This is a genomic window from Arthrobacter pascens (assembly GCF_017052465.1).
In the GTDB taxonomy this organism is placed as follows: Bacteria; Actinomycetota; Actinomycetes; order Actinomycetales; family Micrococcaceae; genus Arthrobacter; species Arthrobacter pascens.
Window position 1 is genome coordinate 1 of sequence record NZ_JAFHKT010000127.1, and the last position, 56,527, is coordinate 56,527.

The 56,527-nt window shown below is 67.7% G+C and carries 52 protein-coding genes and 2 riboswitches (1 of these 54 cut by a window edge); of the genes, 25 read left to right on the top strand and 27 right to left on the bottom strand.

Going from position 1 to position 56,527, the window contains the following annotated elements; translation table 11 throughout:
- Positions 1-267 precede the first annotated feature (267 nt).
- From JYA52_RS07970 to JYA52_RS08000, 7 genes are all read left to right on the top strand, one after another.
- Positions 268-1,278, top strand: a complete 1,011-nt coding sequence (locus JYA52_RS07970) for a Bug family tripartite tricarboxylate transporter substrate binding protein (RefSeq protein WP_205652669.1) — start codon at positions 268-270, stop codon at positions 1,276-1,278.
- Entirely contained in the window at positions 1,275-1,778 is a 504-nt protein-coding gene (locus tag JYA52_RS07975) for a tripartite tricarboxylate transporter TctB family protein (RefSeq protein WP_205652670.1), read from the top strand. Before JYA52_RS07970 ends, JYA52_RS07975 begins: the two co-directional genes overlap by 4 nt.
- Positions 1,779-3,401 carry a tripartite tricarboxylate transporter permease gene (locus tag JYA52_RS07980; RefSeq protein WP_205652671.1) on the top strand — a complete coding sequence of 541 codons (1,623 nt, stop codon included), beginning with the start codon at positions 1,779-1,781 and terminating at the stop codon, positions 3,399-3,401.
- Positions 3,398-3,793, top strand: coding sequence for a universal stress protein (locus tag JYA52_RS07985; RefSeq protein ID WP_205652672.1), 396 nt, complete (start codon positions 3,398-3,400; stop codon positions 3,791-3,793). Before JYA52_RS07980 ends, JYA52_RS07985 begins: the two co-directional genes overlap by 4 nt.
- Before the next feature lie 95 nt (positions 3,794-3,888).
- Positions 3,889-4,188, top strand: a complete 300-nt coding sequence (locus JYA52_RS07990) for a hypothetical protein (RefSeq protein WP_205652673.1) — start codon at positions 3,889-3,891, stop codon at positions 4,186-4,188.
- Between the two features lie 41 nt (positions 4,189-4,229).
- Positions 4,230-5,204, top strand: a complete 975-nt coding sequence (locus JYA52_RS07995) for a D-2-hydroxyacid dehydrogenase family protein (protein WP_205652674.1) — start codon at positions 4,230-4,232, stop codon at positions 5,202-5,204.
- Positions 5,205-5,250: 46 nt separating this feature from the next.
- Positions 5,251-5,988: a VOC family protein gene (locus tag JYA52_RS08000; protein ID WP_205652675.1), complete on the top strand. Its 738-nt coding sequence runs from the start codon at positions 5,251-5,253 to the stop codon at positions 5,986-5,988.
- A 34-nt stretch (positions 5,989-6,022) separates the two neighbouring features.
- Here the strand turns inward: JYA52_RS08000 and JYA52_RS08005 are convergent, their stop codons facing one another.
- The 7 genes from JYA52_RS08005 to JYA52_RS08035 all read right to left on the bottom strand — a co-directional run bounded on the left by JYA52_RS08005 (position 6,023) and on the right by JYA52_RS08035 (position 14,460).
- Complete coding sequence (locus JYA52_RS08005) at positions 6,023-8,695, bottom strand: PEP/pyruvate-binding domain-containing protein (protein ID WP_205652676.1); 2,673 nt, start codon at positions 8,693-8,695, stop codon at positions 6,023-6,025.
- Between the two features lie 108 nt (positions 8,696-8,803).
- Positions 8,804-9,226 carry a heat shock protein transcriptional repressor HspR gene (locus JYA52_RS08010; protein ID WP_205652677.1) on the bottom strand — a complete coding sequence of 141 codons (423 nt, stop codon included), beginning with the start codon at positions 9,224-9,226 and terminating at the stop codon, positions 8,804-8,806.
- A gap of 15 nt (positions 9,227-9,241) precedes the next feature.
- On the bottom strand, positions 9,242-10,225 hold the full coding sequence (locus JYA52_RS08015) for a DnaJ C-terminal domain-containing protein (protein WP_205652678.1): 984 nt from the start codon (positions 10,223-10,225) through the stop codon (positions 9,242-9,244).
- An 85-nt stretch (positions 10,226-10,310) separates the two neighbouring features.
- Positions 10,311-11,003, bottom strand: a complete 693-nt coding sequence (locus tag JYA52_RS08020; RefSeq protein ID WP_205652679.1) for a nucleotide exchange factor GrpE — start codon at positions 11,001-11,003, stop codon at positions 10,311-10,313.
- A 2-nt stretch (positions 11,004-11,005) separates the two neighbouring features.
- The gene (gene dnaK, locus JYA52_RS08025) at positions 11,006-12,889 is read right to left on the bottom strand and encodes a molecular chaperone DnaK (protein ID WP_205652680.1); all 1,884 of its coding nucleotides are present in this window, start codon (positions 12,887-12,889) and stop codon (positions 11,006-11,008) included.
- A gap of 336 nt (positions 12,890-13,225) precedes the next feature.
- Complete coding sequence (locus JYA52_RS08030; protein WP_205652681.1) at positions 13,226-13,648, bottom strand: hypothetical protein; 423 nt, start codon at positions 13,646-13,648, stop codon at positions 13,226-13,228.
- 92 nt (positions 13,649-13,740) lie between these two features.
- Complete coding sequence (locus JYA52_RS08035; RefSeq protein ID WP_205652682.1) at positions 13,741-14,460, bottom strand: TetR/AcrR family transcriptional regulator; 720 nt, start codon at positions 14,458-14,460, stop codon at positions 13,741-13,743.
- Positions 14,461-14,591: 131 nt separating this feature from the next.
- Here JYA52_RS08035 and JYA52_RS08040 point away from each other — a divergent pair, with 131 nt between their 5' ends.
- The gene (locus JYA52_RS08040) at positions 14,592-15,572 is read left to right on the top strand and encodes an NAD-dependent epimerase/dehydratase family protein (protein WP_205652683.1); all 981 of its coding nucleotides are present in this window, start codon (positions 14,592-14,594) and stop codon (positions 15,570-15,572) included.
- On the opposite strand, the gene JYA52_RS08045 is transcribed toward JYA52_RS08040, so the two are convergent.
- On the bottom strand, positions 15,565-17,781 hold the full coding sequence (locus tag JYA52_RS08045; protein ID WP_240460098.1) for an MMPL family transporter: 2,217 nt from the start codon (positions 17,779-17,781) through the stop codon (positions 15,565-15,567). The genes JYA52_RS08040 and JYA52_RS08045 overlap by 8 nt on opposite strands.
- 155 nt (positions 17,782-17,936) lie before the next feature.
- On the opposite strand from JYA52_RS08045, the gene JYA52_RS08050 reads away from it, so the two are divergent.
- A complete protein-coding gene (locus tag JYA52_RS08050; RefSeq protein WP_307869336.1) occupies positions 17,937-18,455 on the top strand; it encodes a MarR family winged helix-turn-helix transcriptional regulator in 519 nt (172 codons plus the stop codon).
- A gap of 63 nt (positions 18,456-18,518) precedes the next feature.
- Complete coding sequence (locus tag JYA52_RS08055) at positions 18,519-19,334, top strand: class I SAM-dependent methyltransferase (protein ID WP_205652686.1); 816 nt, start codon at positions 18,519-18,521, stop codon at positions 19,332-19,334.
- Between the two features lie 42 nt (positions 19,335-19,376).
- On the opposite strand, the gene JYA52_RS08060 is transcribed toward JYA52_RS08055, so the two are convergent.
- Positions 19,377-19,898, bottom strand: coding sequence for a PKD domain-containing protein (locus JYA52_RS08060; RefSeq protein ID WP_205652687.1), 522 nt, complete (start codon positions 19,896-19,898; stop codon positions 19,377-19,379).
- Between the two features lie 475 nt (positions 19,899-20,373).
- On the opposite strand from JYA52_RS08060, the gene JYA52_RS08065 reads away from it, so the two are divergent.
- The 3 genes from JYA52_RS08065 to JYA52_RS08075 all read left to right on the top strand — a co-directional run bounded on the left by JYA52_RS08065 (position 20,374) and on the right by JYA52_RS08075 (position 23,805).
- Complete coding sequence (locus JYA52_RS08065; protein ID WP_205652688.1) at positions 20,374-20,997, top strand: LysE family transporter; 624 nt, start codon at positions 20,374-20,376, stop codon at positions 20,995-20,997.
- 106 nt (positions 20,998-21,103) lie between these two features.
- The gene (locus JYA52_RS08070) at positions 21,104-21,667 is read left to right on the top strand and encodes a low molecular weight protein-tyrosine-phosphatase (RefSeq protein ID WP_205652740.1); all 564 of its coding nucleotides are present in this window, start codon (positions 21,104-21,106) and stop codon (positions 21,665-21,667) included.
- Positions 21,664-23,805, top strand: a complete 2,142-nt coding sequence (locus JYA52_RS08075) for a chorismate-binding protein (RefSeq protein WP_205652689.1) — start codon at positions 21,664-21,666, stop codon at positions 23,803-23,805. The genes JYA52_RS08070 and JYA52_RS08075 overlap by 4 nt, the downstream gene beginning before the upstream one ends.
- A gap of 55 nt (positions 23,806-23,860) precedes the next feature.
- Here the strand turns inward: JYA52_RS08075 and cls are convergent, their stop codons facing one another.
- The gene (gene cls, locus JYA52_RS08080) at positions 23,861-25,348 is read right to left on the bottom strand and encodes a cardiolipin synthase (protein ID WP_307869337.1); all 1,488 of its coding nucleotides are present in this window, start codon (positions 25,346-25,348) and stop codon (positions 23,861-23,863) included.
- Between the two features lie 93 nt (positions 25,349-25,441).
- Between cls and JYA52_RS08085 the strand changes: the two genes are divergently transcribed.
- From JYA52_RS08085 to JYA52_RS08090, 3 genes are all read left to right on the top strand, one after another.
- Positions 25,442-26,374 (top strand): aminodeoxychorismate lyase, encoded by a 933-nt coding sequence (locus JYA52_RS08085; protein WP_205652691.1) that lies wholly within the window; start codon positions 25,442-25,444, stop codon positions 26,372-26,374.
- 49 nt (positions 26,375-26,423) lie between these two features.
- On the top strand, positions 26,424-26,546 hold the full coding sequence (locus JYA52_RS22780; RefSeq protein ID WP_276208551.1) for a hypothetical protein: 123 nt from the start codon (positions 26,424-26,426) through the stop codon (positions 26,544-26,546).
- Positions 26,547-26,834: 288 nt separating this feature from the next.
- Positions 26,835-27,845 (top strand): EAL domain-containing protein, encoded by a 1,011-nt coding sequence (locus JYA52_RS08090; RefSeq protein ID WP_307869338.1) that lies wholly within the window; start codon positions 26,835-26,837, stop codon positions 27,843-27,845.
- Between the two features lie 33 nt (positions 27,846-27,878).
- Here the strand turns inward: JYA52_RS08090 and JYA52_RS08095 are convergent, their stop codons facing one another.
- The 3 genes from JYA52_RS08095 to JYA52_RS08105 are packed head-to-tail and all read right to left on the bottom strand — an operon-like array spanning position 27,879 to position 31,874.
- Positions 27,879-28,925: a PLP-dependent cysteine synthase family protein gene (locus JYA52_RS08095; protein WP_205652693.1), complete on the bottom strand. Its 1,047-nt coding sequence runs from the start codon at positions 28,923-28,925 to the stop codon at positions 27,879-27,881.
- The gene (locus tag JYA52_RS08100; RefSeq protein ID WP_205652694.1) at positions 28,922-30,574 is read right to left on the bottom strand and encodes an aromatic amino acid ammonia-lyase; all 1,653 of its coding nucleotides are present in this window, start codon (positions 30,572-30,574) and stop codon (positions 28,922-28,924) included. The genes JYA52_RS08095 and JYA52_RS08100 overlap by 4 nt, the downstream gene beginning before the upstream one ends.
- Positions 30,575-30,578: 4 nt before the next feature.
- The gene (locus tag JYA52_RS08105; RefSeq protein ID WP_240460094.1) at positions 30,579-31,874 is read right to left on the bottom strand and encodes an NtaA/DmoA family FMN-dependent monooxygenase; all 1,296 of its coding nucleotides are present in this window, start codon (positions 31,872-31,874) and stop codon (positions 30,579-30,581) included.
- A 187-nt stretch (positions 31,875-32,061) separates the two neighbouring features.
- Positions 32,062-32,175, top strand: a riboswitch (SAM riboswitch).
- A gap of 13 nt (positions 32,176-32,188) precedes the next feature.
- Between JYA52_RS08105 and JYA52_RS08110 the strand changes: the two genes are divergently transcribed.
- The 3 genes from JYA52_RS08110 to JYA52_RS08120 are packed head-to-tail and all read left to right on the top strand — an operon-like array spanning position 32,189 to position 34,113.
- Positions 32,189-32,497, top strand: coding sequence for a DUF1737 domain-containing protein (locus JYA52_RS08110; protein ID WP_205652696.1), 309 nt, complete (start codon positions 32,189-32,191; stop codon positions 32,495-32,497).
- Positions 32,494-32,904: a rhodanese-like domain-containing protein gene (locus JYA52_RS08115; protein ID WP_205652697.1), complete on the top strand. Its 411-nt coding sequence runs from the start codon at positions 32,494-32,496 to the stop codon at positions 32,902-32,904. The genes JYA52_RS08110 and JYA52_RS08115 overlap by 4 nt, the downstream gene beginning before the upstream one ends.
- Positions 32,905-34,113: an O-succinylhomoserine sulfhydrylase gene (locus tag JYA52_RS08120; protein WP_205652698.1), complete on the top strand. Its 1,209-nt coding sequence runs from the start codon at positions 32,905-32,907 to the stop codon at positions 34,111-34,113.
- 98 nt (positions 34,114-34,211) lie between these two features.
- On the opposite strand, the gene JYA52_RS08125 is transcribed toward JYA52_RS08120, so the two are convergent.
- Positions 34,212-36,413 (bottom strand): PKD domain-containing protein, encoded by a 2,202-nt coding sequence (locus JYA52_RS08125; protein WP_205652699.1) that lies wholly within the window; start codon positions 36,411-36,413, stop codon positions 34,212-34,214.
- Between the two features lie 180 nt (positions 36,414-36,593).
- The gene (locus tag JYA52_RS08130; RefSeq protein ID WP_205652700.1) at positions 36,594-36,899 is read right to left on the bottom strand and encodes a DUF1905 domain-containing protein; all 306 of its coding nucleotides are present in this window, start codon (positions 36,897-36,899) and stop codon (positions 36,594-36,596) included.
- Positions 36,900-36,972: 73 nt separating this feature from the next.
- Between JYA52_RS08130 and JYA52_RS08135 the strand changes: the two genes are divergently transcribed.
- Positions 36,973-39,639, top strand: coding sequence for an AMP-binding protein (locus JYA52_RS08135; protein WP_205652701.1), 2,667 nt, complete (start codon positions 36,973-36,975; stop codon positions 39,637-39,639).
- 25 nt (positions 39,640-39,664) lie between these two features.
- On the opposite strand, the gene JYA52_RS08140 is transcribed toward JYA52_RS08135, so the two are convergent.
- The 3 genes from JYA52_RS08140 to JYA52_RS08150 form a co-directional block, all read right to left on the bottom strand.
- Positions 39,665-40,318, bottom strand: a complete 654-nt coding sequence (locus tag JYA52_RS08140; RefSeq protein ID WP_205652702.1) for an aspartate/glutamate racemase family protein — start codon at positions 40,316-40,318, stop codon at positions 39,665-39,667.
- Between the two features lie 212 nt (positions 40,319-40,530).
- Positions 40,531-41,766, bottom strand: a complete 1,236-nt coding sequence (locus JYA52_RS08145; protein WP_205652703.1) for a glutamate--cysteine ligase 2 — start codon at positions 41,764-41,766, stop codon at positions 40,531-40,533.
- A gap of 148 nt (positions 41,767-41,914) precedes the next feature.
- Positions 41,915-43,438: a UDP-N-acetylglucosamine 1-carboxyvinyltransferase gene (locus tag JYA52_RS08150; protein WP_205652704.1), complete on the bottom strand. Its 1,524-nt coding sequence runs from the start codon at positions 43,436-43,438 to the stop codon at positions 41,915-41,917.
- Positions 43,439-43,710: 272 nt separating this feature from the next.
- Here JYA52_RS08150 and JYA52_RS08155 point away from each other — a divergent pair, with 272 nt between their 5' ends.
- Complete coding sequence (locus tag JYA52_RS08155; protein WP_205652705.1) at positions 43,711-44,676, top strand: hypothetical protein; 966 nt, start codon at positions 43,711-43,713, stop codon at positions 44,674-44,676.
- Between the two features lie 40 nt (positions 44,677-44,716).
- Here JYA52_RS08155 and JYA52_RS08160 read toward each other — a convergent pair whose 3' ends face one another.
- From JYA52_RS08160 to JYA52_RS08170, 3 genes are read right to left on the bottom strand one after another with little or no spacing between them, the layout of a single operon-like run.
- Complete coding sequence (locus tag JYA52_RS08160) at positions 44,717-45,520, bottom strand: energy-coupling factor transporter transmembrane component T family protein (RefSeq protein ID WP_205652706.1); 804 nt, start codon at positions 45,518-45,520, stop codon at positions 44,717-44,719.
- A complete protein-coding gene (locus tag JYA52_RS08165) occupies positions 45,517-47,169 on the bottom strand; it encodes an ABC transporter ATP-binding protein (RefSeq protein ID WP_205652707.1) in 1,653 nt (550 codons plus the stop codon). The genes JYA52_RS08160 and JYA52_RS08165 overlap by 4 nt, the downstream gene beginning before the upstream one ends.
- Entirely contained in the window at positions 47,169-47,789 is a 621-nt protein-coding gene (locus JYA52_RS08170) for an ECF transporter S component (RefSeq protein WP_205652708.1), read from the bottom strand. The genes JYA52_RS08165 and JYA52_RS08170 overlap by 1 nt, the downstream gene beginning before the upstream one ends.
- Before the next feature lie 71 nt (positions 47,790-47,860).
- Positions 47,861-48,002, bottom strand: a riboswitch (TPP riboswitch).
- Between the two features lie 85 nt (positions 48,003-48,087).
- On the opposite strand from JYA52_RS08170, the gene JYA52_RS08175 reads away from it, so the two are divergent.
- From JYA52_RS08175 to JYA52_RS08190, 4 genes are all read left to right on the top strand, one after another.
- Positions 48,088-48,639, top strand: a complete 552-nt coding sequence (locus JYA52_RS08175) for a heme-degrading domain-containing protein (protein ID WP_205652709.1) — start codon at positions 48,088-48,090, stop codon at positions 48,637-48,639.
- A 36-nt stretch (positions 48,640-48,675) separates the two neighbouring features.
- Positions 48,676-48,939: a DUF4235 domain-containing protein gene (locus tag JYA52_RS08180; protein WP_205652710.1), complete on the top strand. Its 264-nt coding sequence runs from the start codon at positions 48,676-48,678 to the stop codon at positions 48,937-48,939.
- 24 nt (positions 48,940-48,963) lie between these two features.
- The gene (locus tag JYA52_RS08185; RefSeq protein ID WP_205652741.1) at positions 48,964-49,239 is read left to right on the top strand and encodes a hypothetical protein; all 276 of its coding nucleotides are present in this window, start codon (positions 48,964-48,966) and stop codon (positions 49,237-49,239) included.
- A gap of 179 nt (positions 49,240-49,418) precedes the next feature.
- Positions 49,419-50,657 carry a TerC family protein gene (locus JYA52_RS08190; RefSeq protein WP_205652711.1) on the top strand — a complete coding sequence of 413 codons (1,239 nt, stop codon included), beginning with the start codon at positions 49,419-49,421 and terminating at the stop codon, positions 50,655-50,657.
- A 12-nt stretch (positions 50,658-50,669) separates the two neighbouring features.
- Here JYA52_RS08190 and JYA52_RS08195 read toward each other — a convergent pair whose 3' ends face one another.
- From JYA52_RS08195 to JYA52_RS08220, 6 genes are all read right to left on the bottom strand, one after another.
- A complete protein-coding gene (locus JYA52_RS08195; RefSeq protein ID WP_205652712.1) occupies positions 50,670-51,482 on the bottom strand; it encodes a universal stress protein in 813 nt (270 codons plus the stop codon).
- 88 nt (positions 51,483-51,570) lie between these two features.
- A complete protein-coding gene (locus JYA52_RS08200) occupies positions 51,571-54,393 on the bottom strand; it encodes a PEP/pyruvate-binding domain-containing protein (protein WP_205652713.1) in 2,823 nt (940 codons plus the stop codon).
- Between the two features lie 122 nt (positions 54,394-54,515).
- Entirely contained in the window at positions 54,516-54,917 is a 402-nt protein-coding gene (gene mnhG / locus JYA52_RS08205) for a monovalent cation/H(+) antiporter subunit G (protein WP_205652714.1), read from the bottom strand.
- Positions 54,907-55,185 carry an MrpF/PhaF family protein gene (locus tag JYA52_RS08210; protein WP_205652715.1) on the bottom strand — a complete coding sequence of 93 codons (279 nt, stop codon included), beginning with the start codon at positions 55,183-55,185 and terminating at the stop codon, positions 54,907-54,909. Before JYA52_RS08210 ends, mnhG begins: the two co-directional genes overlap by 11 nt.
- Positions 55,182-55,727 (bottom strand): Na+/H+ antiporter subunit E, encoded by a 546-nt coding sequence (locus JYA52_RS08215; protein ID WP_205652716.1) that lies wholly within the window; start codon positions 55,725-55,727, stop codon positions 55,182-55,184. The genes JYA52_RS08210 and JYA52_RS08215 overlap by 4 nt, the downstream gene beginning before the upstream one ends.
- Positions 55,724-56,527: the 3' end of a Na+/H+ antiporter subunit D gene (locus JYA52_RS08220; RefSeq protein ID WP_205652717.1), read on the bottom strand. Its footprint extends 828 nt past the window's final position; the window shows 804 of its 1,632 coding nt (coding positions 829-1,632); the start codon falls outside the window, past its right edge — the gene reads right to left on this strand; the stop codon is at positions 55,724-55,726. Before JYA52_RS08220 ends, JYA52_RS08215 begins: the two co-directional genes overlap by 4 nt.

Genomic DNA, 56,527 nt, shown 5'->3' on the forward strand with positions numbered 1-56,527 from the left:
CACAACCAAGCCCTCATCGCCCTCGCCAGACGCCGCTCAGACGTACTCTTCGCCATGCTCCGAGACGGAACCCTCTACCAAGAACCTGAGCCACGGAACCTACCCTCAGCCGCTTGACGAAAACCATAGAGGCACCCCCCGTGAGCCCCCTGCAACGTGAACGCAATGAACTTAACGTTCTCTGGTTACACAAGAGTGAGCCGCGTCACTTTCGGCCCTAACATCGGAGAACACCGCTCAAACGGACCAAACGAGAAGAGGAACAACATGCGCGGATTCAGCGCATTACGCGTGGCAGCAGTTGCGGCAGGCATCGCCCTGATGGCCACCGGCTGCGGGGCGACAGGCAAGACTGAGGGCGGCCCCTCCACCACCGGAGCAAGCAGCGGACCCCTCACCGGGCTGCGCATCATGGTGCCCAACACCGCCGGCGGCGGCTACGACACCACGGCACGCGCCGCGGCAAAGGTTCTCGAAGATGAGAAACTCGCCACCAACCCCGAGGTCTTCAACCTGGCCGGCGCTGGCGGCACCGTCGGACTGGCCCGCGTAGTCAACGAAAAGGGCAACGGCGACCTGACCATGCTGATGGGCCTCGGCGTCGTCGGAGCCAGCTACACCAACAAGTCCGAGTCGAAGCTGACCGAGACCACTCCGCTTGCGAAGCTCATCGAAGAGCCGGGCGCCATCATGGTTTCCAAGGATTCCCCGTACAAGACCATTGACGATCTTGTGGCTGCCTGGAAGGCGGACCCATCCAAAGTCAGCGTCGGCGGCGGCTCCTCCCCGGGCGGACCGGACCACCTCCTGCCGATGCAGCTCGCAGGTGCCGTGGGCATCGACGCCACCAAGGTCAACTTCGTCTCCTACGACGGCGGCGGGGACCTGCTTCCGGCCATCCTCGGCAACAAGCTGGGCTTCGCGGCCTCCGGAGCGGGCGAGTTCATTCAACAGATCAAGTCCGGATCCATCCGCGTCCTGGCAACCAGCGGTGAGAACCGGCTTGAAGGAGTCGACGCCCCCACGCTCAAGGAATCCAACATCGACCTGGTCTTCACCAACTGGCGCGGCATCGTCGCCCCTCCGGGCATCAGCGATGCCGACCGTGACGCGCTGATTGCCACGCTGACCAAGATGCACGAGTCGGCGTCCTGGAAGGAAACCCTGAAGGCGCGCGGCTGGACCGACGCGTTCGCCACCGGCGACGAATTCAAGTCCTTCCTCACGGACCAGGACAAGCGCGTCGCCGATGTCCTGACGAAGCTCGGCCTGGCGTGACCTCCTTGTCCTCCCGCCTCAAAGGCCGCTCCGAGCTGGGCGTCGCAGCCCTGCTCGGGGCGGTCGGCGCCTTCGTCCTCTTCGACGCCGTGCGCCTGGTCGTGCCCTACTCCCAGTCAGACCCGGTGGGCCCCAAGGCCCTGCCCGTCATTGTGGGAGCACTCCTGCTGGTCTGCGCCGTGATGCTGGCAGTAAATGTCGTGCGCGGCGGCCACGCCGACGCAGAGGCCGGCGAGGACGTCGATCTGAGCCACCCGAGCGATTGGAAGACCGTCCTCCCGCTTGCTCTCGCCTTCATCGCCAACATCCTGCTGATCGACTGGGCCGGCTGGGTCATCTCCGGAACCGTGCTCTTCTGGGGCAGTGTCTGGGCGCTGGGAAGCCGCCACTACGTCCGCGACGGACTCATCTCCCTGGCCCTGGCGCTCCTGACCTTCTACGGCTTCTACCTCGGTCTGGGCATCGCTCTCCCCGCCGGGCTCCTTGAAGGGATTCTCTAGATGGACATCCTGTCCTCACTCATGGACGGGTTCGCGACGGCGCTGACTCCCATGAACCTCCTGTACGCCCTGATCGGCGTCCTCCTGGGCACCGCCGTCGGCGTCCTTCCCGGCATCGGGCCGGCCATGACCGTGGCGCTGCTGCTCCCGGTCACCTCGGTCCTCGAACCGACGAGCGCCTTCATCATGTTCGCCGGCATCTACTACGGCGGCATGTTCGGCGGTTCCACCACATCGATCCTCCTCAACACCCCGGGCGAATCGTCCTCCGTGATCACCGCGATTGAGGGCAACCTGATGGCCAAGGCCGGCAAGGCAGCCCAGGCATTGGCGACGGCGGCCATCGGCTCGTTCGTCGCCGGCACCATCGGCACGGCCCTCCTGGTGGTCTTCGCACCGATCGTCGTTCAGTTCGCGGTGAGCCTTGGCTCGCCCAGCTACTTCGCCATCATGGTCCTGGCCCTGCTGGCCGTCACCGCCGTCCTGGGCTCGTCCCGGCTGCGCGGCTTCGCGTCCCTCGGCCTGGGGCTGGCGATCGGCCTCGTCGGCCTTGACATCGTGTCCGGCCAGGCCCGCCTCACCTTCGGCCTGCCGCTGCTCGCTGACGGCCTCGACGTCGTCGTCGTCGCCGTGGCGATCTTCGCCGTCGGTGAAGCCCTGTGGGTAGCAGCGCACCTGCGCCGCACACCGCTGCAGATCATCCCCGTGGGCCGGCCCTTCATGGGCAAGCAGGACTGGAAGCGGTCCTGGAAGCCGTGGCTGCGCGGCACCGCCTACGGCTTCCCCTTCGGAGCGCTGCCGGCGGGCGGCGCCGAAATCCCCACCTTCCTCTCCTACGTGACGGAGAAGCGGCTCACCAAGCACCCCGAGGAGTTCGGCAAGGGCGCCATCGAAGGTGTGGCCGGTCCGGAAGCGGCCAACAACGCCGCGGCGGCGGGCACCCTGACCCCGATGCTGGCCCTCGGCCTGCCGACGAACGCCACCGCCGCCGTCATGCTCGCCGCCTTCGTCCAGTTCGGCATCCAGCCCGGACCCCTCCTGTTCGAAAACGAGGGGCCGCTGGTCTGGGCGCTGATCGCCAGCCTGTTCATTGGCAACTTCCTGCTGCTGCTGGTGAACCTTCCACTGGCACCGGTCTGGGCGAAGCTGCTCCGGCTGCCGCGCCCGTACCTGTACGCGGGCATCCTGTTCTTCGCCACGCTGGGTGCCTACTCGGTCAACCTGCAGGCGTTCGACCTGGTGATCCTGCTGGTTCTGGGCACGCTGGGCTTCATGATGCGCCGCTACGGACTGCCCGTCCTGCCGCTCATCCTCGGCGTGATCCTCGGACCGCGCCTTGAAAAGCAGCTGCGCCAGACGCTGCAGCTGAGCGCCGGCGACGTCTCCGGCCTCTGGAGCGAACCGATCGCCATCGTCGTCTACATCATCGTGGCCCTCGTCCTGCTCTGGCCGCTGCTGTTCAAGGCATGGCGCCGTGCCCGCCCCCGCACCGCCGCGGCGGTTGCGGGCGGCACAGTCGCCGGCGGCCCCGCAGCAGCCGGTTCGACGGCGGACCGTCCGCCGGCGGACGGTCCGACGGCGTCAGACGCCACGCCCGCCAACCATGGACAGGAGAAATCGTGAGCATCATCGTCGGCTACGTTCCCACGCCTGAGGGGGCAGCCGCCCTCAACCGGGCGATCAGTGAGGCCCAGAAAAACCAAAGCCGGCTCGTCATCGTCAATTCCTCCCGCGGCGACGCACTGGTGGACAAGCGCTACGTCCAGGCCGAGGACCTCACAGCGGTCACCCAGCGGCTGGAGAAGGAGGGCGTGGAGCACCTCGTCCTCCAGCCGGTCCGCGGAAACGACGCAGCCAACGAGGTGCTCGATGCCGCGGAGGAATACCAGGCCGACCTGATCGTCATCGGCCTTCGGAAGCGCACTCCCGTAGGGAAGCTGATCATGGGCAGCACGGCGCAGCAGATCCTGCTCGAAGCGTCCTGCCCCGTGCTGGCGGTCAAGGCCGGCGCTTAATCACGCACCAATCCAGAACGTCGCAGACCGGGGGTCCGGACCCGTTGGGATTCCGGGCCCCCGGTCTGCACCATCCGCACGTTGAAAGGACCACCATGACTGTCTGCACCCCCGATGCCCGCGCCGCCGCAGGAAGGCTGTCCCCGGAACCCATAGCCAACTGGGCCACGCTCTCCCCCGGTGACAAGGTGGAAATCCACCGCCAGGGACGCGTCGCCTCCGGCCGGATTGACATGCGGGCTCCGGACGGCAGCGTCATCTGGATCATTCAGGATGGCGGACAGGGACGTGCACTCTTTCTGCACGGCGACGGCGCGACGCTCTTCCGCCGCGCCCGGAGGCACAGTGCCGGCCCGGGTCGCACCCGCAGCCCCGGCCAGCCCCGCAGGTCCTGAGCCCTGCGGCCGTCAGGAAAGCCGTCCGGTAGCGTAAAGCCATGAACCAGCACCGCCTCGCCATTCTGGACGACTACCAAGGAGTCGCGGAGGACTTCGCCCCGTGGAGCTCCCTGGAACAGCGGGGGGTCGCCGTCACCGTATTCGGCCGGCATTTCGCCTCCGAAGCCGACGTGGTGGCGGCGTTGGCGGACTTCGACATCATCATCGCGATGCGGGAACGCACGCCCTTTCCCCGCCCCGTCATCGAGCAGCTGCCCCGGCTGAAACTGCTGGTGACCACCGGCGCCGCGAACGCCTCGATCGATCTGCAGGCCGCCACCGACCACGGCGTCACGGTGTGCGGAACCGGCGGCTCACCCACCGCAGCCCCCGAACTGACCTGGGCGCTACTCCTGGCTTTCGCCCGGCACATCACCGCGGAGGAGAACACGCTGCGTGCAGGCGGCTGGCAGCGGACGGTCGGCTTCGAGCTGTCCGGCAAGACGCTCGGAATCGTTGGCCTCGGCAAGATCGGCCAGCGCATCGCCGCCTACGGCCGCGCCTTCGGGATGGACGTGCTTGCGTGGAGCCAGAACCTCACGGAAGAGACCGCCGCCGCGGCCGGCGCGCGCAAAGTCACCAAGGATGAGCTCTTCCAGAAGTCCGACGTCGTGTCCCTGCATCTGCGCCTGTCGGCGCGTTCCGAGGGGACGGTCGGCGAACGGGAGTTGCGGCTCCTGGGCCCCGACGGCGTCCTGGTGAACACCGCCCGAGGGCCCCTCGTTGACCAGCAGGCACTTGTCACGGCGCTGCGGAAAGGCTGGATCCGCGGCACCGCGCTGGATGTCTTCGACCAGGAACCGCTGCCGCCGGGCCACCCGCTCCTGGACGCGCCGCGAACACTCCTGACGCCCCACCTTGGCTATGTCACGCGGGAGAGCTACCGGGCATTCTTCGGCGGCGCGTTCGAGGATGTGACAGCCTGGCTGGACGGCACCCACGTCCGGCCGCTCACGCCGGCCACCCTGCGCTAGGGAGTGCCTCGCCCATCGGGTGTGACCTGGTATAGGGTCAGGCGGTATGGCACTGCGACTTGTCCAGGTGAATTTCAAGGCCCGGGATGACTCAGCGCTCGGCAGGTTTTGGGCGGAGGCGCTCGGCTGGGGTGTGTCCAGCGAGGGTCCCGGTGTGACCAATGTTGAGCCCGTGGGCTTCGCCTGGCCGGACCCCACCGCCGTCTGCGTCGACGTCGTCACCGTTCCGGACCCCGAGACAGTGAAGTACCGCGCGCACCTCGATCTAGCCACCACCTCTGCGGCCCATCAAGCGGAGCTGGTGGCGCGCCTGTTGGAGCTCGGTGCGACGCCAGCAGATGTGGGCCAGGGTGATGTGCCGTGGACCGTCCTGGCCGACCCGGAGGGCAATGTGTTCTGTGTGCTGGAACCCCGGGAGATCTACCGGGACACCGGGCCGATCGCGACGGTGGTGGTCAACTGCACGGATCCGCGGGCCATGGCCCGGTTCTGGAGCGAGGCTACGGACTGGACGCTGCACGAGGTGACCGACGATCATGCGAGGCTGCGTTCGGCCGAGGATGTCGGGCCGTATCTGGAACTCCTTCGTACGTCCGGCGAGGAGACCGTGTGGAACCGTATCCACCTCGACCTGAGGCCGTATCCCGGTGACGATCAAGCGGCAGAGGTGGCCAGGCTGCGCGCTCTGGGCGCCACTGACGCCGACGTCGGCCAGGGCGATGTGCCGTGGGTGTGCCTCGCCGACCCGGAGGGTAACGAGTTCTGCGTCCTTACCCCGGGCTGACACAGAGGGATACAGGCGCCTCCCTCTGCCCGTGTCACGCCTCGGCGCGTTCTACCGTGACCGTGCCCGCATCGCCGTCGACCCTCACCTGCTGTCCGCTCGCGAGACGCTGGGTGGCCACGCCGGTGCCGAGAACGGCGGGGATGCCGTATTCCCGGGCGACGATCGAGCTGTGGCTCAGCGGGCCGCCCACGTCGGTGACCACGCCGGCGGCCATGGCGAACAGCGGCGTCCACGCCGGCGTCGTCATGCGGGCGACCAAGACCTCCCCCGGCCGCATGCTGGCGAAGTCCTCGGGGCCGCCGAGGACGCGCGCCGGTGCGGTCACCTGCCCGGAACTGGCGCCGACTCCCGAGAAGGTGTCGCCGCGCTGGTCCTGGGAGCGGGCCGGCATCATGCTTCCGAACGCCCGTTCCATCCATCGGCTTTCGGGCAGGAGTTGCGGCGCGGCGGCCTTCCGCTGCCCGCGCCACAGCATCTTGCGCTGCTCCACGGCATCGGCCCGCACCGGCCGTTCGGCGCCGGTGATGGATGCACCCGGTGTGGCAAGGCCGAACTCGATGGCGTTGCGCAACTCGTCGAGCCGGAGCCAGAAGACGTCGGCGGGGTCGGCGATGATGCCGGAGTCGACCAGCCGCCGGCCTAGCTCCAGCAGCATCCTCCGCATCAGCGGCCACGCCAGGCCGACGTCGGCTAGCGCATCTTCACGGACGGGCGCCGCCCTTTGCGCCCAGCGCAGCAGCCGGGTGAACGCGGCGCGGCGGACGGGGTCAAGCCTTGCGCTGATCGCCCGGCTCTGGTCCTCCCGGCGGCCGGCCGAATGCTGCTGGCGCTCATGCGGGTCGTGGCCCTCGCCGCGCAGGAAGAACTTCAGGGTTTCCAGCAGGGCCGAAGGATCGTCGGCGGGCACCGGGTTGACGAAGTCAAGGTTGTACACGGCATGCCCGAACCGGTCCAGATGCCGCTGGAAGCGCGTCCGCCACTGTTCCCACTCCCCCGCGTCCACGCCCGCTGGCCGCTCCCCAGTCCGCACGGACGCGGCAATGGATCCGGCCGGTCCGGAGGCTAGGGCTGCGGCCAGTTCCGGATGTCCGCGGGTCCAGGCCGCCAGGTCGAACAGTGACTTCTCGGCACGGATGGGCTCGCTGTCGTACCCGAGCAGGAAGGTCTGCCCGGGCGGGTCGCCGGCACGGCGGACCAGCCGGTCGTAAAACGACCGGAACATGATCTCGCTTGTTGCTGCGATGGGGATGACGGACTGCACCGCCGTGTAATAGGCGGTTCCGGCGTCCAGCAGCTCGGAGATCCCGCCCAGCACCTCGGAGGAGGGAAGGTCCTCCAGCGGTTTGGCGGCCCAGCGCCGCACCAGCCCGCGGTAGCGGGGGTGGGAATGGTCCCGCCACCCCTTGATGCCCATGTGCGCCTGGCCGCGGGCGAGGGCACCCATCGCGGTCAGGGACTTGCCCATCACGCGCCACATTCCGCTGGAGCTGTAGTAGTAATAGGCGTAGCCGTTGATCGTGGGCAGGGAGACGTCGCCCTCCCGGACCACGTCGCTGCCCACGGCCTCGGACAGCAGGGCCCTGATCGACCGCGTCACCGAGCCGTCGATGAGGTCGGCGAACAAGGGTGAGAGCGGGTCGGGCAGCTGCTCCACAATGCTCGCCCGGAAGTACATGCCCTTCGGGAATGGCAACGGCCATTCCGTCGGGGCCTCGGCCGAGGGTTCGGGCAGCGCGGTGACCGGGCGGGACTGCACAATGAAGAACTCACCGGCCGAACGCGCCCATTCGATGTCCTGCGGCGAGCCGAAATGTTCCGCGATGGCTACTCCCTGCCGTGCCAGCGCGGCCGCCGCAGCGTCATCCAGGACCGGCTGGCGGCGCTGCCGCTCAGGAACCGGCTGCTCCCTCGTGCCATTGTCCGCGTAGGCGGTCATGACGTCCTTGTCCGCGGTGCTCCGCGACTCCACGCGGCCCGAAGCGGGGTCCAGCACGACGTCGTCGGTGGTGACGGCACCGCTGACCACCGACTCGCCCAGGCCCCAGGCGGCACTGATCACCACCTGGTCGCGGCGGCCGTTGGAAGGGTTGGCGGTGAACATGACGCCGGCGGCGTCCGACTCGACCATCCGCTGTACCACCACCGCGAGGCGAACCGTGGCGGGATCGAGCCCCTCACGGGAGCGGTAAGCCATGGCGCGCGCATTCCACAGGGACGCCCAGCAGTCTATGACCGCCGCCGTGACGTCATCGGCGCCCCGGATGTTCAAGTAGGTGTCCTGCTGCCCCGCGAAGCTGGCCGAGGCCAAGTCCTCGGCGGTGGCAGAGGACCTCACGGCCACCGGCACGTCCGCACCGCCGCCGTCGCCGGGCGCGGCAGTCCCCCGGGCGAGCCCGCTGTACGCCTCGCGCAGCTCGCGGGCGATCTCCTTCGGCATCACGCCCCCGGTGAACAGCGCGCGGATCCGCCGGGCGGCCCCATCGTAGTCGGTCCCGTGTGCACCGGGAGGAAGCGTGGCGAGTTCGAGAATCCGCGGGGCGAGGCCGTTGGACTCGACGAAGTCCGCATACGCTGCGGTGGTCAGCACGAAGCCGGGCGGCACGGGAAACCCTGCCCGGGCCAGCTCGCCAAGGTTGGCACCCTTTCCGCCGGCCAGCCCGACATCCCCGCGCCCGAGCTGCCCGAAGTCCCTGATGTAGGCCATCACCGCGCATCCCTCCTGCCCGGGCCGAGGCGCTGCTCCGGGCCCGGTCCGTGCCCATTGTGGCACGCGGGATGCCGGCGTCCTAGGCCTGGACCCCTTCGGCGCCGCTCACTGGCCGCTGCGCGGGCGCCAAACCACCACGGCCTGGGAGCGCGGCCGGGGGCGCTGCCCACGGGCGAGGCTGACGACGTCGCCGGCTGCTCCGGCGGCAAAGATCCTGGAGTCGAGCGAATCACGACGCCGGCCCAGTTGCTCCGTCAGTTCGCCGACCCGGCGCTGCAGCGCGGCCACCTGGTTCTCCAGTTCGAGGATGCGCTTGATGCCCTCGAGGGAGACCCCCTCGTGGGACAGGCGCTGCACCTCGCGGAGCATGTTCACGTCCCGTTGGGAATACCGGCGGGATTTACCCGGCGCACGGCTGGGCTTGACGATGCCCAGCCGGTCGTACTGCCGCAGCGTCTGCGGATGCATGTCTGCCAGCTCGGCCGCCACTGAAATGACGAAAATCGGCTGATCGAAGTTGATGTCCACGGCCGGCGCCCGTTTCTACAGCCGGGCCTTGGCTGCCAGGCCCTCACGGACATCCGCGCCGGCGGTGGCGGCGGCAAACGCCTTCACCGCCTCCTCGGCTTCCTTGCTCAGGTTCTTCGGAACGGCGACGTCGATCGTCACCAGCAGGTCGCCCTCGCCCTTGGACGTTTTGACGCCGCGGCCTTTGACCCGGAGGGTGCGCCCGGACGGCGTCCCCGCGGGCACCCGGACCCTGACATGCTCGCCGTCGATGGTGGGGACCTCGATGTCGGCGCCCAAAGCGGCTTCCGGGAAGGTGACCGGCACGTGGATGCGGAGGTTGTCGCCGTCGCGCGTGTAGAAATTGTGCGGCTTGACGTTGACCGTCACCATGAGGTCGCCGTTGCCGGCAGGACCGTACTGGCCCTTGCCGCGGACACGGACCCGCTGGCCGTCCTTGATGCCGGCGGGCACGCGGACGTCGATGACTTCGCCGTCTGGCTCGCGCAGGCCGATGGTGGTGCCGCGGATGGATCCGGCGAAGGAGATGCTGGTGGTCGCCGTGCGGTCCGCGCCCTTCTGCGGCGCACGCTGGTACCCGGCAGGCCCGCCGGCCCCGCCGAAGCCGCCGCCGAACAGGTCCGCAAATTCGGGCGGGACGCCGCCGGCCGTGCTGAAACCGCCGGAATGGCGCCCTCCGCCGCCGGTGAACAGCCCGCCGAAGAGGTCCTCGAAACCGCCGTTCGCGGTACTCCCGGCACCGTGCGGGGCGAAGCGCGCTCCGCCACCCATGGCCCGGATGGCGTCATACTGCTGACGTTCATCAGGGTCCGACAACACGGAATATGCCTCGGAGATGTCCTTGAACTTCTTCTCCGAGGCAGCGTCACCTGAATTCGTATCCGGGTGGTGCTGCCGGGCGAGCTTCCGATAAGCCTTCTTGATATCAGCGTCGGAAGCGTCCTTGGCAACACCAAGGATCTTATAGAAGTCCTTGTCTACCCAGTCCTGGCTGGCCAATGGCGTTTCCTTTCAAAAAGTTACGGGTCGGTGGTTGAGCTTGCCGAAACCTGGGTTCCGACAAGCTCAACCACCGGGGGTAATGCTACGCAGGCACAGCCACGATGACCTGCGCTGCCCGGAGGACGCGCTCGCCTGACTTGTAGCCGGAGCGGAGCACCTGGCTGACAGTGTCAACCTCGATGTCCTCGCCGGGCTGCTGGATGAGGGCCTCGTGGATCGTGGGGTCGAACTCCACACCGGTCTCATCGATGCGCACCAGGCCGTACGTCTTCAGCGCATTCTCCAGCTTGGCGGCGATCGCGGCGAACGGGCCGTCCGTGAGGTCACCGTGCTGGCGGGCGGCGTCCACGTCGTCCAGCACCGGAAGCAGCGAGTTCAGGACGCCGATGACGGCCATTTCCCCTGCCACGGCGCGGTCGCGCTCAACGCGCTTGCGGTAGTTGACGTACTCCGCCTGCAGCCGGAGCAGGTCGTTCTTCAGCTCCGTAGCCTCAGCGGTGGTTGAGCCTGTCGCAACCCCCTGTGCCACCGATTCCTCGGCCGGCACATCCACCCGGTTAAGGATTTCCTCTGCCTGGGCGAGGGCGTCGCCGTCGGAATCCGCGGAGGTCTCGAGGGGCTCCGCCACCGGTTCGGCATGCTTCTCACCTTTGGGGTGGCGGGCCTGCCCGGTCACCGGGTCCACCTTGCGGTGGTCCCGGATGACCGGCTCGTCGCGCTTGCTTCCCTGGTCGCGGGAAGAGCCGTGCTCTTCTTCGTTACCGTGATGAGGCATGGTTACTTCTTCTCTTCTTCGTCAACGATCTCGGCGTCGACGATGTCTTCATCGTCGGAAGAACCCGTCTTGTCGCCTGCGGCACCGGCCGGCGCACCCTCAGCACCGGCTGCGCCGGTTTCACCGTTCGGCGAACCTGCCTGGGCGTAGATGGCTTCGCCCAGCTTGGTCTGGGAAGCCTGCAGCTTCTCAAACGCGGTCTTCACGGCCGCATCGTCGGTGCCTTCAAGCGCCTTCTTGAGGGCGTCGACGTCGGCCTGGACCTCGGTCTTGACCTCTTCGGGCAGCTTGTCCTTGTTGTCGGCGATGAGCTTGTCCACGGAGTAGGCCAGCTGCTCGGCCGTGTTGCGGGTGTCGGTCGCCTCGCGGCGGGCCTTGTCCTCGGCCGCGTGCTCCTCGGCGTCGCGGACCATGCGCTCGATGTCTTCCTTCGAAAGCGCCGTGCCGCCGGTGATGGTCATGGACTGTTCCTTGCCGGTGCCCTTGTCCTTCGCGGAGACGTGCACGATGCCGTTGGCGTCGATGTCGAAGGTGACCTCGATCTGCGGGACGCCGCGGGGGGCCGGAGCGATGCCGGTCAGTTCGAATGTGCCCAGCGGCTTGTTGTCGCGGGTGAACTCGCGTTCGCCCTGGAAGACCTGGATGGCCACGGACGGCTGGTTGTCATCAGCCGTGGTGAAGGTCTCGGACCGCTTGGTGGGGATGGCCGTGTTGCGCTCGATCAGGTGCGTCATGACACCGCCCTTGGTCTCGATGCCGAGGGACAGCGGGGTGACGTCGATCAGGAGAACGTCCTTGCGCTCACCCTTCAGCACGCCTGCCTGCAGGGCTGCACCAACGGCCACAACCTCATCCGGGTTGACGCCCTTGTTGGGCTCCTTGCCGCCGGCGAGTTCCTTGACCAGCTCGTACACAGCGGGCATACGGGTGGAACCGCCCACGAGCACGATGTGGTCGATGTCGGAAAGCTTGATGCCGGCTTCCTTGATGACGTCGTGGAAAGGCTTCTTGGTGCGGTCCAGCAGGTCCTTGGTGAGGTCCTGGAACTTGGCGCGGGTCAGCTGCTCGTCCAGGTGGACCGGGCCGTCGGGGGTGACGGAGAGGTACTGGAGGGAGACGTTGGTGCTGGAGGAGGAGGAGAGTTCCTTCTTGGCCTGCTCGGCCGCTTCACGCAGGCGCTGCAGGGCGATCTTGTCCTTGGAGAGATCGATGCCCTTGACCTTGAGCTGGTTCAGCAGGTACTCAACGACGCGGTTGTCCCAGTCGTCGCCGCCGAGGCGGTTGTCACCGGCGGTGGCGCGCACCTGGATGGTGGAGAAGTCGTCTTCGTCCTTGCCGACTTCCAGCAGGGAGACGTCGAACGTGCCGCCGCCGAGGTCGAAGACCAGGATGAGCTCGTCCTCCTTACCCTTGTCCAGGCCGTAGGCCAGGGCGGCCGCGGTGGGCTCGTTGACGATGCGCAGGACGTTCATGCCGGCGATTTCGCCGGCTTCCTTGGTGGCCTGGCGCTCGGCGTCGTTGAAGTAGGCCGGAACGGTGATCACGGCGTCGGTGACCTTTTCGCCGAGGTAGGACTCGGCGTCGTTCTTCAGCTTCATCAGCACGCGAGCGGAGATTTCCTGCGCCGTGTACTTCTTGTCGTCGATTGCGACGCTCCAGTCGGTGCCCATGTGGCGCTTGACGGAGGCGATGGTGCGGTCGATGTTGTTGACGGCCTGGCGCTTGGCGATCTCGCCGACCAGGACCTCGCCGGACTTGGAGAACGCAACGACGGACGGCGTGGTGCGGCCGCCCTCGGCGTTGGCAATAACGGTGGGCTCGCCACCTTCGAGAACGGAGACGACGGAGTTGGTGGTTCCGAGGTCGATACCTACTGCACGTGACATGTGTTGCTTCCTTCTTTCCTTGGAAACTGTGTGACCCCGGCCCTCGACGTGGCCCGGCATCAGGCTGCTGATCGGGCTTGTAACCCGCTGATCTGGCTCGTCGAGATCGAGGTTCGCCCACTCCTTGAGCGATCTGCACTCAACTTTACTCAGCCCGGCTTTTAAGTCAATCCAAAGTTGAGTCGAGCACGCTCAACTTTGGAATTCTGCGGGGCTCGCCCATGGGAATGGCCCCCGGCCATCCGCGGAAGCTGGTGGAAAGCCGGAGGCCAAAGGGACGGAACGGTACGGTTTCGCCCTGCGTGAACGTGCGCCGGGCGCCGCCCCCCGCGCGACTTAATCGCGGGAGGAACTGCCGCCGCCGTTGTTCTTGGGAGCGTTGACCTGGCCGTCGATGAGTTCATCCTTCAGTTCGTCGGCCTCACCCCGCTCCGGCGCGGTACCGGCGGCGCCATAGTCGCCTTCGGAGTATTCGCCTGCCTGGCCGGCGGGCAGCTCCTGTCCCACCGCGCCAGCCCCGCCATAGTCGCCTGTCGCATAGGCGCCTGCCTCGGCGTCGGCGGGGCCTTCGGCCGATCCGGCGTCGCCACGATCGCCGCCAGAGTATTGGCCCTTCGTATCGGCGCGGGCATCGTCACCCACCACGCCGGCGTCGCCATAGTCGCCCTCAACGTACTGTCCGCTATCACCTTCGAGTGCCGGGTTCCTGGAGCTGGCGTGGGTCTTTCCTGCGCTGTTCGGCTCGCTGTTTTCGGTCATCGCTTGATCACTCCTTCGGAGGATTGGGCCGCGCCCGGCCGGACGCACTGGCAGTCTACTCAGCCGGAGCAGGTGGCAACAGGGGTCCGTATTCAGTCGAATCCGGCCACGCGGGCCAGCATGTCCACGTGGTGCTGAAACAGTTCGTCGGGGGCGGAAAACGTGTCGGCTCCGTACTGCCCGAAGACTTCGAAACTGACAGCCCCGAAGATCGACGTCCACACCAGCGCGCCGCGGGCCAGCAGGGCGTCCGGGACCGCCAGGTCCAGTCCACCGCGGATTGCTTCAAAGTCGGCAGCCAGCGCGGGGTGCACGACGGCGGCATCCGGCGCAGCGAGCCTGCCTGCCCGGTAGGCGGAGTCCAGGATCCCCATCAGGCAGGTGACCACCCGCGTACCGGGGCCGGTGGTCCGCTCTGCCGGCGCCTGGTATCCGGGCACCGGACTCCCGAACAGGAGAGAGTATCTGGACGGCTCCCTCACCGCCCACTCCCTGACGGCGTGCGCCAGTGCGGCAAAGCGGCCCCTGAAGTCGTCCGCGGGGAACGGCTCGACGGCGGCATCCACTGCATCTCCCAGCTCACCGTAGGCGTCTATGAGCAGGAGCGTCAGGAGCTCGTCGCGGCTCTCCACGTAGCGGTACACGGCGGACGACACCACGCCCAGGTCGCGGGCAACGGCGCGGAGTGAGAGCGCAGCCGCCCCATGGAGCGCGAGATGCTCCCGTCCCAGCTGGACAATCTGCGCGATGGTACGGATGCGGGCCAGCTCACGCGGGGTCTTGGGCTTCTGGGGATCCTGGACGTCAGCCATCCTTCAAGGATGGCACAAAGCAGAGCAGGGAACTCAACTGCGAGCACTGCTCTTGACTTCGCTGAGCAGGGCGGTCATTCTGGATTGAGAGAGCAGTGCTCTCATAACCTTTCAGTGAAAGCGGGGAGACCATGCCGGACAAACTATTCGTCGTCACGGGAGCCGGGCCGGTGGGGTGGACGGTCGCCGAACAGCTCGCCGGGCTGGGCCACCGCGTCCGCGTCCTGACGCGGTCCGGCAGCGGCCCGCGGCACCCGCTGGTTGAAAGGCGCTCCGTGGACGTTGCGGACCCCGCGCTGCTGGCGGACTCGTTCCGCGGCGCCAGCGCCGTCTTCCACTGCATCCACGGCTCGGCCTACAGCGCCAAGGCATGGGAGCGGGAACTTCCGCGGGCAGAACAGGCCGTGCTGGCGGCGGCAGGCGAGGCGGGCGCCGTCGTCGTCTTTCCCGAAAGTCTCTACTCGTACAGCGAGCCGGACCAGGTGCTGACAGAGGAGAGCCCGCGCTCGGCCCGGGGCGGCAAGCGCGGCGTGCGGACGGCGCTCCTGGGTGCGCGGGAAGCGAGCGCCACAGACACCGTGAGCGTGGTTGCGGCCGACTTTTTCGGCCCCCGGGTCCGGATGTCGCACGCGGGCGAACGCATGGTGCCGGCGATCCTGGCGCGGCGGCCGCTGCAGGTGGTGGGCGGCGCGGACCGGCCGCATTCATTCACGTTCGTGCCGGACCTGGCTGCGGCGATGATCAAGGCCGCACAGACTCCCTCGTTGTGGAACCGCGTGCTGCACGCCCCCACCAACCCGGCGCCCACGCAGCGGCAACTTGCCGTCGCGTTCGCTGATGCCGCGGGCCTGCCGTCGCCGAAGGTGGGCGTCCTGCCGGGCTGGCTGCTGCGCGCCGTCGGGGTGTTCTCGGCCGACGTCCGCGAGATCGCCGAGATGCTGTACCAGTTCCAGCAGCCGTTCGTGATGAGCTCGGCAGCCAGCGAGGCGGCACTTGACCTGCGCCCGACGCCGCTGCCCGCCGCTGCCCGGCTGACTGTTGACTGGTGGAAGTCGGAGGCCTCCACCGCGGCTTCAGGATCCGCCGCGCCGCGCACCGCCCGCGCTAGCTGACGCGGGTTTCCTGGGCCTCGGTTGCACCGGCCGTTTCGTCCGCCGACGGGAAGGGGTGCGGCTCCGCGCGCCCCAGCCTGCTTGGCCACCAGATGCGCCTGCCCAGGTCGTAGGCCAGCGCCGGGACAAGCAGCGAGCGCACCAGCACCGTGTCCAGCAGCACTCCGAATGCCACGATGAACGCGAGCTGCACCAGGAACATGATGGGGATGACACCCAGTGCGGCAAAGGTGGCTGCAAGAACCACCCCTGCGGAGGTGATCACCCCGCCGGTCACGCCCAGTCCCCGCAGGATGCCGGGCCGGGTCCCGTGCTTGAGTGACTCCTCGCGGACCCGGCTCATGAGGAAGATGTTGTAGTCCACGCCCAGGGCCACCAGGAACACGAAGCCGAACAGCGGCACTGTGGCATCAGCTCCCGGGAAGCCCAGGACGGTGTTGAACACGAAGGCTGAGACGCCCATGGCGGCCGCGTAGGAAAGCACCACAGACGCCACCAGCAGGACGGGCGCCAGGACGGATCGCAGCAACAGCATCAGGATGGCCAGGATGACCGCGAGCACCACGGGGATGATGGTCACAAGGTCCCGCTGCGCCGTCGTGTTCGTGTCCAGCGCCGTGGCGGTCACGCCGCCGACCAGCGCTTTCGGGTCCACGCCCTTGACGCCCTCCCGCAGCCCCAGCACCGCATTCTCGGCGTCGCTTGAGTCCGCTGCGAAGTCGAGGGTGGCGTTGATCAGCACCCTCCCGTCGCGGACGGCCGGGGCGGTGGGGGCACCGGGCGCCGCCGGTTCGCTGGAAACGACCGGCACGCCGCCGTCGGCAAGCAGGTAGGCACTTCCCACGCCGTCGGACGCCTTGACCTCTGCCAGCACCTCCGCGGCCTTGGCTTCGGTGGCCACAATCACCGCGGGGCTGCCGCTTCCGGCGTCGAAGTGGCGGGCCAGCGCGTCCTGCCCGTCAACAGCATTGGAGGCGCTGAGGATGACGTCGGTCTGGGGAACGCCGTTCGCCTTGAGCTGCAGGATTCCCGCCGACGCGGCGAGCAGCAGGAGGACGGACGCCACCCATACGGTCCGCGGACGCCGGGACACCAGTGAACCGGTGGCACGCCACAGCCCCTTCTGGCCCTCCAGGCCGGTGACCAGCCGCGGCTCCCGCTCCCCTTCGGGCACCAGCCTGGGCAGGAACGGCCAGAACGCGCCGCGCCCCAGGAGCGCCAGCAGCGCAGGCAGCAGGGTCAGCGCCGCGAACAGCGCACACAGGATGCCGGCGGCAGCCACGGGACCCAGGGCCTTGTTGGAATTAAGGTCGGAGAACAGCAGGCACAGCAGGGCGATGATCACCGTGGCGCCGGAAGCCAGGATCGGCTCGAAGGACGCCTTCCAGGCGGTGGCGACGGCGGCGGTCCGGTCCGCGGTGTGCGTCAGCGCCTCGCGGAACCGTGCCACATAGAGCAGGGCGTAGTCGGTGGCGGCGCCGATTACCAGGATCGACAGAATGCCCTGGCTCTGGCCGTTGAGCTGGATCCAGCCGAGCTTCGCCATGCCGAACACCAGCAGGATGGCCGCACACAGGGCGAACACCGAGGTCAACAGCACGGCCACGGGCAGGAGCAGGGACCGGTAGACCACCAGGAGGATGACCAACACCGCCCCCAGCGCCACGAGCAGCAGGATGCCGTCGATGCCGGCGAAGGCGCCCGCGAGGTCGGCCGCCAGCCCGGCCGGGCCAGTGACAAATGTCTGCGTGCCTTCCGGCGCTCCGGCCCGGACCGCGTCCCGCAGCTCCTGCACGGCGTCCTTGACCTCGCCGGACGAGGAAATAGGCACGATGAACTGCACCGCCCGCTGGTCCTCGGCGGGGATGGGGCCGATGACCGAACTGGCCGCCCGCAGCGCTTCCAGCTCACCCTTGAGGGCCGCCGCCTCGCCCAGTTGGGACGGCGTGAACGCGGCCTCGCTTTCAATCACGACGACGGCGGGAACCTCGCCAGAGTCCCTGAACTTTTCCTGCCAATCCCGGGCCTCGGTGGCCTCCGCGCCGGCCGGCAGGAAGGACGCCTGGTCGTTGGACGAGACCTCCTCCAGCCTGCCGAAGGTGGGCCCGCCAATGCCCGCGACGGCTAGCCAGATGAGGACGAGGAGCACAGGAATTAGCCAGCGCAGCCAGAACGGGACGCGGGGCACGGTGCTGGATGGCTGCTTCATGGCGTCCTTCATGTCGGTCGCGTCCCGCTGGAGCCGGGCACGCAATAATGAATCCAGCATAGACTATCTCTGCCATGGAGATATATAGCTCCGTGCGGGTTGTCTCCTGCGCTGGAGTAAACTCCGGAAGGCATGAATCAGGCAGGGAGGTGGACGTGACCGACGCTCCGGCGGCATCCCCTGCTCCCGCTCCTGCTCCTGGGCCGCAGGCCGGTCCGCCGCATCCTCTGGTACGGCTGCTCCAGGAGTTCACCCTTGAGGCCAACCGGTACGTCGACGCCGCGGGCGGCCGGAACGACATGCACCGCACCGACCTCAACGCGCTTGCCGTCATCATGCGGCACTCCGCCAAGGACCAGGTGGTCACCCCCGGGACGCTGCGGAAGGAACTCAACCTCAGCTCCCCCGCCACCACCGCGCTGATCGACCGGCTTTGCGGGTCGGGGCACCTGGTCCGCGAACGCCAAGGCCAGGACCGCCGGCAGGTCCAGCTCCGGATGACGGACAAGGCCTACCGTGACGGCAGCGCCATGTTCCTTCCGCTCGCCCGGCACATGGGCACGGCCATGGCCGGGTTCAGCGCCGAAGAGCTGGAGACCGTGACCCGGTTCATGAACTCGATGATCGATGCCACCATCCGCGCCGGCCAGGAAGCCTCCGGGAAAGCCCCGTAAAAGGGACGGGGGGAACGGTGCGTATTCCGTTTCCATTTGGCGCAGGTGGAGTAGCGTTTCCCTATGAGTACGCAGCAGCCAGACGATGTGTACACGCACGGCCACCACGAGTCGGTGGTCCGGGCCCATGCCTCCCGGACGGCGGAGAATTCCGCGGCGTTCGTGATCCCGCACCTCGCCCACGGGGTCTCGGTGCTGGATGTGGGCTGCGGACCGGGAAGCATCACCTGTGACTTCGCCGTGCTGGTGGCCCCCGGAACCGTCACCGGGCTGGACCGCTCCCCCGACGTGATTGCGCACGCCCGGGAGCTCGCCGCGGACCGGGGCGTGGAGAACGTCGAGTTCGTGGCCGGCAACATCTACGACCTTGACTTCGAGGACGACACCTTCGACGTCGTCCATGCGCACCAGGTACTGCAGCATCTGACCGATCCGGTGGAGGCGCTGCGCGAGATGCGGCGGGTGGCCAAGCCCGGCGGTATCGTGGCCGTCCGCGACGCCGATTTCCACGGCATGAGCTGGTATCCCCCCATCCCCGAACTCGATGAGTGGATGGACCTGTACCAGCGGATCGCCCGGCGGAACGGGGCCGAACCCGACGCCGGACGCCGCCTGGTGTCGTGGGCGCAGGCCGCCGGCTTCACCGACGTCGCACCGACAAGCAGCAACTGGCTCTACGCCACGGGGCAGCAGCGGCGCTGGCAGGCACGCGTGTGGGGCGAGCGGGTGCTGCACTCGGCCTTCGCTGATCAGGCACTCGAGTACGGCTTCGCGCAGGAGGCTGACCTGACGCGCATCTCGGCCGGCTGGCACCGCTGGGGTTCCACGGATGACGGCTGGTTCCTGATCCCGAACGGCGAGGTCATTGCGCGGGCCTAGGTTCGTGGCGCGCGCCGGAGGCCCAGCTTCCGGCGGACCGGGCTAGCCTTCCCGTGCGGGAAGCGTCACGCTCGCGGGCTCTCCCATTCCCATGCCGGCGGTGAACCCGACGACCCCGATTTCGACCGCACTGCCCCGGTGGACATCCGTCATGGACGCGGTCCGCTCGTTGCCCTCCACCATTCCGGCGGGAATGCCGTCCACGGTAAGGCCCCAGCGGTAGGGCTCCGTTCCGCTCGGCTCCCAGGAAATTTGGACGGTACTCACGTCTCCGGCGTCCGCAGTGACTACAACGGTGACGTTGAGGGGCGCCGCCGGCAGCCCGTCCCTGGGTCCCCGTCCGATGTGCACGGCAGCGGACGCCGTCGACGACCCTCCCCCGAAGAAGGTAATCCTGACTTCCGCAGTTCCTTCAAACACTTGATTGAACGTATGCGCCGCCACCGGAACCGGACCGACTTCGTCAATCACGCCGTCGCCGTCAAAGTCCCATTCGTAGCGCGCAGTGCTGACCCCCGTGGGTAAAGACGCGGAGACATCGAAGATGATCTCCTGGCCTGGCATGGCGTAATAGTCAGGGTGCCCGAACCTTGCCTCAGGGGGTGGTCCAGCGGGCTCAGAGTCCGTCCCGCGCCCTTTGTTCATGATGTCCGAAATGGGACCTTGGGTGGCGGTCGGACTTTGGGTGGCGCCCGGACCTTGGACCGGGCCGGATGAGGCCGCTGTGCTGGAAGGGGGCGCTGTGCCTTGCTCCGATGGGCGCTGTCCGGAATTCGAAACGGGCAGCGCGCAGGAGGCCGCCGCCATCAAGGCCGCCCCTGCGAAAATTGTTCCGACGATCCTGTTCATCGACTCCCCCAAGTCATGGACTGTTCCACCGCGAAGCAGCTTTGTGCCGCGCCCCGGCAAACCCGGGGGGTGCGGCTGACTGCATCGTAGCCCCGGCAGACGCGGTTGTCTGTAATGGCATCCATGGCCTGGAGCGGCAAAGGGCTCCGGCAGCAAGAAACCGCCCCGCGCCCGGGACTAAGCTTGATGGGTGCAATCCTCCCTGTGGCTGGCCCTCGCGGGCGCCGGCGTCCTCATCAGCTTCACTCCCGGCGCGGGCGCCATCAACACCATGAGCAACTCCCTGATTTCAGGGTTCCGGCGTTCCATCTGGGGAATCCTCGGCCAGCAGGCGGCCCTGATCGTCCATGTGGTGATCGTGGCGCTCGGCGTCGGCGTCCTGGTGGCGGGCTCGCCCGTCGCCTTCAACGTCATCCGCTACGCCGGCGCCGCCTACCTCGTCTATCTGGGCATCCGGCAGTTCCTGCACAAGCCGGACCTGGACCAGGAGAAGGCAGCCGCACTCCGGAACGAGCCCGCCTGGTCCATGTTCCGGCGGGGCCTGTGGGTCAACCTGCTCAACCCCAAGGCCATCGTGTTCTTCCTGGCGTTCATGCCACAGTTCATTAGGCCGGAACACCCGCTGTTGCCGCAGTACGCCGTCCTGACCGCCACCGTTGTGGCGATCGACATCCTGGTCATGTGGTTCTTCTTTGCCGCGGCGGCGAAGTCGTTCCAGCGCTTCACGCACAATGCCCGCGGACAGACCATCCTGAACAGGGTCTTCGGCATCCTGTTCGTCGCCGTGGGCATCCTGCTGGCCCTGATCCACTGAGGCGCCGGTCCACGGAGACCCCGTCCGCCGACGTCCAGGAGAAATGTTGTGAACAATAAGGCTACTTACTGGCCAAGGGGCAGCGGCATCCCCCATGCTTAGCAACATGTCCTCAACGTCGAGCCCCTACCGGATCATCGCGGTTTGCACCGGCAACATCTGCCGGTCCCCGATGGCAGAGCTGATACTGGCGGAAGCCTTCGACGCGGCGGGGCTGGCCGATGCCGTCGTCGTGGATTCCGCCGGAACCACCGCCTACGAGGCGGGACGGCCCATTGATGCCCGCGCCGCGCGGAAACTGACCGCCCACAACCTCACCTCGGACCGGCATGTGGCCCGGGAATGGCGGCCTGAGTGGTACACGGAACGCCACCTGATCCTGGCCCTGGACGTGGACCACTATGGCTGGCTCCGGGCGTCCGCCCCCGACAGTGAAACCAGGGCGAGAGTCCGCATGCTCCGCAGTTTCGATCCTGCGCTCGAGTCACAGGACCCACTCGACCAGGGCATCGAGGACCCCTGGTACGGGGACCACAGCGACTTCGAAAGCGTGTGGGACCAGATCCAGGCGGCCGTGCCCGGCATCCTCGAATTTGTCCGGTCGGCGATTGCAGATGAAGAAGCCCGGCTAAAACTTCAGAACAGCCAGCAGGTACGCTCTATTTCATGACCCCCGCACCTGTGATCATCGCCATTGACGGGCGGTCGGGCGCAGGCAAAACCACACTGGCCATTGAACTCGCGGCCCGGCTGCGGACCCACCGCAAGGTGGCGCTCTTCCACCTGGAGGACATCTACCCCGGCTGGAACGGACTCGCTGCCGGCGTTGAACGCTACGTCAGCACTGTGCTGGCACCCCTGCGGCGGGCAGAGCCGGCCACGTGGATCAGCTGGGACTGGGAAAAGCACTACGACGGCGATGCCCGGGTGACGCTGCCCGCGGAGATTGTGATCGTGGAAGGGGTGGGGGCCGCCGCCGCGGCGGCCCGGCCGATGCTGGACGCCGTCATCTGGGCCGACTCCCCGGAGGACGAACGCCGCGCCCGTGCCCTGGAGCGCGACGGCCAGACCTATGAGCCCTACTGGGACCAGTGGGCCGCCCAGGAAGCGGAACTCCTCGACTCGGACGATGTGCGCAGCCATGCGGACGTCCGGGTCCTCAACCGCGCCGATGACACCGCCCCCGCGGACGTCCTGCAGGCGCTCACTTACCTCCCGGGCCTCGCCACCGTGCTGGTTCCCGAGCTCTCCTCGCGCCGGGGCCTGCGGCTGCAGTCCGAGCGGATCGAGGCCCGCCCCGATGCCGCGGACCTGTTCGAATCGCTGTTCGGAACCTCCGCGAATGCCGTGTGGCTGGATTCCTCGCTGGTCCCGCCGGCGCCGCAGGGCAGGCACAGCGGACCGGACCGTGACGCTGCGGTGGCCGCGGAACGCAGCCGCTTCAGTATCCTGGCGGACGACGGGGGCACGTTCGGCCAGTCAGTTCGGCACCGTTCAGGGACCAACAGGATCACCGCAGGATGCGCCACCGCCGACGTGCCCGGGCCTTTCTTCCGCTGGCTGGAGACCGTCTGGGGGCGGAAGGCGGTCCGCGGCCCCGAGGGCTATTCGTGCGATTTCACGCTGGGCTGGCTGGGCTACCTGGGGTATGAGCTCAAGCGTGAGACCGGCGGCTCGGACGTCCCCGCCGACACTCCGGACGCTGCCCTGATCTTCGCCGGACGGGCGGTGGTCCTGGACCATGCCGAGGGCACGGCCTGGCTGCTGGCCCTCGACGCCCCTGATGCCGCCGACTGGCTTGCGAGCGCCCGGACTGCCGTGGCAACGGCGTCCGGCCACGGCACGGGCACGGCTCCCGGGACCGGCGCCAACCGTGCCCCCGAAGCCGGCGGCAGCCCCGCCGTCGTGCCTTTCCCTGCCCCGGAGTTCACCAGCCGCGATACCGAGGACAGCTACAAGCGCAAGATCGCCGACGCCCAGAAAGAGATCACCGACGGCAACTCGTACGAGGTCTGCCTCACCACGTCCCTCACCGCGGAGGTGCCCGCGGACGGGCTCGAGCCGTGGCCCACGTACCTGGCGCTGCGGACGAGGAACCCGGCGCCCTTCGCGAGCTACCTGCGGTTCAGCGGCCTCACGGTTGCCAGCACGTCCCCGGAGCGCTTCCTGCGGATAGCGTCCGACGGCGGCATGCGCGCCGAACCGATCAAGGGCACCCGGGGCCGGGCTGCCGATCCGGAGACGGACGCGGAGCTGCGGCACGACCTGGCGACCTCGCTGAAGGACCGGGCCGAAAACATCATGATTGTCGATCTGCTCCGGAACGATCTCAGCCACTTTGCCGAGCCCGGGTCCGTGACCGTCAGCCGGCTGTGCGAGATCGAGAGCTACGCCACCGTCCACCAGCTCGTGAGCACCATCGATGCCCAGCTCCTGCCCGGATCGCCGCGGGCCGAAGCCGTGGCCGCGTGTTTCCCCGCCGGCTCCATGACCGGGGCGCCGAAGATCAGCACCATGGCCATCCTGGACCGGCTCGAGGATGGGCCGCGGGGCGTCTATTCGGGGGCGATCGGCTACTTCTCGCTGAACGGCGCCACGGACCTGGCGGTCGCCATCCGGACGCTCGTGATCCAGACCGGCGACGAGAACCGCGCTGCGGGCGGGCCGACGGCGACCCTGAGCCTCGGCGTCGGCGGCGCCATCACGGCCGATTCAGTGCCCCAGGAGGAGTACGAGGAAATCCGCACCAAGGCCTTTGGCGTGCTGTCCGCCCTGGGCTCGGAATTCCCCGCGCGAACGGACACTTAAGGCCCCGCAGATCGCCGCCGAGGGGCCTTAAGTGTACGTTTGCGCTTGGCTGCGGTTACTGGACCGTGGCGGTGAGGCGGGCCACGTTGTCCACGTACCGCGCTGCGAGGGGCCGCCGCATCCAGTCCTCAAGGTCAAGCTCGTGCGAGATGTCGCGGTACGTGTCCTCCACTTCGCGCATGCTGTTCACCGTCTCCGTGCCGAGCAGCATCACCGACACCTCCATGTTCAATGAAAAGGAGCGCATGTCCATGTTGCTGGAGCCGAGGACGGCCACTTCGTCGTCGATGGTGAAGTGCTTGGCGTGCAGCACGAACGGAGCCTTGTAGAGGTAGATCCGCACCCCGGCCTCCAGCAGCGCCTGGTAGTAGGACTGCTGGGCGTGGTGGACCAGGAACTGGTCGCCCTTTTCGGAGACGAAGAGCTCGACATCGACACCCCGCTGCGCCGCGGTGGTGATTGCGTAGAGCAGCGAATCGTCGGGCACGAAGTACGGGCTGCAGATGGAGATCCGGTGCTGGGCGGAGTAGATGAGCGTGTTGAACAGCCGGAGGTTGTTCTCGGTGCTGAAACCGGGGCCGCTGGGAACCACCTGTGCCGTGACGTTGCCGGAGTCGGTCCCGTCCGGCAGCTCGAGCTGCGCCTCGAGCTGGGCCTCGAGCGATTCGTCTGTCTCGCTGAGCCAGTCGGTGGCGAAAACCACGTTGAGGGTGGGCACGATGGGGCCGCGCAGCCGGGCCATCAGCTCCACCCATTCACGCCCCACCTTCCGGTGCTTGGGGTTGTTGTAGGACGGCTCGATGAGGTTCTGCGACCCGGTGAACGCCACCTCGCCGTCAATCACCATGATCTTGCGGTGGTTCCGGAGGTCCGGCCGGCGCCACTGGCCGTGGATGGGCAGCAGCGGGAGCATCCGCCGCCACTGGATCCGGCTGGCTTTGAGGCGTTTGAGGAGCCTGTTGTAACCCTTAATCCGGAGGGTTCCGATGTGGTCGAACAGCACGCGGACTTCCACGCCGCGGTCGGCAGCGTCTTCCAGCGCCGTGAACAGCTCGTCCGTCACGTGGTCCGTGCTCATGATGTAAAACTCGGCGTTGATGAACCGCTTGGCTTTCCGGATGTCCTCGGTCATCGCCCGGATGGAGTCAGGGTAGCCCGGGATGAGTTCCACGGAGTTGCCGTCCACCATCGGGATCGAACCCAGGCGCCGGTTGAGTTCGGCGGCGGATTTGACCCATTCGGGGCCGGGATAGTCGCTTCCGACGTCGGACAGCAGAGAGGTGCGGGCCCGCACCCTTTCGCTGACCAGCTGCTGCTGCTCCACGCGCCGCCGGGACAGCCGGAAGTTGCCGAACAGCAGGAAAAGGATCAGGCCGACGGCGGGCACAAAGAAGATGCCCAGGAGCCACGCCATGGCGGTGGTGGGCCGGCGGTTGCCGGGGATGATGCCCAAGGCGAGCACCCTGATGATGAAGTCCGCGGCGCTGAAAACGAAAACCAGCCACGCGGGCAGGGTTCCGGCGAGCGGAAATGGCCACAACACTGGTGAACCCCCATTGTTTCTTACCCTCGGAGCCATTCCGGAAGGGACGGTCCAGCACAGCCTATCGGGGACTGGCCGCACTAAGCTTGAGGCATGACTTCTCCTGCCTCCGCCACCGTGCTGGTATTCCTCGACCCGGACTATGAGTACGGCCGGATTGCCGATCCCACCCAGCCGCAGCTGATGGCCACCGACCTGGGTGCCACCCGCGGTGACGGCGTATTCGAGTCCATGCTCGCCGTGGCCGGCCGGACCCGCAAAGTTCAGGCGCATCTGGACCGGCTGGCCGGCTCTGCACACGCACTGGACCTCGACATCCCGGACCAGGATGCCTGGCGACGCGCCATCGACACCGGTGTCGCGGCGTTCCGTTCGGATAACCCGGCTGCCTCACCCGACGAGGACGAGGCCGTGGTCAAGCTCCTGGTGACGAGGGGCGTCGAGGGCGCCGCGGCGCCCACCTGCTGGGTCCAGGTGTCCCCGGTCGGGGCGACCGGCCGTCGTCAGCGCGAAGCGGGCATCGACGTCATCCTGCTGGACCGCGGCTACGACAGTGACGCCGCCGAGCGCGCCCCCTGGCTTCTGCTTGGCGCCAAGACGCTTTCCTATGCCGTCAACATGGCTGCCCTGCGCCACGCCCACAAACAAGGCGCCGACGACGTCATCTTCACCTCTTCCGACGGCCGCGTGCTGGAGGGGCCGACGTCGACCGTCCTGCTGGCACAGGTCGAAGAGTCCGACGACGGCGAAACCGTCAAGCGGCTCATCACGCCCCAGCTGGACAGCGGCATCCTTGCGGGCACCTCCCAGGGTGCGCTGTTCGCCGCTGCGAAGGCGGCCGGCTGGGAGCTGGGCTACGGTCCGCTGGAACCCCAGGACCTGTTCGACGCCGACGCCGTGTGGCTGATTTCCAGCATCCGGCTGCTCGCACCGGTGAACCACATCGACGGCAAAGAGATCGGCACGCCTGCCCTGAAGAAGCAGCTCACGGCCGAGCTGGCGGAGCTCTTCGCCTGGGTCGAGTAAGACATTTGCCGCGTGCCATCCGGAGCGGTGCGGGTGACGAATAACCGGCATGAGCAAGACGGAAAAGAAGAACCTGCGGTACTGCGACTACTACTGCTTCATGTCACTGGCCGATTTCACAGCGTGGGTGCAGGATGACAGCGGCACCGAACCGGACATGTCCTACAGATGAGCCAGCCCGTGCGGCGCGGTTCCGGACGCGCTTCCGGACCCGAAAAAACTGGCACGTGAAATGTGGGTTCCGCAAAAAACAGACAACTCAGAGGCAGTCGTTGTACTCTTCTAGAACGGTCTGACCGGCTCATCCCGAGGGGATGGGCAGGGCAGCCGCGGGTTCCGGGCTCAGCCGGGACCAGTAGCCATAAAGGAATAGCCGATGTCCAGGGATGAATCCTCCCTTCCTGCACTGACAAACTCACTACCCGAGGGCTTGGGGGCCCAGGCAGCGACGCCAGGGGACGTGGGTGAAATAACTGTGCGCTGGCAAGCCCAGGAAATTATCGATGTGCTGCTGGCGGAGTCCGATCCGGACAGCCATAGGACCCGGATGCGGCTCCGCGATCTGGTCGCGGCGCATCCAGACCATCCTGAGCTCGCACTCCTTGAGCACCTGAAAGTGACCACGGCACTCACCAATAACGAAGGCGGGGCAGTCACCGTCGAGCCTTCCCGCGCCGCGGAGGTGCCCGCACCGGTTCCCTTCACGAGGCGCAGCAGGAACAAGATCGAAGCTGTCCTCGGTGACAAGATGCTGATGACGGCCTTCCAGCCCGTCCGGCAGCTTCCGGATGGGCAGGTCATCGGTGTCGAGGCCCTCACACGCTTCGTGAGCGACGACGGCGCCAGCGCCGACCACTGGTTTAACGAGGCGGAAGCGGTGGGCCTGGGTGCCGACCTCGAGATCGCCGCCCTCCTCAGGGCACTCACGGCGGCGCATTCCGTGCCCGAGCCACTGTTCATTGCCTTGAACCTCACGCCCGCCACCTGCCTGGATCCGCGCATTCACGGGCTGCTGGAGCACTCCCAGCTGCCGATGGACCGGATCATCATCGAGCTCACCGGCCAGGTGGCCTCTGACCAGTATCCGTCGCTGAGCGCGGCCCTGGCGCCGCTCCGCAGCCGGGGGCTCCGCCTTGCCGTCGACGGCGCCGGCGCCGGTTTCACGTCGATGGACCAGATTCTCGAGCTGAGCCCCGACATCATTAAGTTGGACCGCCGCTTCATCGAAAACATCGAGCACTCCGAAGGGCAACGGCTTCGGGGCGCTGCCATGGCGGAGCTCGCACACTACATCGGTGCGGAACTCACGGCGGAAGGCATTGAAACCGTCGCGGAACTGAGCGCGGTGACGGAGCTGGGGATGACTGCGGCCCAGGGGTACCTCTTGGGCCGGCCGTCGGTGCATCCGCTGGATTGGAACTCCTGGATCCGTTCCGAAAGCGAAACCGCGGTAGGCGGCTCTGCTTCCTGACCGGCGAAAGGCTTCTACGGCAAGGCAGTGGACCTAGTCCTCCGCCAGGTCCGTGGCCAGGCGGATGTGGTTGTCCGCCAGCCATTCGGGGTTGAAGGCCTTGCTCAGGTAGTTGCGTCCGGTGTCCGGCGCAATGGCCACCACCACCGAGCCGTGCGGGGCGGCCCGTGCCACGCGCAGGGCTGCCGCCACGGTCAGCCCTGAGGACGGGCCAAGGGAGAGCCCCTCCTCGTTGAGCAGCCGGTGGGCTGTGGTGTACACCTCGTCATTCGGGATGCGTAGGAAACGGTCCAGCAAGCCGGGGTCAAAGACCTTCGGCCAGTCCGGCTTGGGCCAGGAGTTGCCCACGCCGTCCACCAGGATCTGGCCCGGATGCCCTCCGCTGTAGACCGAGCCGTAGGGATCGGCGCCGATCACCTCAACATGGCCGGCTGACTTTTCCTTGAAGTACCGCCCGTTGCCGGTGATGGTCCCGCCGGTGCCGACGCCGGCGACGAAGTGCGTGATCCTCCCCGCCGTCTGCTCCCAGATTTCCGGCGCCGTCCCCTCGTAGTGGGCCTTCGGGTTGGCCGGATTGTCGAACTGGAGGGGCCGCCACGCGCCGGGAATTTCCCGCGTGATGCGCGCGGCCACCGCCCTCGCATTCGCCGGGGAGTCCGAGGGTGCGCTCCAGTCCGTGAAGACCACCTTCGCCCCGTAGCGCTGCAGCGCCTCCAGTTTTTCCGAGGAAATGGAATCACCGGTTACCACCACCACGGGGTGCCCGGTCAGCGCCCCGATCAGTGCCAGCCCGATCCCCGTGTTCCCGGAGGTGCTCTCCACGATCGTGCCGCCGGGCTGCAGCTCCCCGCTGCGTTCGGCCGCGCGCACCATGCTCAGCGCCGTGCGGTCCTTAATGGAGCCACCGGGATTTTCCGATTCCAGTTTGGCGAAAACCGTGCTGCCCAGGCCCCGGCTCAGCGCGCCCAGCGGAACGAGTGGCGTGTTTCCGACGCGGGCCAGCACAGCACCGGCGTCGGCCCCGGGATCCACGGCGGCCGCCGCGTGCCGCGGCCCGGGCCCGCCTGTCACAGTGCTCATGCTTCGCCTCCTGTATCGTCCGTGTCCGCCTGCGGCTGGCGGAGTTCCGGCAGGCTGGCCAGCAGCTCCCGCAGTGCGTCGCGTCCCCGCTCCACCAGCGCCGGAGCCGGCAACTGTTGGGACAACAGCCGGGAAAGACGGCCGACGACGGCGCCGGCCCCCTTGCCGAGCGGCCGCGCCTGCGCCGCGGACCCGCTTCCGCCGGTCTCCGCAGCCTGCGCTTCCGCCAGCAGGTACGCGGCCGTCAGGGCCTCAACGGTGAGCAGCTTCCCGGCAGCTTCCACCGAGCGCTGCAGCTGCTGGAGTGCGAGCGGTGCCAGCGTCGAGTGGTCCTCCACATCGGCAGAGAGCGTGGGCGCCCCCAAGGTTGCCGGCGCCGCGAGGAATTTCAGTTCAGCCAGCAGGCCCGCGGCCGAATACCAAAGGAGGCCCGGCAGCTCCTCGGTTGCCAGCGGCGTGCCGCTTCGGGCCGCCTCCAGGTTCAGCTGCCGGATGAGCCGCTGCGGCGGGTAGAGCTTGGCGATGCGCCGCTCGCTGCTGATGCCTACGTGGGCGAGCCCCAGCCGCAGTGCCTCGAAGGCGAGGGCCAGCTGCATCGGCTGGAAGTTGCCTCCGGACACCATCCGGCCGGAGGACAGCTCCGTCAGCGGGTTGTCGCCGCGGCCGTTCAGCTCCACGTCGAGGGCCCCGGCCAGGGCCGTGACCTGGGCACGGAACGCGCCGTGCGTCTGCGGTGCGGCGCGGAAGGACAGGGCGTCCTGCACCGACACCTCACGCCGCGGGTCCTCCAGCCAGCCGCCGCGCACCAGCCGCCGGACGTTCGCGGCCGAGATCCGCTGGCCGTCCACCGCCTTGGCCGCCTGCACTGCCGGCGAAAACGGGCTGAGGTTCCCGCCGCCGTCGTACCGCCCGGTGGCCTCCAGTGACAGGGCGAGTGCGGTGTCCGCGAGGTCGGCCAGTTCGAGCAGCCGGCCAAGCGCCAGGGTGCCGGCGCCGATCGAGTAGGAGTTGGCGCTGACCAGCGCCAGGGCTTCGCCCGCGGCAAGCACCAGCGGTTCGAGGCCTGCCCCGGCGAGCGCCGCGGCGCCGGAAATGATGCTTCCGTCGGGCGCCAGGGCCTGTCCTTCACCGATGGCGACGGCGGCCACCGCGGCCAGCTGGGTCAGGTCTGAGGAGCCGACGGAACCGTCGCGGGGAACAGCGGGGACCACTCCCCGGTTGAGCAATTCCGCATAGAACCGCGCTGTTTCCGGGCGGACCCCGGAGCCGCCGCGGGTGAAGCCGATCAGCCTCGCGAGGATCACGGCGCGGACTTCCTCCGGAGCGAGCAGGGGGCCGATACCGCTGTGGTGGTAGCGGACCACCTGCACCTGGTAGTCAAGGATGGATTCTTCCACCACGGCTGTGTCCCGGCCCGAGCCCAGCAGGGTGTTCAGCCCGTAGACCCTGTGGCCGGAGTCGATGGCGGCCTGGACCACTTCACGGGAGAGGCCCATCAGCTCCATCGCATCAGCGCTCAGGACGACTTCGACCCCCGGGTCGGAGGCCACCTTCGCCACGTCGGCGGCCACGAGATGTGCCGTGCCGATCAGGAAGCTGGCACTTTTGGCTTCCCGCAGCAGGTCGTCAGACGCCCGTGTCCCGGCCATGGCACTAGAAGTCCAGCAGGTTCCGGCGGAAGCCGCCGTCGCCGTAGCTTGTCCGCAGCAGTCCGCGACGGCGGAGCACCGGAGCCAGCTTGTCCAGCACACCGTGCACGGTGGCCGGGTCCACGAAGCCGGAAAAGAGGAAGCCGTCCCCGCCCACCGCGGCGCCTGTTTCCTCCAGGTGGTCCGCGATTTCCTCGGCCGTGCCGATGATGCTGTCCCCGGCACCGCCGCTGCGGGCCCGCAGGATCTCGCGCAGGGTCGAGCCCGGCGGCGCCGCCTTCGAGAAGTGTTCCAGCGTGCCCTGGTTGCTGTTGGTGGTGAGCTCCGGCAGCGGCTCGTCCAGGTCGAACTGCTTGAAGTCGATGACGGACAGGTATGAGATCGAATTGAGCTGGCTGTCGATGTCCCGCTGCGTCAGTTCCTTCCGCGCGGCCCGCAGTTCCTCCGCTTCGGTCTTTGAACCGACCACGGTGGGCTTGAGCACGAACAGCACCTTGACGTCGTCGGGGTTCCGGCCCGCCTTGGCGGCCTCGGCCCGGATCGAGTCGCGGTAGGCCTTCATACCGTCCGAGCCGCGGGCCAGCGCGATCGCGACGTCCGCGTTCCCTCCCGCAAACGCCTTGCCGCGCGGGGACGCCCCGGCCTGCACCAGCACGGGCTCCTCCGGCAGCGGAGCGGTGTTCAGCGGGCCGCGGACCCGGAAGAACTCGCCGCTGTGCCGGATGGGCCGCACCTTGGTGTGGTCGGCGAACACGCCGGCCCGGGCATCCTCCACAATGGCGTCCTGGTCCCAGCTGCGCCAGAGCTTCCGCACCACGTCCACAAATTCCTCCGCCTTCTCGTACCGGAGGTCGTGCTCGATCTGCTGGTCCAGCCCGTAGTTCTGCGCGGCAAGGTCACTGCCGGAGGTCACCACGTTCCAGCCGAGCTGGCCGTTGGAGAAGTGCTGCAGCGTGGCCAGCAGCCGGGCCGCCGTGAACGGCGGATAGAAGGAGGCACTGACCGTGGGGACAATTCCCAGGTGCTCCGTGGCGGAGAGCAGGTACGGGACGAGGGCCAGCGGATCGTGCTTGGGTGCGAAGGAGGCCTGCGCGAGGCTCACCTCCGCGCTGCCGCCGTACGTGTCCGGGACCGTGAGCGAGTCCTCGATGATGAACAGGTCCAGTCCCGCCCGCTCGAACTCGCGCACGGCATGCTGGTACAGCTCGGGTTTCTTCCAGTCGTACCCGATCCCGTAACCGGGCGTCCCCCAGCCCTGGACTCCGAACCCATGGCCCACAAACCATCCAAAGTGCAGCATGGGACCGACTCTATTGGCACTCGACTCGTTCACTGTTGCCTGGTTTCATCCGGCGTTACGGCGGTTCATCTCCCGTCATTATGCACCCGGGCCGGATCTTTGTAACCGAAGCTGCGAGCCTCCAGCGTTACGGAACATGACGACGGCGGCGGTGCGCGCCGGCGTCGTCGGTGTTACGTTTTTGAGGAGTAATGAGAATCGGCGCCAAGCCCTGACTGGCCGGTCGGCAACCCTCCCTCGCGGCGGGGTGCCTCAGGTGAATACTCGGCATATCGACCACTTCGAGCTGCAAGCGTGAGAGAAGGAGATCCGTCATGACGGACGCGCCCCCCGGCGTTACCCTGCCGACCCCGCAGGATAAACCTGAGGAGAAACTGGCCTACCGCCTGATCACGGGACCCGACAACCGTTCCTTCTGTGAACGCATCTCGGACGCACTGGCCGAAGGGTATGTGCTGCACGGCAGCCCCGCGGCCGCATTCAACGGCAGAGACGTGATCGTGGCGCAGGCCGTGATCCTCCCCCTCGCCGTCGCCACCGCTGATGCCGCCGTGGCCACCGCCGTGGACCGGCTGGACTCGGACGAAAACCTCGACGCTGAAGCATTCGAGGGGCACGCGTGAGCTACGCCGGAGACCTCACCCCGCAGGAAGCATGGGCCAAGCTGGAGGACGGCGCCATCCTGGTGGACGTCCGCACCGAGGGCGAATGGGCGCATATCGGCATGCCCAACACGGCTGCTACAGAGAACGACCCGCTGTTCATTCAGTGGACCTTCCCCGGCGGCATCCCCAACCCCGAATTCATCGACCAGCTCAAGCTGCAGGCGCCGGAGGAAGACGGCACCGAGCTGGTATTCCTGTGCCGCTCCGGGCAGCGGTCCATTGCCGCCGCCATTGCAGCGACCCGCGCCGGCTTCACCTCGTACAACGTGCTCGAAGGCTTCGAGGGCGAACCCGACCGGTACGGTGAGCGCACCGTCAACGGCTGGAAGAACCGCGGGCTGCCAACAAACCTGGGAAAGAACTAAGTGACCTTCAATCAAGATGCCGCCGGCTGGAGCCCCGAGACCCAGGCCGTCCGCGGCGGGCTGGACCGCACCAATTTCCAGGAAACCACGGAGCCGATCTTCCTGAACTCCGGCTTCGTCTACGAGTCCGCGGCCGCCGCCGAGCGCGCCTTCACCGGCGAGGACGAACGCTTCGTCTACTCCCGCTACGGCAACCCGTCCGTGGCCACCTTCCAGGAGCGCCTCCGCCTGCTCGAAGGCACGGAAGCATGCTTTGCCGCGGCGTCCGGCATGTCCGCGGTGTTCACCGCCCTGGGTGCCCTGCTGGCCGCCGGGGACCGCGTGGTGGCCGCCCGCTCGCTCTTCGGCTCCTGCTTCGTGATCCTCAACGAAATCCTGCCGCGCTGGGGCGTGGAGACGGTGTTCGTGGACGGACCTGACCTGGAGCAGTGGAAGGCGGCACTCTCGGTGCCCACCACCGCCGTCTTCTTCGAGTCGCCGTCCAACCCGATGCAGGAAATCGTGGACATCGCGGCGGTCAGCGAACTGGCCCACGCGGCCGGTGCGACCGTCGTCGTCGACAACGTGTTCGCCACTCCCCTGCTGCAGCGCTGCGGCGACCTCGGCGCCGACGTGATCGTCTATTCGGGGACCAAGCACATCGACGGCCAGGGCCGCGTGCTGGGCGGCGCCATTCTGGGCACCAAGGAATTCATCGACGGACCGGTCAAGCAGCTGATGCGCCATACCGGGCCCAACCTGTCGGCATTCAACGCCTGGGTCCTCACCAAGGGGCTCGAAACCATGGCGCTGCGGGTGAACCACTCATCGGCCACCGCGCTGCGCCTCGCCGAATGGCTGGAGGGCCAGCCGGCCATCAGCTGGGTCAAATACCCGCTGCTGAAATCCCACCCGCAGTACGAGCTTGCCGCCAAGCAGATGAAGGCCGGGGGCACCGTGCTCACGCTGGAACTCGCGACGACGGCCGGCCAGTCGGCCAAGGAGGCCGCCTTTGCGCTGCTGGACGCCCTGAAGATCATTGACATCTCCAACAACCTGGGAGATGCCAAGTCCCTCATCACCCACCCGGCCACCACTACCCACCGCGCCATGGGCCCGGAGGGCCGCGCCGCCATCGGGCTCAGCGACGGCGTGGTGCGCCTGTCCGTCGGCCTGGAGGATCCGGAGGACCTGATCGGAGACCTTGAGCAGGCGCTCAAGCAGATCTGAGTCCCTCGAGTTGACCGGGCGCCCTGCCGGGCGGCCGGTCAGCCTGCCGGGCGGCCGGTCAGCCTGCCGGGCGGCCGGTCAGCCTGCCGGGCGGCCGGTCAGCCTGCCGGCCTGAGGGCGGTCCGCCAGGCTGCGGCCGCCTTGGCGGCGCTGAACGTCCAGGTGGCGGTGCCGGCGGCGCCGGCGGTGGCCTGCGGCTGGTCTGCCTGCTGGGCGATCTGGCCGTTGGCCGCCTCCCACCGCTCGGTCCATCCCGTCGGCGCCGTGGCCCCCGGGATTGCGGTGTCGAAGCCGACGCCGCCAATCAGCCGGGCGCCGTTCCTGGTGGTCGTGACGCTGGGGACCGTGATGCTCGTGGCCGTGTACGTCGCGTTGACCGCTGTGGTGACCGCGCTGTCCAGAGGCGTCGTATTGCTGACCCCGTCGTAGGCGGTGATCCCGCCGCCCCACTTCACAGCCTTGCTCAACGTCCAGGTGTAACTGGCAGGATCGCCGGAACCGACCACGCGGTAGTAGGCGAACACCCTGGCCCCGGTCGTGGTGGTGCTGTTGATGCTCAGCCCGTTGACGATGGCGGTCCAGCCGGTCGGGACAGCGACCGTGGGGTTCAGGTCAGTGGTAAAGGACGCGACCAGGACGTCCCCGGCCGTGCGGCCGGTGGGTGCGGGCAGTGAGACCGTGCTGGTGGCCGTTGCGGCATTTGCCGTGCTTGAGCTGCGGGCGGAGATCCCCGGGCTGGTGCCTCCGGACGGGTTGACCGTGATCGTCCTGGTTGTGGACGACGAGCCCTCCGCGTTCGTGGCCGTCAGCCGTGCCGAGTAGGTGCCGGCCGCGCTGTACGTATGTGACGGGTTCCGGCTGGTTGAGGTGGAGCCGTCACCGAAATTCCAGTCCCATGACGTCGGCGACCCCGTGGATGTATCGGTGAAGTCCACCGTCAGCGGTGCCGTGCCCGAGGTCGGAGTGGCGATGAAGGATGCCGTCGGCGCCGTGGGACCGGGAGGGTTTCCCGAGCCGAGGCTGCGGTCGGAGAACCAGTAGCGCTTGGTGACATTGTTGCTGGCCATGACGACGATCCCGGTGGCGGCATTCACACTCTGCTTGGTGCTGGTGACGTCGTTCATGTTGGCCGAATTCGCGTCCTGGATTACCGGTGTTCCGCGGCCGCTGCCGAATATCGGGTTGTCCATCGAGGCAGTCTTTTCATAGATGCTGCCGGCAACGCCGGAGAACGGGCAGCCGCTGACCGACGTCGACGGCGCAGTGTGGAACGCGCGGACCCGGTTGTTCTCGGTATCGAGCACGATCTGCGGACGAGACACGCAATCCCCGGTTCTGGCGATCGTGGTTTGGCTGAAGGAACCAGTGGCGGGCTTGAACACCACCAGCACCAGCTGGGCCAGGTTGGGGTCGCTCGAACCGTCGTTGAGGCTGGTTTTCACCGCGGCGAACACCCGGCCGGACGGGTCGGCCTGCAGCGTCTTGATGTTCAGGTGGTCATCGACCTGCTTGTTGCCCTTGATGGCTTCCCTGACCTTCCACGATGACGCCGTCCTCGCACTTTCGTCGTCGTCGTGGGTGGCCCACCACGCGGTTCCGGTGGCCTGGTCGGTCCACATGATCCCTATTTCGTCACCTTCGAAGGCGACGATGGCGGACAGGTCATCGGGGGTCGGGTGTGGATCCTCAGCCCCCGGCACCACGAACGGCGCTCCCCAGCTCGTCCCGCCGGGCGCGGAGTTGTTGACAAAGACGGTGCTCGTGCCGCCGGACACCTGGGTCCAGCTGGCCCAGACTGCGCCGGTGGAGTCCTTGGCAATGGTCAGGGACTCGCTGCTGTTGTTCGAGATCGTGGTGGGAAAGCCGCTGCTGCGGGTGTAGGTCCCGTTTGAGTAGCTGTACCTGTAGAGGCGTGCCGGCTGTCCGGCCGCTGAGGCACCGGAGGTGACCACGTTCGAGGCGATGTACAGGTGGGTGCCGTCCCACAAGGTGTCGGAGGACGTGCTGGCCCGGCTGTCGCTGCGCACTCCGGTGTCCACCCACGTGTCGGTGCCCCGGTCCAGCCGGTAAATACTCCACCCGCTCCCGGTTTTCCACATGTTCGCCCACCAGGACCCGTCGTTCCACCACAGCTTGCTCTGCGGTTTATCCGCCGTCGGCGGGTTGCTCACACCGGAATACGCGATGCTGGGAGTGCCGACCGTGGCCGCCTGGGCCGGGCCGGCGGCACCCACCAGGCCCCCCGCAGCCACGATGGACAGGGCGAGCAAATGGCTGAGCCAGCGGAGCGGTTTTTTCATCTTCAGCGCCGTTTCTGTTGGGGCGAAACATACACCATCGTGCGCCTGCGTGGTCGTGGAAAACCCTTGAAAACCTTGGAGTGAAACCGGTGAGGGACTGCTTGCCCACCCGAACTAGGGGTTGCCTGGTGGTGCTGAGGCCATTCCGGCTTTGAATAGCCCGGCCCTGCGGGGCCCCTGTCAGGTATCGCCCTCGACAGTAAGCCGGACCTCCACCTCGTCCCCGGTGCTGAGGCGCGCGGCGGTCCGGACGGTTTTCTTCACGGGCAGCAGGTAGGATCCGCTCTTGGAGTCGGGGAAGAGGGAGGTCTGCCACTCGTGGCCGCCGACGCCGGCCGTCACCCTCACCGAGCCGAAACCCTTGCGGAGCAGGGCCGTCGTCTCACGGATCTCGTCGGCGACGTCCAGCGGCAGGGTGATGAAGTGCCAGCCCGCTTCCCCGGGGTAGAGCCACAGTTCGGAGCGGAACGTATACGAGGTGGTCACGGTCCGAGTATCGCACTCCGTCACAATAGTTATTGGATTTAATTAGGTAAGGCTCAGCTAATAAAATCGCCGAATGACCACGCAGCTTGATTTCGCGCGGGCGTCCTTTGCCGCGGATCTGGCAAATTACGGAGACAGCCCCGCCATACTCTCCGCCAACGGATCCCTGACCTACCGGGAGCTGGCAGACCGCGTCACCGCGATGGCACGCCGGCTGGGGCCCGTCCGCCGCCTGGTGGCGCTGGCGGCAGCGAACGACCTTGACTCGCTCGTGGCGTACCTGGCCGCCCTCGTGGCCGGCCACCCGCTGATCCTTTTGCCTGAGGACAAGCCTGCAGCCCTCGATTCGATTGTCGCTGCGTACGATCCCGACGTCGTCCTGCGTCCCGGCGGCGGAAGCACGGTCCTGGAGGAGCGCAGGCCGGGCACGCTGCACGAACTGCACCCCGACCTCGCCTTGCTGCTCAGCACGTCAGGCTCCACCGGCTCGCCCAAGCTCGTGCGGCTCTCCCACAAGAACCTGCAGGCCAACGCTGAGTCCATCGCCGAATACCTCCGCATAGGCGCCGGGGACCGGGCGATGACCACCCTGCCGATGTCCTACTGCTATGGGCTGTCGGTGATCAACAGCCATCTGCTTCGCGGCGCCGGGCTCGTCCTCACCGACCTGTCCGTGGTTGACCCCTGCTTCTGGGACCTGTTCCGTCACCACGGTGCAACGTCCTTCGCGGCAGTTCCGTACACGTTTGAACTCCTGGAGCGGGTCGGCTTTTCCGACATGGCACTGCCCGGCCTGCGCTACGTCACCCAGGCCGGCGGCCGGCTCGCGCCCGACAAGGTGCGCAGCTACGCCGAGCTGGGACGCCGGAACGGCTGGGACCTGTTCGTCATGTACGGCCAAACGGAGGCCACCGCCCGGATGGCCTACCTGCCGCCGGAACTGGCCACTACCGTGCCCGGCGCCATTGGCATCCCGGTACCCGGCGGGGATTTCCGCATCGACTCCGTCCCCGGGCTCGCGGACGGGGAACTCGTGTACACCGGACCGAACGTCATGCTGGGCTACGCGGAACGTCCCGGCGACCTGGCGTTGGGCCGGACCATCCCTGAACTGCGCACCGGGGACCTGGCCCGCAGGCACCCCACCGGAGTGTACGAAGTGGTGGGCAGGCGCAGCAGGTTCGTGAAAATCGTGGGACTGCGCGTCGATCTGGGGCAGGTCGAGAGGATCCTGGCCGACCTCGGAGTCCAGGCCGCCAGCGCAGGAACGGACGAAGGACTGGTGGTCGCCGTTGAAGGCGACCACGACACTCGGCTGCTGGGCAAGGTCCTGGCGCAAGGGCTGGGGCTGCCGCGGACGGCATTGGAGATCCACGCCGTCGAACACCTCCCCCGGCTGGGCACCGGCAAACTGGACTACCCCGCGGTCCTGGCGCTCCGACGGCCGGCGGCCGGACCGGCCGGGACGGCAGGACCGACGGGCGCGGCCGGACCGACGGGCGCGGCCGGACCGACGGGCGCGGCAGGACCGACGGGCGCGGCCGGACCGACGGGCGCGGCCGGACCGACGGGCGCGGCCGGACCGACGGGCGCGGCTGTAAAAAGCGCGGGGAACGTCAGGACCATCTTCGCCGAGACGCTCGAATGTACCGACGTCGGCGACGACGATACGTTCGTAAGCCTCGGCGGCGACTCGCTGTCCTACGTGGCGGCCTCCGTCAGGCTCGAGCAGGTGCTGGGCCACCTTCCCGCAGACTGGCATGTCACGCCGGTCCGCGATTTGGAGCCGCGTCCCCGCAGTGTGCCGCGCCGTAAAATCCGGCGGTTCTTCGCGCCGCTCGAGACCGGCATCGTCCTCAGGGCGGTCGCGATTGTGTGCATCGTCGGCACGCACGTGGGTCTCTTCAGCTGGCAGGGTACGGCGCACGTTCTCATGGCCGTGGCTGGCTACAACTTCGCCCGGTTCCAGGTTGCCGGCGCGCGCCTTCCCCGGCTGCGAAGGCAGCTCACCAGCCTGGCCAGGGTGGTGATACCGAGCATGGCCTTCATCGCCGTCGCCTACCTGGTCACCGACCGCTACAGCCTCGCCAACATCCTGCTGCTCAACGCCATCATCGGGCCGGAAGCGGTGACCACCCAGTGGCATTTCTGGTTCGTCGAGGTGCTGGTGTACATCCTGGTGGCGATGACAGCCCTGCTCGCCATCCCCTGGGCAAGCCGGGCCGAGCAGCGCTTTCCACTGCTCTTCCCCCTGGCGCTGACCGGCGTCGGGCTGCTCACCCGCTTTGAGCTGATCGATCCCGGAGTGCCGAACACCGCCCCCGCACTGTGGCTCTTCGCCCTCGGGTGGGCCATTGCGCGGACCCGGAACGTGGGCCAGCGGTGCGCGGTGTCTGTCCTTGCAGTCCTGACCGTCCCCGGCTTCTTCGAGAACGCGACCCGCGAGGGGACACTGCTCGCCGGGCTCCTGCTGCTGATCTGGTTGCGGAGCATCCCCGTGCCCAGGGGTTTGCGAGGGCTGACCGTCATGCTGGCCAGCGCCTCACTCTACGCATATCTGGTTCATTGGCTGGTCTATCCGCCGCTCGCCCCGGTCAGTCCGGCGTTGGCTGTTGCTGCCTCGCTGGCCGCCGGCGTGGCGTATTGGGCGCTGTCCATGCGGGTGATGGGCATGGTGAGCCGCTGGCGGATCGCCCGCGCAGGCACCTCCGCCGGGCACCGCGCCGGGGCCGCGGCGTAAGCGGCGTAGCCGGCCGCCTGGCCGTTTAGACCGGCTGGAGCTCCCGTGCCGCCACCGCAGAGATGAGCATGGAACCGGCGGCCATGACGGGGTCAATCACCGGTATCCCCAGCCGGCGCCGCAGCACGTCCGCCATGCCGATGCTTGTCAGCCCGGTACTCGCCTCCACGATGACGTCTGCTCCCGCGTCAACCAGCATGTGGGCGGCGGCCAGGGAGTCAAAAATGCCTGTCGGCATAAGAAAACCCTCTGGCGTTTCCACATTCCCCGGACCGTCGATCAGCAGCATGCGGTCCCCAAGTGCCTCCGAAATCGGACCAGGCACCGCGTCTTTGAGCCCCAGCACGCCCACGCGCCCGCCGAACGTGAGCGCAGCCGCCGCGGCAGCGGACCCCGCGCCGATCACCGGGATGCGCACCACGGAGCGCACCTCGGCGAGGCCAGGATCGGCAGCGCAGCTGATGATCAGGGCGTCAACGTCGCCGGCCATCTCGAGGGCCAACTCCACAACCTTCGGAACGGCCGCCCGGAGCGACTCCGCGTTGTAGACACCTGACGGCTGGCCGGGAATGCACCGCGACATCACATCGAAGCCGAACGATTCCTGCAGCAGCTTCCCGTGCGAATTGAGCAGACGCCGGTCTGACGTCGTCAAAGCCCGGATGACACCTACACGCATGATTCATGCCTTCCCCAAATGGATCCTGTGGTTCCACCGTAGCCAGTCAATATTTCCTGGGGTTTGCGGGGAAATGACCATCGGAAACACGAACGCCACGCCACTCCGCAACCAATCGAACAGCGCGAACGGACACTTGAGGCCCCAATTTCCGTTCGCGTTGGGGGCTTAAGTGTCCGTTCGCGCTTCCGGGATCAGGGGGATCAGGGCGATCAGGGCTGGCGGACGCGCAGCAGCTCGGGCGCGGGCTCCGCGTCCGGATCAGTTTGGCCAGCCGTCCCCCGGAGTGTGGCCCGCACGGCGTGGGCGACGACGGCACCCAGCCCGCCGTCGTCGGGCGCGCCTTTCTCCAGCACCGTCTGCCGCACGCTGCGCTGCTCCGCGGCCCCGGTTCCGCGCTCCAGAATCGACGCGACCCCCGAGCGCACAAGCTCCAGCTCGCCCTGCTCGGTCAGCACAGGTTCCAGGTAATCCACCAGGGAGTTCACGACGTCGGCGGCCGGCGCCGGACGGAAGCTGCCGAAATCCAGCAGCTCGCCGCAGAGACCGAAATTGCTGGCCTGCCACGAGGCCATCCTCAGCAGCACGGTGGGGACCGGCGCGGGTTCGACCCCTTCAAGTGCTTCCCTGCCGGCTGATTCCACCATCGCCCTCACCAGGACGGCGATCAGCGCTGCGTCCTCGGCGCGGAGGCAGACGTCGGCGACCCTGACCTCCACGGTGGGATGGTTGCGGGACAGCCGCGCATCGAAATAGATCATGCCCTCGTCGAGCATCACGCCGCTCTCCAGCAGACGGGTCACCACCCGCCGGTACGCGGAGAGGCTGCCGTAGATGCCTGAGGGGCCGGCGGTCGGCCACCGGTTCCAGGCCTGGGTCCGGTAACTCTCAAAACCGGTTTCAAGCCCGTTCCAGAACGGCGAGTTGGCGCTGATCGCCGTCAGCACTGCCAATTTGTCCCGGATCCGATCCAGAATCGCCACGCCCTCATCCTGCGATTCGATATAGGTGTGGACATGGAAGCCGCAGGTGAGCTGCTCCCGTGCCGTCAGGCCAAAACGCTCCAGCATGCGCGCGTAGCGGGGGTCCGGTGTGGTGTGGCTGGCCAGGGCGAGCGGGGATGTGGCCAGCGCAGCCACCCGCGCACTCTGTTTCTGGGCGGCCGCATCCGCCATGGAACGGCCGGCGCGGATCTGCCGGAGCAGTTCGTCGTAGTCCAGGCACGGGCGGGTCTGCGTTTCGATCTGCTCGAGCTTGAGCTCGAAGCTCAGGCCCATCCCGCTGTCGTCGAACCCGGTTTCGCCTTGGGACTCAAAGAAGCGCGGCTTGTCAGGGGCGTCGTCGGCGGCGAGCTTCCGGCCGGCGAGCAGGGCGTCAGCGAGCGCGAGTGGCTCCCCGGTCTCCGGGTCCACAATCAGCAGTTCTTCCTCGACCCCAAAAGTCCGCATGCCTACATTGTCCGTCAGACCAGCCAAAACGTCCCGGACATGACGAAGCGCGAACGGACACTTAAGGCCCTGATCCTCCGGGTTCGCGGGGGCTTAAGTGTCCGTTCGCGCCCGACGGCGGGGCTTAAGTGTCCGTTCGCGCTGTCGGTCAGTCCTGGAAGTACTCGATCTTGGCGCCGATGGTGTTCAGGCGCTCGGCCAGATCCTCATAGCCGCGCTCAATCACGTAGATGTTCCGCAGCTCGGACACGCCCCGCGCCGCGAGCATGGCCAGCAGCAGGCAGGCGGCCGGGCGCAGGGCCGGCGGGCAGCCCACCTCCGCGGCGCGCCACCGGGTGGGACCGTTCACGTAGATGCGGTGCGGATCCAGGAGCTGCACGCGTGCCCCGAGCTTGTTCAGCTCGGTAAGGTAGATGGCCCGGTTCTCGTAGACCCAGTCATGGATCATTGTCTGGCCCTCGGCGTTGCCCGCGATCACGGCGAAGAACGGCAGATTGTCGATGTTCAGCCCGGGGAACGGCATGGGATGGATTTTGTCCTCCGGCGCCCGCAGCTCCGAGGGTTTGGTGGTCACATCCACGAGCCGGGTGCGGCCGTTGCGGGCCATGTACTCCCCTGACACCTCCAGCTGCTGGCCCATCTGCTCCAGCGTGGCCAGCTCGATCTCCATGAATTCGATGGGCACCCGGCGGATGGTCACCTCCGAGTTGGTGACGATCCCGGCGGTGATGAGGCTCATGGCCTCGATGGGGTCTTCCGAAGGGAAGTATTCGATGTCGACGTCGATGGCCGGTTTGCCGGTGATCTTCAGCGTGGTGGTGCCGACGCCCTCGATCTCGACTCCCAGCCTCTCCAGGTAGAAGCAGAGGTCCTGCACCATGTAGTTGGGGCTGGCGTTGCGGATGACCGTGGTGCCGCAGCGGTGGGCAGCAGCCATGATGGCGTTTTCGGTGACGGTATCGCCGCGCTCTGTCAGCACGAAAGAACGGTCGAGGACGTCGGACGGGGGCGCCTGCACGGTGTAGAAGCCTGCAGTGGCTTCCACGGACAGCCCGAACTGCCGCAGCGCCTGCATGTGCGGCTCCACGGTGCGGGTCCCCAGGTCGCAGCCGCCGGCGTAGGGCAGCCGGTATTCATCCGCCTCATCCAGCAGCGGGCCGAGAAGCATGATCACGCTGCGGGTGCGGCGCGCGGCCTCAACATCCATGGACTCCAGGTCCAGCTCGGCGGGCCGGCGGAGCTGGAGATCGTTGTCGTTGAGCCACGTGCATTCGACGCCGATGCTGCTCAGGACCTCGACGATCCGGTTGACTTCCTCGATGCGGGCCAGGCGGCGCAGGGTGGTGGTGCCGCGGTTGATAAGGCTGGCGCAAAGGAGCGCGACGCCGGCATTCTTGCTGGTGTTGACGTCAACGGAGCCGGAGAGTGTCCGGCCCCCTTCCACGCGGAGGTGGGTCATCTGGGACTTGCCGAGGTTGACGATGCTGCGGCCGAAGATCGTCTCCAGGCGCTGGATCATCTTAAGGCTCAGATTCTGCTTGCCCTGCTCCATTCGTGCCACGGCGCTTTGGCTGGTTCCGAGTTCAGCGGCGAGCTGGCCCTGGGTCCAGCCCTTCTCTCCGCGGGCGTCGCGGAGCAGGAGGCCAACGTGTTCGGCAGTCTCTTGTGTCATGGTTCAAAAATATCATAAGTGATCTATTTCAGCGAGAAATGCACCCTCTACAGCCGTAGAATGGCCCTAAAGCGGCAGACTACCCGCCTCATGCGATAAAAGCCAGTCTACCGGCTGCAGTCGCAACGGGGCGGGAGGTCCAGCCGCGGCGCGGCTGGCACGGGCCCTGCGCACCGGTCCGCTCCGCTTGCGCGGGGGCCTTGACCAAGGAACGACTCGGGAGCAAGCTAGCACTTAGCGGTTGCGGCCGGATTGAGGAATGGGAGGCCGCCGTGTCCTTTTTCAGTTCCGCGGCGCTCCGCAACAAGCGCCCAACCAGGCAACAGGCCACCGCCCTGCTGTCCTTCCTGATCGCGACGGCGGTGGGATTCGTCCCCGGCCCCCGCCTGGACGACGGCTCGCCGCCAAGGTCATCCGTGACCCAGCCGTCCCCGGCGACATCTGCCACCGGCCCTGCTCCGGCGGCAACCCCCGATCCCACATCCTCGGTGCCGGCCCCGACCACGCAGGCGCAGCCTGCTGGTCCGTCGTGGGGCGGCACACCACTGCTGGGCAACGACGTGTCCTGGCCGCAATGCACCGCGGCGCTCCCCGAGGACCCGGCCTTCGCGATCGTCGGCGTCAACAACGGGCTGGCCAACACCACCAACCCGTGCCTGCACGAGCAGCTGGAGTGGGCAGAGACCGCACTGGGCGGGACGGCGCAGCCCGAGGTCGCCCTATACGTCAACACGGCCAACCCCGGTCATGACGGATCCTGGTGGCCGAGAAGCAACGACTACGGCGGCCAGACTGTTGCCAACCCCTACGGTACCTGCACCGGAGGGGAAGACGCAGCCTGCGCGTACATGTACGGCTACGCCAAGGCTTTCGACGACGCCTTCCTCCGCACCGTCTCGGACCCGGAGGAATACCTGTGGTGGCTGGACGTGGAGACCGGCAACACGTGGTCCCGGGACCAAAACGCCAACAGGGCAGACCTCGAAGGCATGACGGACTTCTTCCACAGCATAGGCGCGGCGGTGGGCGTCTACTCGACAGGTTCGCAGTGGGGGCAGATCGTCGGCACCGTCAGCGAAGACAGCAGCCTCTACAGCCTGCCCAGCTGGCTCGCCGGTGCCCACACCGTGGACGGAGCCAAGAGCAACTGCTCGCTCCCTCCCCTGACCTCCGGCGGTAAAGTCACGCTCACGCAGTTCGTCGCCAAGGGCTTCGACTACAACTACTCCTGCATCTAGGCACGGCCCGGAGCGGCACGGCGGCGCGCGGAATGTAAACCTACGGCCCCTCCAGCCACACCATGTTCCACGTGCCCGCCCATACGGCGGCAACCACGGCGCCGGCCGCGATTGCCAGTCCGCCGAGCAGCACCCAGACGTCCAGGCTGCTGTAGGTCGATCCGCGGGCCCAGGTCCTGCCCGCACCGCCGAAGCCGCGGGCCTCCATGGTGACGGCGAGGCGGGTCGCGCGGCGAATGGCCTGGACCAGCAGCCCGAAACTTTGGCCCAGGGTGGCGCGCAGCCGCTGCCACGGGTTGCCGCGGGATCCAACGCCGCGGGCACGCCGGGCCATGCCGATGGTCTGCCATTCCTCCGCCATGAGGCCCACGAGCCGCATGGCCGCCAGCGTTCCCAAGACGAAGCGGTGCGGCAGGCGGGCCTTCTGCGCCAGCGCATCGGCGAGGTCGGTGGGGTCGGTGCAGCTCATGAGCAGCACCGCCGGCAGCGCAATCGCCAGGCCCCGGAGCAGGAAACCCAGCCCCAGCTCAAGGGAGCCTTCGCTCATGGACCAGATTCCGACGTCGAGCAGTATCCCTCCGCTGTCCGGCGCGAGGATTGAGGTGCTCCAGCCGCCCACGGCGGCCGCGACGATCAGCGGCCAGCCGCGCTGCCAGAGGAGCGTCAACGTAAGGCCAGCCAGCGGGAAGAGCAGCAGTTCGCAGGCCAGTGCCACGGAGGCGGACATCCAGTCGATCGACAGCGCGAGGACCAGGGTGATGAGGAAGACGGCCGCGAGTTTGGCCAGCGGGTTGGCCCGGGTCAGCAGGGCCCGGTTCCCGGCAATTGTCAGGGCGGCCCTCATGGAGTGGCCGCCTTCGGTGTCCCGACGCCCGACGGACCCACGCCGGACGGACCGACGCCGGGGGCACGGAGTTCCGGTGCGCCCAGTTTGAGCTCGGTGCCGCCCAGCACCTGGGTGAATTCCTGGTCGTGCGTCACTGACACCACGGCGGTGCCGGCGTCGAGCAGTTCGGACAGGAAGGAGGCGAGCTCCGCCCAGGTGTTGGCGTCCTGGCCGAACGTCGGCTCGTCGAGGATCAGGACCTGCGGGTGGGCCGCCAGGACGGTGGCCACCGAGAGCCGCCGCTTTTCCCCGCCCGAGAGCGTGTACGGGTTGGCGTCCACGAGGTCGGTCAGCCGCAGCCTTTCGAGCAGTTCGTCCACCCGCTCTTCGCCGTGGCCCAGGTGCCGCGGGCCAAACTGCAGCTCGTCGAGGACCCGGCCGGTGACGAACTGGTGCTCAGGTTCCTGGAAGACCGTGCCGATCCTGGCGATCAGCTGTTCGGCCCGCCACTTGTAGGGATCGATTCCGGCTCCGCGGCTCAGCTCCACGGCGGCGGACACCTTGCCCTCGATAGGAGGGAGCAGGCCGGCGAGCGTCAGCGCGAACGTGGATTTGCCCGCACCGTTGGCCCCCGTGATGGTCAACGCTTCACCGGCGCGGACCTGCGCCGTGATGTTCCGCTGCACGGGCTGCGGCGGAACGGACGTGAAGCCGCGTCTCCGCGGACGCTCGCGGGAAACGCTGACGCCCTCGGCCGCGAGGAGCAGCTGGCCGGGCGCGACGTCCAGCTGGTTCCTCGCGCCTGCGAGGCCGCCGGGCGACCGCTGCCGGGTGGGCGGAACGTAGCCCGGAACCCAGACCCCGGCGGCGATCAGCATCTCGCGCGCCTGCACCAGGACCTGGTCGGGAGTGCCGTCGATCAGCACGGCCGGCTGCGTGGCAGAGCCAGGCTGCAGCACGATGATCCGGTCCACGAGGTCTTTCCACACCGCAACCCGGTGCTCCACCACCACCAGCGTTGCGCCGGTCTTGTCGAGGCAGCGGCCCACGGCATCGCGGACCTCCAGGACGCCTGCCGGGTCCAGGTTGGCGGTCGGCTCGTCCAGCAGGATGAGCCCGGGGCGCATCGCCAGGATGCCGGCCAGCGCGAGGCGCTGCTTCTGGCCCCCGGACAGGGCCGACGTCGGGTGGTCCAGCGGAAGGTGCGCGAGCCCGACGTCGTCCAATGCCTCGTGCACGCGGCTCCAGATGGCGTCGCGGGGCACCGAGAGGTTTTCGGCGCCGAAGGCGACGTCGTCGCCGAGGCGGGAGAGGACCACCTGCGTTTCGGGGTCCTGCTGCACGAGTCCGGCGCGGCCGCGCTGGGCGCGCGGCGGCTCGCCGTCGATCAGGAGGCTGCCGCTTTCGTCCGCGTCGTCGCTGTCGGCGGACCCGCCGTCGTCGGCTGTGCTGCTTCCGGAGGTGCTGTCACCCAGCACGCCGGCGAGGGCGTGCAGCAGGGTGGATTTGCCGGCGCCCGAGGGCCCCAGGAGCAGCACCCGCTCCCCCGGGCGGATGTCCAGGTCCAGGGCGTTGACGGCAGGTGTGGTGCGGCCGGCGTGGCGCCAGCCCCAGCCGCGGGCGGTGACCGCGGCGGGGCGGACACCGCCGTCGTGTTCTCGGGGCATCAGTTGAAGACGGGCTCCGTAGCTGCCTTGCGGGACGCGAATGAGCTCAGCACCCCGGTCCTGGCCAGCCCGCGGGTGGCGATCCAGGACAGCGCACCGGCGATGATGGCGCCCGAGATGGCGGTGAAGATGATGTAGGCCAGCTTGTCCCCGGCCGCGTAGGCGATGTTCCAGCCCCAGGGAGCGAACGCATCGTTCAGGCCGCAGAACAGCCCTGCGCCTGCGCCGGCCAGCAGCGAAACGGGCAGGTTGAACTTCTTGTACCTGAAGGCTGCAAACACGAGTTCCGCGCCCAGGCCCTGCAGGATGCCGGAGATCAGCACGGTGGTGCCGTACTGGGATCCCATGATCAGCTCACCGGTGGCGGCCACGGCTTCGCAGAACAGCGCCGCGCCGGGCTTGCGGATGATGAGCATGCCGAGCACCGCCGGGATCATCCAGCCGCCGGCGTAGAGGCCGGTGAGCGGCGGGTAGACCGCGTTGATGGGGGCGGAGATGAGGTTGGCGCCCTGGGACCAGGCCCAGAAGATCACGCCGCCGGCGACGGCGATCAGTGCCGCCACGACGATGTCGGCCACGCGCCAGTTGTAACCGGTCTTCTTGATTGCTGCAGTTGTCATGATGGTCCTCCTGAGGATCAGGAGGGGAAAGCGCTCCCCGGCTGCGGGCGGTGGGACTGCCTGCTGCCGGACACTCTGAGAACTCGACTCCCTTGCGCCGGTACTAGCCGGATCAGGTTCGAGGGTCTGCGGCTGTCCGCACTCTCAGCGCCCTTCCGCGGTTCCCTGGCAATGCCAGTGATGCCCGACGGCGGCGCTCCCCTGTCGTAATAAATCTGCCCTTGTGGGCTGATCCAGTTTACACCGGTACAGCCCCGGCAGCCCTGGGCTGCAGTCACATTCCGGGTACATTGGGGCCATGACGCATGAGGATTCCGGCAGCAACGCCGCGCCCGCCTTTGACCCCGACTCTCCGGAGGAACAGCCCGGAGGCGCCCTGGAGGCCATGATCGGGCGGATTGAGGGGGAAATGGCCGAGCTGCAGTTCCCCCGGTTCAGCAAGGATGATGCCCTGGCGCTGGGGCTCCAGCTGGTTGAAATGGGCAAGGAAGGCAATCTGCCCATTGCCATCGACATCATCAAGGGGGACCAGGTTCTCTTCCATGTGGCGCTCGAGGGCGCCACACCGGACAACGAGGGCTGGGTGCGGGCCAAGCAGCGGACTGCGGCGCGCTACGAGGAGCCGTCCCTGCTGGTGGGCCTGCGCGGCCGGCTGGGCGGGGGCAGGATCGAGGACAATGCGTGGTTCGACCAGTCAACCTACGCTGCCCACGGCGGGGCCTTCCCCGTGTACGTGCGCGGGGTCGGAGCCGTGGCGGTCGTAACGGTCTCCGGGCTGCCGCAGGTGGCGGACCACGACCTGGTAGTTCAGGCGCTGCGGGAAATCCACCGTTCCATGCGGCTAGGCTAGGGGAAGACCAGTATTCGTGACGCAAGGAGTTCCGGAATGAGTTTCTTCATCAAGCTGCTTGGCACTGGCGTCAGCCTGCTGGCAGGATTCGCCGGCACCAAGGCCGTGGATACCATCTGGGAAAAGGTCACCGGCCGGAAGCCCCCCAAGGGCGACAAGGACGACGTCCCCACCACGCTGCGAACGGCCCTGACATTCGCCCTCATTTCCGCATCAGTCAGCGCCGTCATCCAGGTGCTGGCCAACCGCGGCACGCAACGGGCCATCACCCGCTTCGCCAAGTCCCAGGACATCGTCTAGCAGCAAGGCCGGCGGCGCTGCCTCGTGCTGCGCAAACTCTTCCCAAGTCTTGACCAAACGCTGCAGCCAACCGCCGCAAACCTTGATCGGGGCCACACATCATGGACGCAACAGGCAACCAAAACCTCGACTGCGAAAGTGATGATCACAGTGGCGACGAAGGCAGAAAAATCGAACTACCGCTACAGCGACTTCTACTGCTTCATGTCGCTTGCTGACTTCACCACCTACATCTCACGTGATGACGGGGACGGTGACGGCTGCTTTTCAATCAGCGGCAGCCGCGAGCCTGCCCTCTAAGGGACGTTCCTGACCGCCAGCCCTGGCCGGTCTGCTGTTCCTCCGCGGCATCACGTTCAGGGCGGAGTACGCCGGAGCCGCAATAGGAGGTAGCCTTTCCGCAAGGCGGGAAGCGGTGCAGCTCCCGTACGCGCTGCATCATCCTGCCGTGCCTTCACCGGCTACTGGGAGCAGGAATGATGGACGTTCCTCCACTGATATGGGTGCTGACCGTCGCAGGAATCGTTGCGCTGCTGGTCTTCGACTTCATTTTCCACGTCCGCCGCGCGCACATTCCAACTCTCAAGGAAGCGGTCATCTGGTCCTCGGTCTATGTGGGGATCGCGCTCTGCTTCGGGCTCGGAGTTTCCGTCTTCGGAGGGGCATCACCCGGCGCAGAGTATTTCGCGGGCTACATCACCGAGAAGGCGCTGTCAGTGGACAACCTGTTCGTCTTCCTGGTGATCATGAACAGCTTTGGGGTGCCGCGCGAAGACCAGCAGAAGGTGCTGCTGTTCGGCATAGCGTTTGCGCTGGTTGCGCGCACGGTCTTCATTCTCCTCGGGGCTGCGCTGATCACCACCTTCGCCTGGGTCTTCTATCTCTTCGGACTGATCCTGCTGATCACCGCGGGCAACATGTTCAGGCCCGAAGGCACGGAGGAAAAATCCGCGGACAACATCATGACCCGGCTAACCCAGCGGCTGTTTCACACCGCTGACTACTACGACGGCGACAAGCTGCTCACGCTGCAGGACGGCAAACGCACCCTGACACCGATGCTGCTCGTGATGGTCGCAATCGCCGGCACCGACATTCTCTTCGCGCTGGATTCGATCCCGGCGATCTTTGGCCTGACCCAGGACGTCTTCATCGTGTTCACGGCGAACGCGTTTGCGCTCCTTGGCCTTCGCCAGCTGTACTTCCTGATCGACGGCCTGCTGAACCGGCTCATCTTCCTCTCCTACGGTCTGGCGCTGATCCTGGGATTCATCGGCGTGAAACTCATGCTCCATGCCCTGCATGAAAACAACGTGCCGTTCATCAATGACGGCGAACCGGTGCCGGTAGTCGAGTTCGATACTGCGCTGTCGCTGACAGTGATCACTGCCGTGCTGGGCGTCACCGTTCTGGCGTCCCTGCTCAGTCCGCGCGGGAAGGTTCGAGCGGCCGTTTCCGCCGCCCGCCGCGATGTCGTCAACTACCTGGACCCCGCTTACACCGCGGACCCCGGGGAACGGAACCGGATCTTCGCGAAACTGCTCGCGGAAGAGCAGCAGCTCCGCAGGATCGGACCCAAACACCGGAAACCGGCAAAGGACGAAAAGGAAGTGATGGAGCTGATCGCCCAGGCCCGCCAGCAACACGATGAGAACACCCCGGCAAAGGACCACCCGAAGCAGGACCGCTTCGACGGACCGGACAACGGCAGCCGTTGAGCCACGCAGCTGTTATCTGGCGATCATGACGTTGCAGTGTGCGTGGGTCAGAACGCTGGCCAAGGTTCCTGGATGGCCTTCGCGCCGGCGTGCACCCAATACCAGCAGTTCAGCATCAGCCCCCGCGTCGACCAGCACGGCGGACACGGAGTGACCGGAGAGAAGTTCCTCCGACACAGCCAGTCCTGGGTCGAGCCCCTGTACGTGGAGCATGGCGTTGCGCAGGACGTCACGGCCATGAAACTGCGAGGGCGAGTGACGCCCCCAGGCCGGCATCGGCGGGTCCACGTGGACAATCCGCAACTTCGTCTGCAGGGTCTGCGCCGCGCTGACTGCCTGTTCAAGGACCTTGCTGCTCCTCAGGTGCCCGTCCACGCAGGCGATCACCGGTTTTCCCTCCTCACGCGCGGCGCGGACCACCACCACCGAGGCGGGACACGTGGCCGCCAAGCCGACGGACACGGAACCGACCAGCTTGCCGAGGAAGCCTCCCAGGCCGCGGCTGCCCACCACAAGCAGGTCCGCATCGAGGGATTCCCGGCGCAGCACATCCGCGGGCAGGCCGGCGACCATCCGCGGCTCGATTTCCAGATCGGGGGCGATCCCGCGGGCAACGTCCACGCCCTCGGAGAGAATTGCCTCGGCTGCGTGCCGCAACCCGCTGTCGGCAACTCCCTTCACGGGTCCCACGTCGTGGGTGAACATGGGCCAAATCCACGCGTGGACGAGGCGCAGGACGGCCTGCGATGCCAACGCATACTCCGCGGCCCAGCTGAGGGCCAGCTTGGACTGGTCCGAGCCGTCATAGCCGACTGCTACCTTCATGCCCATTGTTACCGGCCCCCTGACTCCCCACGCCAGCTCACGCGGACCCCGCGGAAGGCCTCCGTGCCGCTCGCTGGTCCTATTGAATTTAACGCCCCCATGTCCCTGGATCTTCCCCGCGAGAGGGCTGCAGCACGTCCAGTTTCTCGGACCGTGAGATGGTTCCCGCCGCCCCATCCACCGTCACCGCAGCGCCGGTGTGCAGGCGGGTGGTGGCGTCCGGGACGCCCACCACGGCAGGAATGCCGTACTCGCGGGCCACGACTGCCCCGTGCGAGATCACTCCGCCCATCTCCATGACCAGGGCTCCGGCCGTCAGGAAGAGCGGTGTCCAGCCCGGATCCGTGGAGGGCGCCACCAGGATTTCCCCGGGTTCCAGGTGCGCGCCAACGGGGTCCAGGATGACGCGCACCCTGCCGGTGGCAGTGCCGGCGGAGGCGGGCGTGCCCGTCAGCACTCCCTCTGAGGGGGGCTCCGCCGTGGGCGCCAGCGCAGCCTCGACGTCGGTCCCGTCGGAGAGCAGCAGGCGGGGAATGTGCCGCCGGCGCAGTTCCAGATCGTATTGCCGGCGGCGGCTGCCCACGATGCCGGACAGGTCGGCGCCCCGCAGCCCCACGCGGAGTTCGTCGAAGGTGAGGAAGAAGACGTCCTCCGGGGCCGCAATCCGCTGTGTTCCGGCCAGGTCCTTGCCCACCTCGGCGAGTTGCCGGTGCATCTCACCCAGGATCACCACGATGTTGAACTTCGGCAGCTCCCGCAGACCAGCCAACTGCCTGGTTCGGTGCAGGCAGAAGCCCACCAGCCGGCTCCGGAGCCTCCCCTTCGCCCGGGCCTTTCCGACCATGCGGCGCATGGCGGCCTCCGCCTGTTCGGCGGCGCGGGCGAACTGCCGGTCCGGGGCCTGCTCCGGGTCCTCCACGCGGAGATAGTTGGCGATCATGCCCAGGACATGGTCCGGATGATCTGACCACCGCGGCATCCCGAGGTCGATTTCCCCCACCGCCCGGTGGCCGTACTTGCCCAGGAACCCGCGAATAGCATTCTGCGCCGGTGCGGGAAGCGTGCCGGCACTGTAATCCCGGGCGAGGTCCTCCGGGCTTTTTCCGAGGAAGGCCGCCCGGGAATCGGGATGCCTGCCCAGTGACGCGGCCAGTCGCCACAGTTCCAGATCCATTTCGGTGGTGACATTGTGCGGCAGCCCGCGAAGGACGGCTTCCAGCTCCCTGGGCTCTACGATGCCGCGAAGCAGCCGGCGGGCGTCGGCCAACAGCAGGTAGCCGGCGGCGGGGGCGGGCAGGGTTGCGCCGATCAGTTCCTCGACCGTCCCGTGCATGGCCCCTTCGACATAATCGAGCCGTTGTTCGCTGGTTGCAGCGGCTGCGTTGCTGGCCACGCCGGCCTGGAGCCGCTTCCCGTAGGCATGCGCACGGCGTAGCTCCGCTTCCGGCCGCACCACCGCCCGGACCATGGCGGGCAGCATCATGGCCGTCGTGGCAAAGTTCCGCACGCCGCGGGCGCTGCGCTTCCTTTGGCCCTTGGGCTGCTGGTTGCGGTTACCGGCGTGCCGCTCCTTCCGGACAGCGAAGCGGGGATCCTCCATCAGCGCCGGGAGAAGGGCGGCGGACCTGCCGTCCGCCAGGGGAAGCGCCTTCAGCAGTGTCTGCCTGCCGCGTTTGCTGTGGAAGGCGGGGGTCAGGTCCACGTAGAGCCGCAAACCGGGGGTGGCGTACTGCCGCCACGGCCCCTGGTCGCCCCGCATGAGGTTCAGCGCGGTGAGCCCCATGGGGGTGATGGGCCGGGTCAGGCCCTGCAGGAGTGAGCCGCACAGGTAGACGCGGGTCTCCTCTCCGGCCGGCGTTTCCGCGTAGTCCTCGGAGCCAGGCATGAATCCGGCGGCGGGACTCCCCGCTTGCAGTGGCACTGGCAGGGGCACGGGCAGCGGATACAGCGTGGTGACGGGACGCGACTGGGTCAGCCAGACCGTTCCGCTGCGGTCAATGACCCATTCCACGTCCTGGGGTGCACCGAGGAGGCGCTGGACGGCCGTGCCGAGCGAAGTGAGTTCGCGGAGCTGCTGCGCGTCCAGAACCGGCCGGCGCGCGCCGCCGTCGTGCTGGATACCGTCGTGGTGGGTCCCGGCCACCAGCCGGCCGCTGGCCGTGTGGATCTGGAAATGATCGGGATTGACCGCGCCGGAGACCACGTCCTGTCCGGCTCCCCGGTGGGCGTCGATCACCGTCTCGCCACGGGTTCCGGTCACGGGATTGGCGGTGAACAGGACGCCCGCCGCCGCGGCTTCCACAAAATCCTGAACGACGACGGCGAGACTCACCTCGCGCTGGCTGATCCCGTTGGCTGCCCGGTACACCACCGCCCGGTCGCTCCAGAGCGACGCCGAGCAGCGGCGAACCGCATCCAGCACCCCGTCGGCCCCGGTGACGTCCACGAAGGTGTCCTGCTGACCGGCAAAGCTGGCGAAAGGCAGGTCCTCGGCCGTGGCGGAGGAGCGCACGGCCACGGCCGGCCCGCCGCCCTTCCCCTGCTCCCGCCCCGCGGTGCCCATGGCAGCGTAGGCGGTACGGACGGCGGCATCCACCTCCGGCGGCATCGGTGCCGCGTTAACGAGTTCCCTGGCCTCCAGTGCAAGCCTGCTCAGGTGTTCGGCATCCCCGGGATCGAGGCTCTCGAGACGGGCCGCGAGGACCCCCACTTCCGCCGACACAGCCGAGCGGTAGGCGGAGGTGGTCAGGCAAAATCCGGCGGGCACCGGAAGCCCGGCAGCAGCAATCTTGCCGAGATTCAGCGCCTTCCCGCCCACGCGGGCGAGCGGCTGGAACCCAAGGTGGTGCAGCTCCACCACGAGCCTGTCCTGGGAATCGTGACGGGCGGAATCCTTGCCCGGGTGGTCCATACTTTGCTCCTGCGAACTGTCCGCGGCCTCACCGTTGAGGATGCCGATCACGCTAGACCCAGAGCGGAGGCCGCGCAATATCCCACGAAACCGGGACAGCCGCCGGGGCGTTGCGGGCTGAGTCAGCGGCCGCCGTCGGAATCCTGTTCCCTGGCCGCCTCGGCGGCCTTGAGCACCACGGCCTCAAGTTCATCCGTGCTGAGCAGTTCCCTGTGGAGGTGCTTGGTGCGGTAGCCGGCCCGGCCCACCATGTGCGCCGAGACCGGCACGGTGAGCAGCTGGAAGATCCAGGCCACCAGCAGTACGGGCCACACCCACCATGTGCGAAGCTGCAGCCCCACGGCAGCCAGCAGCAGGAACAGCCCGAGCACCTGGGGCTTGGTGGCGGCGTGCATGCGGCTCATCAGGTCCGGGAACCGCAGCAGGCCAATCGCCGCTGCAAGGGACATCACCGCCCCCACGATCATGAAGACGGCGGACACCACATCGACGGCGGTATCCACGGCACTGGCATCAGGATTCATTGAGCTGCTCCCGCCGGTCGGCCACGAAGCGCGCCACGGTCACCGAGCCGATAAACCCGATGACCGATACCGCAACGAGCAGCATCAGATTGTTCAGGTGCCTGTTCACGGCCATGTCGATGCACAGTGCCGCGCCCAGGATGGCAAGCAGCACGTCGGCAGCCAGCACGCGGTCCAGCAGCGACGGTCCGCGGGCAATCCGCACGATGGCGCCCGCGGCGGCGAGCGACAACACCACGGCGGTGACGGTCAGGACGAGTTCCATCACGTGGCGGCCTCCAGGTTCAGTGCTTCAAGTTCCTCTTTGGTCCCCATGACGCGGATCAGCCCTGCCTCGGTGTCCCGCACCTCCTTGCGGAGCTTCCGCACGTCGTCGGCGTTCCGGACGTTCAGGCCGTGGATGTACAGCGTGGAGGTTGACCTGTCCACCTCCACCACGAGCGATCCCGGGATCAGGGAGATCACGTGCCCTGTGGCGGTCACCATCAGGTCCGAGTGGCTCCGGAGCGGAACGGCGACGACGGCGTTGGTCACCCTGGGACCCTGCGCCACGGCCAGATAGAAGACCTGGAAGCTGGCGGCCACCACCCGGCCAAGGAACTGCACGGCGAACGGGATGGCGCGAAGGACGCTGAACCGTCCGCTCAGCTCCACCGGCGGCAGGTAGAACAAGCGGGCCACCGCTACGGCGAGCAGGGCTCCGAACAGCAGGTTGCCCGGGGTGAAGTCCTGCCACAAGGCGCCCCAGACGATAACGAGCCACACGAGCAGCGGCAGTTCCTGCCGCAGGGAAATCCTCCTCCGGCTCATTTCCCGCCACCGCCCGGCGCACTGCCGTTGAGGGCGCTGTTGAGGGCAAGGTGCGGTACCGGCGCCTGCTGGCCGAGCACCGCGTGGATATACTCGGATCGGTCCAGCATGGCGTCAGCGGACTGGCCGGCCACCCGGAAGAGCGGGCCGGCGAAGACCGTGAGCGCCACGCCCAGCACCACCAGCCCCAGCGTGGAGCCCACCATCGTCCGGGGCAGCAGGATCAGGCCGCGTTTGCCGGTCCGGAGGCCCGCCGGCGAATCCGTGGCGTCGGCAAGCAGCACGGGGTCGGGATGTTCGGCGTCCTCGGGCTTCCGCCAGAACGCACGGTTCCATACCCGCGCCACCGCCAGCAGTGTCAGCAGGCTCGTCAGCACGCCGCCGACGACGAGCGTGTATGCCAGGGGCGTCCCGAGCTGGATTCCGGCCTGCATGAGGCCGAGCTTGCCAAGGAAACCCGAGAACGGCGGGATGCCTGCGAGGTTCATGGCGGGGACGAAGAACAGCAGTGCCAGAATCGGGGACAGCTTCGCGAGCCCGGCGAGGCGGTCCACTGACGAGCTTCCGCCGCGGCGCTCGATCAGCCCCGTCACGAGGAAGAGGCTGGTCTGGATGGTGATGTGGTGGGCCACGTAGAACACGGCAGCGGCGAGGCCCGCAACGGAGGACATGGCCAGCCCGAACACCATGTAGCCGATGTGGCTGACGAGGGTGAAGGACAGGAGACGCTTGATGTCGCTCTGGGCGATGGCGCCGAGGATTCCCACCACCATGGTCAGCAGGGCGGCGATCATCAGCGG

Excerpts from the sequence above, each read along its gene's own strand:
- JYA52_RS08005 (WP_205652676.1), bottom strand. The coding sequence starts at position 8,695 with ATGGCCTACATCAGGGACTTCGGGCAGCTCGGGCGCGGGGATGTCGGG.
- JYA52_RS22780 (WP_276208551.1), top strand. The coding sequence starts at position 26,424 with ATGAGCAAGACGGAAAAGAAGAACCTGCGGTACTGCGACTACTACTGC.
- JYA52_RS08200 (WP_205652713.1), bottom strand. The coding sequence starts at position 54,393 with ATGGACCACCCGGGCAAGGATTCCGCCCGTCACGATTCCCAGGACAGG.
- JYA52_RS08215 (WP_205652716.1), bottom strand. The coding sequence starts at position 55,727 with ATGAGCCGGAGGAGGATTTCCCTGCGGCAGGAACTGCCGCTGCTCGTG.
- JYA52_RS07990 (WP_205652673.1), top strand. The coding sequence starts at position 3,889 with ATGACTGTCTGCACCCCCGATGCCCGCGCCGCCGCAGGAAGGCTGTCC.
- JYA52_RS08000 (WP_205652675.1), top strand. The coding sequence starts at position 5,251 with ATGGCACTGCGACTTGTCCAGGTGAATTTCAAGGCCCGGGATGACTCA.
- JYA52_RS08095 (WP_205652693.1), bottom strand. The coding sequence starts at position 28,925 with ATGAGCACTGTGACAGGCGGGCCCGGGCCGCGGCACGCGGCGGCCGCC.
- JYA52_RS08070 (WP_205652740.1), top strand. The coding sequence starts at position 21,104 with ATGTCCTCAACGTCGAGCCCCTACCGGATCATCGCGGTTTGCACCGGC.
- JYA52_RS07995 (WP_205652674.1), top strand. The coding sequence starts at position 4,230 with ATGAACCAGCACCGCCTCGCCATTCTGGACGACTACCAAGGAGTCGCG.
- JYA52_RS08075 (WP_205652689.1), top strand. The coding sequence starts at position 21,664 with ATGACCCCCGCACCTGTGATCATCGCCATTGACGGGCGGTCGGGCGCA.
- JYA52_RS07970 (WP_205652669.1), top strand. The coding sequence starts at position 268 with ATGCGCGGATTCAGCGCATTACGCGTGGCAGCAGTTGCGGCAGGCATC.
- JYA52_RS08140 (WP_205652702.1), bottom strand. The coding sequence starts at position 40,318 with ATGCGTGTAGGTGTCATCCGGGCTTTGACGACGTCAGACCGGCGTCTG.
- JYA52_RS08195 (WP_205652712.1), bottom strand. The coding sequence starts at position 51,482 with ATGAAGGTAGCAGTCGGCTATGACGGCTCGGACCAGTCCAAGCTGGCC.
- JYA52_RS08135 (WP_205652701.1), top strand. The coding sequence starts at position 36,973 with ATGACCACGCAGCTTGATTTCGCGCGGGCGTCCTTTGCCGCGGATCTG.
- JYA52_RS08045 (WP_240460098.1), bottom strand. The coding sequence starts at position 17,781 with ATGAAGCAGCCATCCAGCACCGTGCCCCGCGTCCCGTTCTGGCTGCGC.
- JYA52_RS08040 (WP_205652683.1), top strand. The coding sequence starts at position 14,592 with ATGCCGGACAAACTATTCGTCGTCACGGGAGCCGGGCCGGTGGGGTGG.
- JYA52_RS08060 (WP_205652687.1), bottom strand. The coding sequence starts at position 19,898 with ATGCCAGGCCAGGAGATCATCTTCGATGTCTCCGCGTCTTTACCCACG.
- JYA52_RS08190 (WP_205652711.1), top strand. The coding sequence starts at position 49,419 with ATGGACGTTCCTCCACTGATATGGGTGCTGACCGTCGCAGGAATCGTT.
- JYA52_RS08105 (WP_240460094.1), bottom strand. The coding sequence starts at position 31,874 with ATGCTGCACTTTGGATGGTTTGTGGGCCATGGGTTCGGAGTCCAGGGC.
- dnaK (WP_205652680.1), bottom strand. The coding sequence starts at position 12,889 with ATGTCACGTGCAGTAGGTATCGACCTCGGAACCACCAACTCCGTCGTC.
- JYA52_RS08165 (WP_205652707.1), bottom strand. The coding sequence starts at position 47,169 with ATGCCCCGAGAACACGACGGCGGTGTCCGCCCCGCCGCGGTCACCGCC.
- JYA52_RS08085 (WP_205652691.1), top strand. The coding sequence starts at position 25,442 with ATGACTTCTCCTGCCTCCGCCACCGTGCTGGTATTCCTCGACCCGGAC.
- JYA52_RS08125 (WP_205652699.1), bottom strand. The coding sequence starts at position 36,413 with ATGAAAAAACCGCTCCGCTGGCTCAGCCATTTGCTCGCCCTGTCCATC.
- JYA52_RS08020 (WP_205652679.1), bottom strand. The coding sequence starts at position 11,003 with ATGCCTCATCACGGTAACGAAGAAGAGCACGGCTCTTCCCGCGACCAG.
- JYA52_RS08055 (WP_205652686.1), top strand. The coding sequence starts at position 18,519 with ATGAGTACGCAGCAGCCAGACGATGTGTACACGCACGGCCACCACGAG.
- JYA52_RS08150 (WP_205652704.1), bottom strand. The coding sequence starts at position 43,438 with ATGACACAAGAGACTGCCGAACACGTTGGCCTCCTGCTCCGCGACGCC.
- JYA52_RS08175 (WP_205652709.1), top strand. The coding sequence starts at position 48,088 with ATGACGCATGAGGATTCCGGCAGCAACGCCGCGCCCGCCTTTGACCCC.
- JYA52_RS08030 (WP_205652681.1), bottom strand. The coding sequence starts at position 13,648 with ATGACCGAAAACAGCGAGCCGAACAGCGCAGGAAAGACCCACGCCAGC.
- mnhG (WP_205652714.1), bottom strand. The coding sequence starts at position 54,917 with ATGAATCCTGATGCCAGTGCCGTGGATACCGCCGTCGATGTGGTGTCC.
- JYA52_RS08110 (WP_205652696.1), top strand. The coding sequence starts at position 32,189 with ATGACGGACGCGCCCCCCGGCGTTACCCTGCCGACCCCGCAGGATAAA.
- JYA52_RS08100 (WP_205652694.1), bottom strand. The coding sequence starts at position 30,574 with ATGGCCGGGACACGGGCGTCTGACGACCTGCTGCGGGAAGCCAAAAGT.
- JYA52_RS07980 (WP_205652671.1), top strand. The coding sequence starts at position 1,779 with ATGGACATCCTGTCCTCACTCATGGACGGGTTCGCGACGGCGCTGACT.
- JYA52_RS08180 (WP_205652710.1), top strand. The coding sequence starts at position 48,676 with ATGAGTTTCTTCATCAAGCTGCTTGGCACTGGCGTCAGCCTGCTGGCA.
- JYA52_RS08170 (WP_205652708.1), bottom strand. The coding sequence starts at position 47,789 with ATGACAACTGCAGCAATCAAGAAGACCGGTTACAACTGGCGCGTGGCC.
- JYA52_RS08145 (WP_205652703.1), bottom strand. The coding sequence starts at position 41,766 with ATGCGGACTTTTGGGGTCGAGGAAGAACTGCTGATTGTGGACCCGGAG.
- JYA52_RS08160 (WP_205652706.1), bottom strand. The coding sequence starts at position 45,520 with ATGAGGGCCGCCCTGACAATTGCCGGGAACCGGGCCCTGCTGACCCGG.
- JYA52_RS08035 (WP_205652682.1), bottom strand. The coding sequence starts at position 14,460 with ATGGCTGACGTCCAGGATCCCCAGAAGCCCAAGACCCCGCGTGAGCTG.